We start from the raw sequence: 56120 nt of genomic DNA, 5'->3' as shown, positions 1-56120 counted from the left end.
GCGCTTCGACAAGGCGTCGGAACCTGGCGGACAGTGCTCGCACGTCGCGTTCCGCGAGCGCGAGGCGCACGAGCATGTCGTTCGAGAAGGAGCCTTCGAGGCTGTACTGCCGGTAGACGTCGTCGACGGTCCTGGAGGCGGCGAGCAGTTCGCCCGCGTGCGTCGCCTCGCTCCGGGCGATCGCCTTGTCCAACGCGCTCTTGATGGTGTCGAGCTTCCGGTCGACCTGCTTGAACTGCTGCATCATCACTGCCGTGTTGAGCGCCAGGACCGCGAGGATCGGCGCCACGACCGGAAGTGAGCTCGCCACGGCGATGAACGGCGCCTGTGCCACGATCCCACCGGCTCCCATCACGGCGCTGCCGACGCCGTTGCCGACGGTCATCAGCGTGGCGGGGTTCGCGGTCGCCATGAAGAGCGTCGACGAGAACGCTGCCGACAGCGCGGTCGCACCCGTCGCCGCGCCCGCGACGGCCAGCGACAGCGCACCTTGCGGAGAGACGGCCCTCGCGTCCGGGACATAGTTCCCGGTGGCCAGATAGCCCTCGCGGAGGCTGGAGATCATCAACTCTCGCAGCTTGCCCTGGAACTCGAAGACGGCGAGCTCCGCCCCCTCCTTGCCCAAGCGTCGAACCTTGACCTCTTGAGGCACATCTTCAGTCATCTCCACAACCCCCTCCAGGCCTCGCCCGTACGGCGACACCCTCCACCCCACCCTCGGACCGCTGCGACTTTATCCCAGTCCGCTCGTACCCGCCGATGTCGTCGCATCTCACCACCGCCGCGGTAGGCGTGGTTCCTGGCAGAGGAAGCCGCCCACCGCCAGTTCGAGGGCGGGGTACGAACCCCAGAGGTCGGGGCGGCGGGCCGAGATGATGTGCCAGCCCAGTGCGTCCAGTTCAGTACGTCGGGTCTCGTCGCGTAGTCGCTGTTTCGCTGACGAATGCCAGGCGTCGCTGTCGTACTCGAGGCCCAGCCGACGGCCGTCGACCGGGCGGTCCGGATAGCCGAGATCCAGGCGGTAGCTGCGGTGCGGGCCGGTGAGCCGGACTTGGAGGTCGGGCTTGCCGAAGCCGGCGTCGATCAGCCGAAGTCGTAGCCAGGACTCGCCAGGGGAGGCGGCGCGGCGGTCCGCCCAGCGCAGGACCTCCTGGCCCTGCCGGTAGCCCGCGTGTCGTTCGCACTCGGCGGAGGCCGCGCGGAGCGCCCAGAGGTCGGCCTTGCCGGTGCGGAGGAACGCGTCGACGGCCGAGAGCGCGAAAGGTCTCGGGAGTCGCATCGCGAGTTCCACGGCGCTCGCGATCGGGCTCAGGACTCGCAGGCCGTGCACCTCGACGGTGTCGTCGGCCGTGCGCGTCCACTGGGCTTCCACGAGCTCGGCAGGCCCGAGCGCGGTCGTGTCGATGCCGTGCAGCCAGGCCGCGGCCGCGCCGCACACGACCGCCTCCGGAGGCGTCAGCAGCCGCAGCGCGTCCGCCCGCAGCTGCTGCGAGTCAGGCACGCGGCTGTCGACGTACACGCCCTTCAGCACCGGGCGGATGTCACCAAGACCCAGCAACCACTTGAGCTTTCGCCCTACCTGGTAAGGCCGGAAGGGCAGACCGCAGAAGTAGTACGGGAAGTCGGCAGAGAGCATCCGGACAGGATCGCCGAATCCCCGCGATCCTGCCGGACGTTGTCCACAGCCTTGCCCTAAGGTCGCCTGATGCGCCCGCTGCTCGCCGCCCTGGCAGTTCTGTTTCTGACCGCTTGCACGCTCCCGGTGGAAGGCCCCGAATCTACACCGGCCCCGCCCGCCACCGGTACGGCGAAGTTGATCACCGCCGAGCTGGCGAAGGTGCGAGTCGTCCCGAACCGCCCGAAGGTCCCTGGCTACCAACGCGACCGGTTCGGCCAGACCTGGTCGGACAACCACGCCGGAGTCGGGGGGCACAACGGCTGCGACACCCGCAACGACATGCTGGCCGCACGCCTGACGGCCGTTCAGTATCGCGGCCACACCAAGTGCGTGGTCACCGCCGGGATCCTGACGTCCGACCCTTACACCGGCCGCTGCATCGAATTCCGCAAGGCCGACGCGGCCAAGCTCCAGATCGACCACATCTACCCACTGGCCCGCGCCTGGGACATGGGCGCGTCCACCTGGCCCACCCAACGCCGCGTCGACTTCGCCAACGACGAGTCCGCCAACCTCCTGGTGGTGGACGGCTCCTCCAACGCCTCTAAGAGCGACGAAGGCCCAGGGGAGTGGCTCCCCCTCAACCGCACCTACCGATGCACCTACGTCCTCGAGTACCTCCGGGTGGCCGCCAAGTACACCCTCCCGATCACCACCACCGAGGCCACCACCGCCAGATCCATCACCCACACCTGCCCGTGACGGCTGTGTGGGTTCGGTTGCTCAGCTGAAGTCGGTGAGGGCGTTCTGGGCCTGGGTCAGCCATTCGCGGCGGGCGGCGATGGCCTCGCGGGCTTCGGTGGCCTTGCGGGTGTTGCCCTGGGACTCGAACTTGGCCGCCTGCTTCTCCAGATCCGCGATCAGCGACTGGAGCTGCTTGACGGTCGCCTCGGCGCGGGCGCGTGCCTCCGGGTTGGAGCGGTTCCAGACCTCGTCCTCGGCCGCCTTCACGGCCTGCTCGACGGCCCGCAGGCGCCCGTCGACGGCGCGCATCGAGTCGCGCGGCACCTTGCCGATCTGGTCCCAGCGGTCCAGGTAGTCGCGGAGCTGCTCGCGGGCGACCCGCGCGTCCTCGACCGGCAGGATGGTCTCGATCTCGGTCAGCAGCGCTTCCTTGGCCCGCAGGTTCTCCACCTGCTCGGCGTTCTCCTCGGCCTGGACGGCGTCCCGTGCGCCGAAGAACTGGTCCTGCGCGGCCCGGAACCGGGCCCACAGCTTGTCGTCCACCTCGCGCGGCGCCGGCCCGGCGGCCTTCCACTGCCGCATCAGGTCCCGGAACCGCCCGGACGTCGGGCCCCACTCGGTCGACGTGGCCAGTGTCTCGGCCTCGGCGGCGAGCCGGTCCTTCACCACGGCGGCCTCCTCGCGCTTGGAGGACAGCTCGGCGAAGTGCTGCTTGCGGTGCCGGGTGTACGTCGTGCGCGCGGAGGAGAAGCGGTGCCACAGCTCGTCGTCCGACGACTTGTCGAGCCGGGGGAGCGCCTTCCACTCGTCGAGCAGCTCGCGCAGCCGCGTCACGCCGTGCCGCCAGTCGGTGCCGGCCGCGATGGTCTCGGCCTCGGTGGCGATCTTGGTCTTCGCGGAGCGTGCTTCCTCGACCTTCGCGGCCCGCTCGGCCTTGCGCCGTTCGCGCTGCTGCGCGACCAGCGGGGTGAGCGCCTCGAGCCGCGTCTGCAGGCCGTCCAGGTCGCCGACCGCCTGGGCGTCCTCGATCGCGCCGGTCACCTTCTTGACCGCGGCGCGGGCGTCGTCGGGGGACACCGTGCCCGCCTGGACGCGCTGCTCCAGCAGCTCCACCTCGAACGCCAGCGCGTCGTACCGGCGGGTGTAGAAGGCGAGCGCCTCCTCGGGGTTCGCGTCCGGCCACTGGCCGACCGCCCGTTCACCGTCCTTCGTCCGTACGAAGACCGTTCCGTCCTCGGCTACCCGGCCCCAGTTCTCTCCGGCCACAACTCGCCCCTTCCGGCGGTATGCACTGCGCTCGTGCCCATTCTGGTCAGTCCCCGGTCCAACCGTGCGAACAGGGCCCGCCTGGGCGCGTCGAGCTGCCTTCTCGACGCTTATCCCTGAACAATCACAAACTCCCAGCTCAGGCGCAACGGTGTTGCGTCACAATCCGGTTCGATCTCGGCGATTGCCGACCGGTAGCCTTGGTGGGTCCCGATCTCAGGTCCAGGAAGGTCAGTCGTGCTCATCGCCGGGTTCCCCGCGGGGTCGTGGGGTACGAACTGCTACGTCGTCGCCACCGGCCAGGGCGCGGAGTGCCTCGTGATCGACCCGGGCATGGACGCCGCCCCGGGCGTCGAGCAGGTGGTCCGGGAGAACAAGCTCAAGCCGGTCGCGGTGCTGCTCACGCACGGTCACATCGACCACATGTTCTCGGTCCTCCCGGTCTGCGGGACGTACGACGCGACCGCCTGGATCCACCCCGACGACCGGCACCTGCTGGCCGACCCGATGGCCGGGATCAGCCCGGAGACCGCGCGGATGCTGCTCGGCGGCAACCACGCGTTCGCCGAGCCGGACGACGTCGCCGAGCTGAAGGACGGGCAGTCCCTGGAGCTCGCGGGCCTGGACCTCACCGTCGACCACACCCCGGGCCACACCCGCGGGTCGGTCACGTTCACCACGCCGTACGACGGGCCGGAGGACGTGCCCGCGGTGCTGTTCTCCGGTGACGTGTTGTTCGCCGGGTCGATCGGCCGGACGGATCTGCCTGGGGGCGACCATCCGGCGATGCTGCATACCTTGGCCACCAAGATCCTGCCGATGCGCGACGAGATCGTCGTCCTGCCGGGTCATGGTGGCCAGACCACGATCGGCCGGGAGAAGGCGACCAACCCCTACTTGCAGGACCTGGAGATTCCCTAACCATGAGCAAGGTGACCCCTCTGAGCGGGTTCCCCGAATTCCTTCCGCAGGACCGGATCGTCGAGCAGGAGTTCCTCGACGTGATCCGGGAGACGTTCGAGCTGCACGGATTCGCGTCGATCGAGACCCGCGCGGTCGAGCCGGTCGAGCGGCTGTCCGACCAGGGCGAGGACGCGGACAAGGAGATCTACGGCGTCCGGCGGCTCGCGGCCGGCGCCGACGAGGACGCGGCCCTCGGGCTGCACTTCGACCTGACCGTGCCGTTCGCCCGCTACGTCCTGGAGCACAGCGGCAAGCTGGTGTTCCCGTTCCGGCGCTACCAGATCCAGAAAGTGTGGCGCGGCGAGCGCCCGCAGGAGGGCCGGTACCGCGAGTTCACCCAGGCGGACATCGACATCATCGACAGCGGCGAGCTGCCGTTCCACTACGAGGTCGAGCTGCCGCTGGTGATCGCGGACGCGTTCCGGAAGCTGCCGATCCCGCCGTTCCGGATCCAGGTGAACACCCGGCAGATCCCGGAGGGCTTTTACCGCGGCCTCGGCATCGAGGACATCACCGGCACACTCCGGATCGTCGACAAGCTGGACAAGATCGGCCCGGACAAGGTCACCGACCTGCTGACCACGGCCGGCCTGTCGGCGGAGACCGCGAAGCAGGTACTGCGGCTGGCCGAGATCTCGTCGACGGACGCGTCGTTCGCGGACCAGGTGCGGGCGCTCGGGGTGCAGCACGAGATCCTCGACGAGGGACTCGAGCGGCTGTCGCAGATCATGAACGCCGCCAACGAGCACGCGCCGGGGCTGCTGGTCGCGGACCTGAAAATCGCGCGCGGCCTGGACTACTACACCGGCACCGTCTACGAGACCCAGCTGATCGGCGACGAGGGATACGGGTCGATCTGCTCCGGCGGGCGGTACGACTCGCTCGCCTCGGACGGCAAGACGACGTACCCCGGGGTCGGGATCTCGATCGGGGTGTCGCGGCTCGTGCACCGGCTGATCAGCAAGGGCCTGCTGACGGCCAGCCGCCGGACGCCGACCGCTGTGCTGATCGCGCTGAACTCCGAGGAGGACCGGGCCGAGGCCATGCGGACCGCCATCGCCCTGCGGGCCCGGGGGATCGCGGTCGAGGTGGCGCCGGCCGCGGCGAAGTTCGGCAAGCAGATCAAGTTCGCGGATCGGCGGGGGATCCCGTTCGTCTGGTTCAGCACCGAGAACGGTCCTGAGGTGAAGGACATCCGCAGCGGTGAGCAGGTGCCGGCCGACGCCGCGACCTGGACTCCGCCGGCACAGGACCTACGACCAAGCATCAACACGCACAAGGAGAACTCGTGATCCGTACCCATTCCGCAGGCTCGTTGCGTGCCGAGCACGCCGGACAGACGGTGATTCTGGCGGGCTGGGTGGCGCGGCGACGCGATCACGGCGGCGTGGCGTTCATCGACCTGCGCGACTCGTCCGGCACGGTCCAGGTCGTGATCCGCGACGAGGAGGCCGCGCACGGCCTGCGGTCGGAGTACTGCCTGAAGATCGTCGGCGAGGTGTCGCCGCGCCCCGAGGGGAACGCGAACCCGAACCTGCCGACCGGCGAGATCGAGATCATCGCCAGCGAGGTCGAGGTGCTGAACGAGGCGGCCCCGCTGCCGTTCCCGGTCGAGGAGCACCACGCGACGCCGGTGAACGAGGAGATCCGGCTCAAGTACCGCTACCTCGACCTGCGCCGGCAGGGTCCGGGCACCGCACTGCGTCTGCGCAGCCAGGTGAACAAGGCCGCCCGCGACGTGCTGGCCGCGCACGACTTCGTCGAGATCGAGACGCCGACGCTGACCCGGTCGACGCCGGAGGGCGCCCGGGACTTCGTGGTGCCGGCCCGCCTGCAGCCGGGCAGTTGGTATGCGCTGCCGCAGTCGCCGCAGCTGTTCAAGCAGTTGCTGATGGTGGCTGGTATGGAGCGGTACTACCAGATCGCCCGCTGCTACCGCGACGAGGACTTCCGCGCCGACCGGCAGCCCGAGTTCACCCAGTTGGACATCGAGATGAGCTTCGTCGACCAGGACGACGTCATCGCGCTGTCCGAACAGATCCTGACCGCGCTGTGGAAGCTCGTCGGGTACGACGTGCAGACGCCGATCCCGCGGATGACGTACGGCGAGGCGATGGCGCGGTTCGGCTCCGACAAGCCGGACCTGCGGATGGGCCTCGAGCTCGTCGAGTGCACCGAGTACTTCAAGAACACGCCGTTCCGGGTCTTCCAGGCGCCGTACGTCGGCGCGGTCGTGATGCCGGGCGGCGCCGACCAGCCGCGCAAGCAGCTCGACGCGTGGCAGGAGTGGGCCAAGCAGCGCGGCGCCCGCGGCCTGGCGTACGTGCTTGTCGGCCAGGACGGCGAGCTCGGCGGGCCGGTCGCGAAGAACCTGTCCGAGGAGGAGCGCGCCGGGATCGCCGACCACGTGGGTGCGAAGCCGGGCGACTGCATCTTCTTCGCCGCGGGCCCGATCAAGACGTCGCGGGCGCTGCTCGGCGCGGCCAGGCTGGAGATCGGCCGTCGCGGCGGCCTGATCGACGAGTCGGCATGGTCGTTCGTCTGGGTCGTGGACGCGCCGCTGTTCGAGCCGGCCGACGACGCGACGGCGGCCGGTGACGTCGCGGTCGGCTCCGGTGCGTGGACCGCCGTGCACCACGCGTTCACGTCGCCGAAGCCGGACTCGCTGGCGACGTTCGACACCGACCCGGGGTCGGCGCTGGCCTACGCGTACGACATCGTCTGCAACGGCAACGAGATCGGCGGCGGCTCGATCCGTATCCACCGCGAGGACGTGCAGAAGCGCGTCTTCAAGGTGATGGGCCTCAGCGACGAGGAGGCGACCGAGAAGTTCGGGTTCCTGCTCGACGCGTTCAAGTTCGGCGCGCCGCCGCACGGCGGGATCGCGTTCGGCTGGGACCGGATCACCGCGCTGCTGGCCGGTACCGAGTCGATCCGCGACGTGATCGCGTTCCCGAAGTCCGGCGGCGGGTTCGACCCGCTGACCGCGGCGCCGGCGCCGATCACGCCGGAGCAGCGCAAGGAAGCCGGCGTCGACGCGAAGCCCGAGGAGAAGAAGGCGGAATAGGCAGCAGCTGTGCCGGCCGGGCTCTGTGGCCCGGCCGGTCCGGTCATCCGGGTGGGGTGATTCCCCGTCGACCCGTCTCAGGTGTCATCGAAGAGCGGCGAGGGAGGACACCAGGGGAGGGTGACTCAGGTGACACCAAGAAGGCGCGTTTCGCACCCGAACATCGAAGAACGCCGGGCCCGGGGCAAGGCGGCGCGAGAGCTGGTGCCACGCTCCAGCCACAGCGCCTGGAAGCCGGCCGCTGACCGGCCCGACCCGGTCGGTCTGCTGGAGGAGCAGAACACGACCCGCGAGCCCGATCTGGTCCCTGTCCGGCACGGGCGGATGCTGGCGTCGCCGTTCACCTTCTACCGGGGCGCGGCCAAGATCATGGCCGCCGACCTGGACAGCACCCCGACGGCCGGTCTGGACGTCCAGCTCTGCGGTGACGCCCACCTGTCGAATTTCGGGGCGTTCGCCTCACCCGAACGTCATCTCCTGTTCGATCTGAACGACTTCGACGAAACCCTGCCCGGGCCGTTCGAGTACGACGTCAAGCGGATGGCGGCCAGCTTCACCATCGCGGCGCGCAACAACGGCTTCGGCAAGCAGGACACCCACGCAGCGACGCTCGTGTCGGTGGCGTCGTACCGGAAGGCGATGGCCGACTTCGCGCAGATGGGCACGCTGGACATCTGGTATGCGCGCATGGACGAGCAGGACCTGATGGCCGCGATGCGCAAGGCCGCGGCCAAGGCCGGCAAGCACCCGAAGCAGGCGAAGGTGGTCGAGCGGGCCGAGGCCACCGGCGTGAAAGCGCTCGAGAAGGCCCACTCGCGGGACAGTCTGCAGGCGTTGTCGAAGCTCGGCGAGCTGGTCGACGGACGGTACCGGATCGTCAGCCGGCCGCCGATCGTGGTCCCGATGCGGGAGCTGCAGAGCACCTACGGCCTGTCCGGCGACGAGGTCGAGCAGGCACTCCACGAGCAGTTCCGTGCCTACCGTGGCACGCTGCGCGACGATCAGCGCCAACTGCTGGAGCGGTTCGAGCTGGTCGACGTCGCCCGCAAGGTGGTCGGGGTCGGGAGTGTCGGGACCCGGGCGTTCATCGCTCTGCTGCAGGGCCGCGACCAGGGTGATCCGCTCTTCCTGCAGGTCAAGGAGGCCACGAGGTCCGTCCTGGAGGACCATCTGCCGCGGAGCCGGTACAAGCAGCACGGCGAGCGGGTGGTCTACGGCCAGCGGATGATGCAGGCCGCCAGCGACATCTTCCTCGGGTGGACGAAGGGTCTCGACGTCGAACGGCACTTCTACTGGCGGCAACTGCGCGACATGAAGGGCTCGGCCGATGTCGAGGCGATGGTCCCGACCGGTCTCACCCTGTACGCCCGGGTCTGCGGGTGGACCCTGGCCAGGGCGCACGCCCGCTCCGGCGATCCGGTCGCGCTGCACGCGTATCTGGGGAAGCGCGACGAGTTCGAGCAGTCGATCGCCGAGTTCTCCCAGAGCTACGCCGACCAGAACGAGCAGGACTACCAGGCCTTCGCCGGGGCGGTTCGATCCGGGCGGATCCAGGCAGTCGAAGGCGTCTGAGTACCGTCTGAGTGCTGAGTGTGATGGCGGACAGCCCCGACCACCAGGTGCGGCGACCACGACGTCGCACCAGACCGCTCCGCGACGTCTTCGGCTCGCCTGACAGTTACGGCCTGGTGCTGGTGCTCATTCTGGTCACCTACACCGTCTCGGCGACGCTCACGGCGTCATGGGCGTTGTCGCTGGTGCTGTTCGTGCAGATCGCGACCATCTGGACGACGCTGCAGGCCTCGCAGGCCCGGCGCCGTCTCCGCGTTGTCGCCAGCGCGGTCCTGCTCGCCTCGACCGGTGTCGCGCTCCTGCATCTGTTCGTCCCTGACGGGCCGTCCGGCAGCGGTCTCATCGCGGTGACCTGCGGCCTGCTGTACCTGATCGCGCCCGGCGTCATCGTCCGGCACCTGGTGCTGCGCCCGACCGTGGACTTCGAGACCTTGCTGGGCGCGATCGCCGCCTACCTGATGCTCGGGATGGCGTTCGCGTTCTCCTACCGGGCCTTGGGGGTCGTGCAGGACGGTCCGTTCTTCGGTCTCCAAGGGGAGGGCAACATCTCCCAGGACCTGTTCTTCTCGTTCACGACGCTGACCACCACGGGCTACGGCAACCTGGTGCCGGCGAAGAACCCGGGCCAGAGCCTCGCCGTCGGCGAGATGGTGCTCGGCCAGTTGTTCCTGGTGACGGCCGTGGCCAAGGTCGTGAACGCCGTCCAGCCCGGCCGGGGCCGGCGACGCCCGCCCGGCGACGACGGTCAGTGACCGCGTGACCCGGGATCCTGCGCTTCGGCGCGCGGCTGCGTCCCGGTCCGCCACTCCACACCGAGCGTGCCCTGCGCGGCCGACATCCCGCTCCGGCCACCGCCACGGCCCCGGAGTACATAGGCCAGACCGACGGCGACGACGGCGCCCGCGGTGGGGCCGACCAGATACGCCCACCACGCGGTCCAGTCGTTGAGCACCAGGGCCGGTCCGAGAGAGCGCGCCGGGTTCATCGACGCGCCGCTGACAGCCGATCCCCACAAGCCGGCCAACGCGATGTAGCTGCCCACTCCGAGCGCAGCGAACGGTCCGATCTGCTGGGCGCCGGAGGCGGTTCCCAGGATCACGCTCACGAGTCCGGTGGTCAGCACGATCTCCCACAGCATCGCCGTGGTCCCCGAGATCCCCGAACCGGGCAGGGTCAGCCCCGCGCTGCCCTGTTTGCCGATCAGGGCGACCAGGAGGAGCGTGGCGAGTCCGGCGCCCACGAACTGGGCGACGATGTACGCCGGCACCCGCTTCCACGGGAAGTCGCCGCGGAGCGCGAACGCCACACTGACCGCGGGGTTCAGGTGCGCCCCGGACACCGCGCCCATGAACAGGATGATCGCCGCCACCATCAGCGCCGGCGACACGACGCGCGCGCCGTACGGGACCGCGTCGCCGCCGAAGCGCGCGTTGACCATGCCGCCGCCGACCGCGACGAGGACGAGAAAGAACGTGCCGAGCAGCTCGGAGAACAACCGCCGGCCCTCGTAACTCCCGTCCCAGAAGTCGAACTCGTGGGCCACCGAGTTCGGCACCCCGAAGGATCGCAGCGCGACCTCGACATGCGTTCTCCCGCCGTCGCGACTCGGCGTCGCGGGCGCGGCCTCCCCATCCGGACTGTTGGCCATCTGGCACCTCTTTCCGGCTGCCCCGAACCTGGCATTCGCCAGGCGCGGGGCTGTCTCGCACGCACCCAACCCCCGGCGAGCGCCAGCATTCCCGGCGCCACGGCCCAACGGCATCACCCCGTGGGGGTGAGCGTGCGCCGTGCCGAGAGCGTCAGCGTGCTGATGTAGGCCACGACCACCGACACGATGACGAGCGGCGCGACCCCACCTCCGGCGCGGGTGATCAGTAGAGCGAGCACGATCGCGGACAGCGGCAACCTCAGGACGGCGACGACGGCGGCCCCGATCAGGACGCCGATGGCCGGCGTCTCCGCGAACCCGGGGAGATCCGCTGCCAGCAGGCCGCCGACCAGCCCGAGGAAGATGGCGGGGAACGTCGGACCGCCACGCGCGGCGCCGAGCGACACGCCCCATGCCAGGGCCTTGGCCACCAGGAGCAGCGCGATCGTGCCCTGCGAGACGGTCGCAGCGTCCTTGAGGGTTGCGGACATCTCGTCCTGGCCCGAGAACAGCACCGCATTCGCGGATAGCCCGCTGATCTGGGCGAAGGCGATGGCCAGCAGACCGACCACCAGGGCGGCGGCCGGAATCAGCAGGAACGGGCGCCGGGTGACCAGCGCGCGCGCGTACCGTGCCAGCGTCATGACCGCGAAGACTCCGGCGGCTGCCACCAAGGCCAGCGGGACCGTCCAGAGGAAGTCGACGAACCGCGGGATCGGGTAGGCCGGGAGCGTCAGTGGCGGCAGCGCGAACGCGTTGGTGCTCAGGCCGGTCAGATGGCCGATCCCGACGAAGACCAGGGAGCCGATGCCGGACGCGAGCAGACCCGGCAGCAGGATCAGCGGCAGCGTCGGCCCACCGAGGCCCGCCGCCTCGATGATGATCACCGCACCGATCACCGGCGAGCCGAAGATCGTCGCGAGCGCGGCGAACCCGCCCGCCGCGGCGAGGATGAGCTTGGCCTGGTCAGGAACGGGTCGCCGCGCCCGGTCCGCCAGGAACAACGCCACTCCGCCGCCCAAGGCGATCAAGGGCGCCTCCGGTCCGAGGACCATTCCCAGACCGACCGTGGCGGCGGCGGCCAGAATCACGCCGGGCAGTTCGGCAGGAATGGTCGGGGCGCCGGTCTTCAGCCCTTCGGACGGTTCGTGGCCGCCGTGACCGGGCAGTCGCACGATGGCGAACGCGATCACCAGTCCGGCCACCGCGAGCACCGGCAGCGGCCACCACCACGGAGCCGAGTCGAAGCCGAGGGTCTTCGGCAGGTCGGTGTACAGCGTCTCCTGCAACCAGTGGGTGACTTCGAGAAAGCCCCACGACGCGAGCGACACGACGATGCCGACCAGCGCCGACACGGCCAGCAGACCGCGGTACTGCCGGCTCCGCATCAGCACCTGCGGATCGGCGGCTCGGCCTGCGGTCGCCGGCTCCCCTCCCGCTTGCCCACCCGTCTGTCCGCTCGACTGCCCACTCGACTGACTCATCGGCTGCGCACCCCCTGCGACGATCGCCGCCCCTCGAACCACCATGCGCGCCGTGGCCAAGACCCGACAACCCCCGGGAGACCTCTGCGGCCTGCCGTCGCCGAATCAGGCGAAGCGCAGCAGAGCCGTTCCGAGGGCGCGGACGATCTCCTCCTCGTGCGGATTCCGCGCCCGCGGAGCGTGCTCGGTGATCGCGGCGCCGACCACGTCGTCGAGGCCGGCGATCAGGTCCAGCACGCGGGCGACCGACGGGCCGGCAGGATAGGAGTAGCCGACAGAGGCGAACTCGGCCGGATCCAGGACGTCCAGGTCCACATGCACGTACAGCGGCCCCTGCAAGCCGTCGACGGCCGCCTCCAGATCATCCACGCCGTACGGACGAAGGCGCTTGCTCTGCAGATACTCCTGCTCGCAGTCGTCGATCGCCCGGACGCCGGTGAAGACGACCTGGTGCGGCGTGAGCGGCCGCTTCGGCGACAACGCGGGCGGGCCGTCGCCGAGCAGCGTACGAACCACCATGCCGTGGAACGCGCCGGAGAACGGATCGCCCGGCCCGTAGACGTCGGTGTTGGCGTCGATCCACAGCACCGTCAGATCCTCGCCGTACCGCTCGGCCGCCGCGGAGATCGGCACGAGGTCCACCGCACAGTCCCCGCCGGCGGTCAGGACGAAGTCGTCGACCGTCCCGAGCGCCGCCTTGGTCGCCCGCTGTACGGCGACCAGCGCGTCCGCGGCACGCACACCGTCGGCCGTCGGCGAGTCGGACTCCGGAACTTCTACCGTCACCACTCGATCCGCCGGGACGAGCGCGGCCGTCCGGCGAGCGCCGTCGGCCAGAAACGGTGCGGACCCGGCTGCGGATCCTTGCCATTGAGGTACGCAAAGCACAGTTGACACCGAACGAACCCTTCGCGCTGGATGAGCCGAACGAGTCGATGTCCCGTCCGGAAACGATCGACCGCCGATCGATCAAGCCCATCCGGCCCGGCGCTGCCGCAGCAAGCGCCTGAGCTCGGCCGCGCGCAGCTCACACCGCTGTGAGGGGAGCACCGTGCGCGACATGCGAGCCAAGCTACACGTCGATCGGGTACTCAGACCGATTGCGCACGCACCCACATCTTGTCGGGAGTGAGATAGCCGGTGCGGCGCAGCCCGGCCTCGGCCAGCTGGGCCTCCAGCGCAACCTCGGACAGGTTCTTGGTCAGGATGCGCTGGGACCAGGAGCGGCCGTCGACGGTGTGGGTCAGGGTGGCGGCCTGGACGCCGTCGGGGAGGTCCTCGACCTCGGAGATCACCATCGTGCTGTGTTCGCGTTCCACGGTCGCGGGGGCGTGCCTGGTGCCCGGAATCTCCTGCTGGACGAAGACCGCACCGCCAGGGCGGACGTGATGGGCGCAGGTCCGGAGCAGGCGGAGGCGTTCGGCGTCGTCGGCGACGTTGATCAGGAACGACATCATCAGCACGACGTCGAACCTCCGCTCCAGCCGCAGATCGCCGATCGTCGCACGGATCGTCTCGGTCCCGGTGACCCGGGCGATCATCTCCGCGGACTCGTCGACGGCGACCACATGGTGGCCGAAGGCGACCAGTGGACGGGTGATCCGCCCGGTGCCGCAGCCGAGCTCGAGGATGCTGCTGCCCGGATCGATCGCGGCGTTGATCAGCTCGTCCTCGCCGTGCGCGTGCGTGAGCTCGTACAGCTCGACGGCGCTGCCGTCCGGCGTGTGCGGTCCTGGCCCGGTACCACCTTGTCCGACTCTCATGCGCGGTACGATCCGCCGGCGGGCGGTGCCCGTGCCAGTCTTTCGGTGCCCGCCGAAAGTATCTAGGCTCGGCGGCGTGAGCGACGTACCGGTGGAGCTGCTCCCGCACCTGCGGCGGGCGCGGGACGTTGCTGACCGCAACTATGCCGAGCCGCTCGACCTGGCGGCGCTGGCGGCGGCAGCCGGTGTCTCGAAGTACCACTTCCTGCGGTGCTTCGCGGCGACGTACGGCGAGACGCCGATGCAGTACGTGACGCGGCGGCGGATCGAGCGCGCGACCGATCTGCTCCGGGCGACCAACCTGACCGTGACCGAGGTCTGCGGGCTGGTCGGGTACAGCAGCCTCGGGTCGTTCTCGCAGCGGTTCACCGAGCTGGTCGGGATGCCGCCGACGCAGTACCAGCGGACCCAGAGCGGCGCGCGGATCCCTGGCTGTTTCGTGTTCATGCTCGGACTCAATTCCGCAATTCCGGAGAAGCCGGCGGGCGAGTCCGGGGCCTAACGTCGTACCGACGCCGGATCTCCAGGAGGAACTTGTGATCACCAACATCAGCCTGATCAGCGTGTTCGTCGACGACATCGACGAGGCGCTGGCGTTCTACACCGGCAAGCTCGGGTTCGTGCTGAACACCGATGTGAAGCTGCCGGACTTCCGCTGGTGCACGGTGCACCACGCCGATCATCCCGAGCTGGAGCTGCAGCTCGCGCTGCCGGGTCCGCCGCTCGACGAGGAGTCCACGGCGGCGATCAAGCGGATGATGGCGAAGGGCACGATGCACGGGTTCGGCATCGCCACCGACGACTGCCGCAAGACGTTCGCCGAGCTGACGGCCAAGGGGGTCGAGTACATCCAGGAGCCGTCGGACCGGCCGTACGGCGTGGAGGCGGTGCTGCGGGACAACTCGGGGAACTGGCTCGTCCTCGTGGAGCAGCGGCCGTACACGGCGGAGGACTTCACCTGAGATGCTGACCGGATGGACATCACAGTCGATCCGGTCGGGCTGACACCGCCGTACGAGCAGGTCCGCTCGCAGATCGAGGCGCTGATCCGGGCCGGCGAACTGGCCCGCGGGACCCGGCTGCCGACCGTACGCCAGCTGTCGCTCGACCTCGGGCTGGCGGTGAACACCGTCGCCCGCGCCTACAAGGAGCTGGAAGCCGACCAGCTGGTCGAGACCCGCGGCCGCAACGGCACCTTCGTCCTCGCCTCGCGCAGCCAGATCAACGACGCCGCCACCCACACTGCCGCCGTCAACCTCGCCCGCACCGCCCGCGAAGCCGGCCTGTCCCTGGCGGAAGCCACCCAGATCCTCAACCAAGCCTGGTAGCCACCACGTCGCCGCCTTGCCGCGAGACGACGTGGAGACCAGGTCGGGTCGTACATGGCGGTCGAGAGGATGTAGCGGCCGTTCGGTTTCAGGCGGTCGCGTACGGCGGCGAGGACGCGGGAGCGGTCCGCGTCCGTGACGCCGCGCGCGGCCAGGAAGCAGGCCGCGGCGCCGGTGCCGCAGCCGTACTCGAGGACGTCGGCCGGGTGTTCGGGGAGTACGCGTTCGAGGAAGGCCCGGTTCGGGAAGACCTCGAAGTCGCCGGTTCGGTCCTCCTCGAAGAGGTCGTTCCACTGGGTCAGGCCTTCGCGTTCGACTCGCCGGTAGGCCGCCAGGTGCTCGGGGTGGTAGTACCGCACCCCGCTTACTATGGCTCGCCGCCGGACGGCGGGCCAGTCGTTTTGGAGGGCGGGCGGATGGGCGAGGAGACCGAGTCGGCGCGGAGCCGTGCAGCCGACGACGCGGCTGAGGACGCCGCTGTGGAGGCTGCCTACCGGCTCCGGGAGGACGCCGAGGAGGCGACGTCCGATCCGGCGGTCCAGGAGGAGTGGATCCGGCAGTCCAACCTGATCTACGGCGGACTCGGCGCCGCCGGCCTGGTCGTCGTCCAGCCGTTCCTGACCACGTCCCCGCTCGACCTGACTGCGACGATCTGCGTGGTCGCCTTCGCCGTCTCGATCCCGTTGCTCGCGGCCCTCCTGGTCCTGAACAGCCAGGAAGCGTTCCGCCGCCAGGTGACCAGCTCCCGGCTGGTCAGCGTCGCCAAGACCCTGGCGGAGGGCTCCGCCTTCGTAGGCCTCACCGCGGCCTTCTGGCACATCTCCCTCCCCGCCGGCATCACCTTCCTGGCCGCCGGCATCTTCGCCGTCGGCGTCCACTCCGCCGGCTACACCAAACTCGAATACGACGGCTCCTTCCGCTCCCGCTTCACCCGCCGCAAGCCGTCTGACGGAAACGATTCCAGAAGTCTGGGCTGAGGTATGTACACGCTCTCCTGGGGTTGCTAGATTCCGGGCTGATTTGACATCGATGTCAACCTCAGGGAGTGGTCGCGATGGTTTCGAGACGTACGTTCCTGGCGGGTGGCGGCGCGGTGGCGGCCGGTGGGTTCGGGGTGGTTCCGATGCTCGCGGGCGAGGCACACGCCGCAGTTTCATCGACGTCCGGCAGCCCCGCTCGGCTGCTGCCGGTGTTCAACCGCCCAAGGCACCTGGATTACGGCGACGTCAGCAAACTCAGCGGGGGAGACCAGACCCTGCTGACAACGTTGCAAGGCATCGTCAACCGTACTGAGCCGGAGTTGTACTTCATCTACGACACCGGAACCGAGAGCGTGCCGGACGCCCGCTGGTTGTCCGACATGCGCCTGCCGAAGAAGGAGTACCAGAACCCGCTCGACCTGGTCGCGAAGTACCGCGGCCGGATCCGCGGCGCGATCGTGCACGACCCCGCCGTACCGGATTCGCTGAACGTGGCGACGACGCTCGCCGGCCTCGAGAACGCGGTCGTCGCCGACGCCGACCAGGCCAAGGCGCACGGGTTGCGGATCGTGAAGGACCTGCGCGGGATGTTCGACGACGACCGCGTGAAGACGTACCGCTGGCAGCTCGACAACCTGTTCGGCAAGGTCACGCACAAGCTGCTCGCCGGCCTCCCGCCGACCCGCGTGGTCGACGTCGAGGGCGTCCAGTGGCTGGAGATCGCCCGCGAGACCCAGCAGATCCGCGACTCGTCGAACCGCGGCACGTACAACCTGGACGTCTCCGCCAAGCTCGGCAAGGAAGCCGTCTACGTCCGGTTCGCCGACTCGTTCACCGACGACGGCTGGGGCGCCTCGGTCCGGCACGTGGTGGTGACGGCCAACGGCGCCGAGATCGCCCGCTTCGAGCCGAACAGCCCGGAGGAGGCGCCGTACCTGTTCGACGGCTCGCACTCGTCGATCGGCGGCGAGGCCAACCGCTTCGCCGACGGCGGCAACTACTGGATCTACCGCTTCGAACCGCCCGCGGGTACGACGTCCCTCGTCGTCACCGTGGAGATGTGGAACCAGTACCTGGTGTCCGCGACCGACACGTCGCCGACCCGCATCGAGCCGTTCCCGTACTTCCGCGACTACGTGGTGGCGACCAAGGCCCTGGTGAGTTGGCTGCCGCCGGGTGGCGCGACGGGCGACCTGCTCATCGAGCACTACGCGAAATACCCGACGCTGGCGCCCTACATGGGCTGGTTCGCGAACGACGTCTCCGGTGAGTGGGACGGCGTCGACCTCGCGAGCAAGGGCGGCTCGCCGGTGGTCGCGGCCGACTTCTACATGAACGGCACCGTGCACGCCGGCACCGCGGACCCGATCTCCGACAAGCCCCGGCCGATCCGGCGCATCGACAAGCCGAAGAACAAGGTCTACGTGACGCTGACCTTCGGCGAGGGCGACAACATCCAGTACTGCCAGCGCCGGCTGCGGGAGATCTGGGACGACCCGAAGCGCGGCCAAGTGCCGACGAACTGGACGATCAGCCCGCTGCTGGCCGAGTCGGGCCCCAACATCTACAGCTACTTCCAGCGCACCGCGACCGCGAACGACCTGCTGGTCTGCGGCCCGTCCGGCGGCGGGTACACGTATCCCGCCTCGTGGAAGCCCGAGGAGCTCACGGAGTACCTGAAGATGACCGGCTCGTTCATGCGCCGCACCGCGCTGGACGTGATCTACGCGTACAGCGGCCGCGAGAACAACACCTGGGTGCCGCTGTCCAAGGAGATCGCCGAGGGGTTCGCCGAGTACACGCCGACCAAGGGAATCATGCAGACCTGGGACGGCGATCCGCTCACCGTCCGGCAGGGCGGCATCCCGATCACCGGCGGCTGGGGCGCGCCCGGCAAGGCGGCGGAGTTCAAGGCGGCGCTGGACCGGCGGATCGCGAACTGGGACGGTGCGAGCCCGCTGTTCGTGTCGGGGCTGATCGGCGCCTGGTCGTGGACGCCGTCCGACATGGCCGAACTCGGGCCGCTGCTCACCGATCCGTACGAGCTGATCCTCGCGAACAGCTTCTACGACCTGCTCAACCGAGTGCTCCCCTAAGCAGGCAGGCGCGGCCGCCCGGGTGGGATCGGGCGGCCGCTGGGAGGGCGGTCACCAGTGGTGGGCGACGTCCACCACGAGCCGGGAGGCCGAGCCCGGCCCCGCGAGGGTGAAGACCCGGAACGGGAGCCGGGCGCGGACGCCCAGTCCGATCGTCGTTTGACCCTCGAAACTGCCGGCGAACGCGACCTGCCGGAACGTGCTGTACCCGGTCACGTTCGCCAGTTCGCGCCGGTTCGCCGGTGCGTACGTCGTCGTGCCCGACGTGCTGTACGACGGTGCGCGCACGACGACCTGGAGACGGGCGCTGCCGCGCAACGGCACCGCGAAGCCGGATCCGTCCTGGCGCACCGTGCCGACGTACCGGACGTCGTACCCGGCCGCGCGGCCCTTCAGATCGATGACGAGCCGGTCGAAGCACGCGTGCCGGCCGGTGCGGACGTTCGTCAGCGGGGACTGCACCATCCGGCTGCTGGCCTCGGGCAACGATCCCCAGCCGGTCGGGCAGGAGACGGACGCGGAGGTGAGCTGGGCGGCGCTTCGGGGGGCGGCGGACGATCCGGCGACGGACGGGGCCGCGAAGGCCGCGGCCGGGACCGCGAGCACCGCGGCCGCGGTGAGGATCGCCTTGGGGGTGATGTGGTGAATTCTCATGGTGTCCCCCCTTCAAGGACTTACTCGTTGGACGCCCGAAGGCCCTGGTTGGTTGACTTCGCAGATGACTCCTGACGAACTTCTCGACGTGTTCCACCGCCGGATCCGGCTGCCGGACGCGGATGCGATCCCCGGCTGGAAACAGGAGCACGAGGGTCTGGTCCATCGGTCGTACGTCGAGGGGCCGGACGGGGCCGGTTTCGTGGAGGCCCCGCGCGGCCTCGGGGACGACCCGGACGCGGTGATCGCGCGGGAGGTGGCGTTCTTCCGGGAACGCGGCCTGCCGTTCGAGTGGAAGACCTACGCGTACGACGAGCCGGCCGACGTCGGTGAGCGGCTGGTTCGTGCGGGATTCGTGCCGGGGGATCCGGAGACGCTGATCCTCGGCGAGGTGGACCGGATCCTGGAGCGGCCGTCGGCGTTGCCGTCGAAGGTCCGGCTGCGGGAAGCCGATGGGCCGGAGGACTACCAGCGGATCGCCGAACTCACGCACAGCCTGTGGGACAGCGGGCCGGCGCGGATCGTGGAGCAGTTGCAGGGCGAGGCACGGATGTTCCCGGACCGGCTGTCCGTCTTCCTGGTCGAGGACGCGCTCAAGGGTGCGCAAGGCCCGGCCGTCTCCGCCGCGTGGGTGCGGTTCCACCCGGGCACCGGGTTCGCCAGTCTGTGGGGCGGCGGCACGCTGCCGCAGTGGCGGCGTCAGGGCCTCTACAGCGCGCTCCTCGTGCACCGCGCGCAGCTCGCGAAGGACCGCGGCTACGAGTTCCTCCGGGTCGACGCGTCCGAGGACTCCCGCCCGATCCTCCAGAAACTCGGCCTGCACGCGGTCACCCGAACCACGCCGTACCAATGGACGCGGTAACACACCGGACCTGACGCGCGGAACGACCGGCCGAGGCTGTACGTTGCCTGCATCATGGCCCTGAAAATCGCTTCCCGCTTCCGCCGGCTGCTGCAGCGCCCCGGCTCGATCGATCTCGGCCCGTACGAACGGCTCACCCAGCTGGTCGGCGAGGCGGAGGAATCGGTCCTCTCCCTGACCGACGAAGAGCTCACCGAGGCGGTCGCGGAGCTGCGGACCACCGGCGGGCTGCACGAGGACGAGCAGATCGAGTTCCTCGCGCTGGCGCGGGACGCGGGCAAGCGGGCGATCGGCGAGCGCGCGTTCGACGGCCAGGTCGTCGGCGCGCTGGCGATGCTGCAGGGCCGGATCGTCGAGATGGCGACCGGTGAGGGCAAGACGCTGGCCGGCGCGATCGCCGCCGCGGGGTACGCCGTCGGCGGCCGCAAGGTCCATGTGCTGGCGGTCAACGACTACCTGGCCAAGCGCGACGCCGAGTGGATGGGCCCGGTGTACGAGCTGCTCGGCGTCACCGTGTCGCACGTCGGCCAGGCGTCCACCCCGCAGGAGCGCCGCGAGGCATACCAGGCGGAGGTCTGCTACGTCCCGGTCAGCGAGATCGGCTTCGACGTGCTGCGGGACCGTCTCGTCACCGACGTGGCGGACCGGGTCACCGTCGAGCCGGACGTGGCGCTCGTCGACGAGGCCGACTCGGTGCTGATCGACGAGGCCCGGGTGCCGATGGTGCTGGCGGGCGCGACCCGCAACGAGGCCCTCGACGACGACGTCGTCCAGCTGGTCCGGACGCTGCGCGCGGGCGTCGACTACGAGATCGACGGCGACGGCCGCACCGTGGCCCTCACCGACCGCGGCACGGACAAGGTCGAGTCGGCTCTCGGCGAACGCGCAGCGGCAGCCGCAGCCGAGCCGGCGACCGAGACAGCGACCGAGACAGCTGAGGCGGACGAGGCCGACGGGGCGGCTGAGGACGCTGACGCTGATGCGGACGGCGAGACCGACGAGGCAGCTGAGGACGCGGACGGCGAGGTTGAGGCTGCGGCCGAGCCCGAGCGTCCGACGTACAACCTGTACGACGACGAGAACCTCGACCGGCTGACCCAGATCAACGTCGCGTTGCACGCCGAGGTGCTGCTGCGCAAGGACGTCGACTACCTGGTCCGCGACGGCAAGGTCAGCCTGATCAACAACAACCGCGGCCGGATCGCGAAGCTGCAGCGCTGGCCCGACGGTCTGCAGGCCGCCGTCGAGGCGAAGGAAGCGGTGCCGGTCAGCGACTCCGGCGAGGTGCTGGACAGCATCACCGTGCAGGCGCTGATCAAGCGCTACAAGTCGCTGTGCGGCATGACCGGTACGGCCGTCGTCGTCGGCGAGTCGCTGCAGGAGTTCTACGACGTCGAGGTCGCCGTCGTCCCGCCGAACAAGCCGAACATCCGCAAGGACGACCCGGACCGGCTGTACCTGACCGTCGACCAGAAGAACGAGGCACTGGTCAAGCACATCGGCGAGGTGCACGAGACCGGCCGGCCGATCCTGATCGGGACGCACAGCGTCGAGGAGTCCGAGCAGCTCAGCGACCAGCTCGCGGCGGCCGGCATCGAGCACGTCGTCCTGAACGCGAAGAACGACGCCGAGGAGGCGGCGATCATCGCGGAGGCCGGCGTGCCGGGCACGGTGACCGTGTCGACCCAGATGGCCGGCCGCGGTACCGACATCCGGCTCGGCGGCAAGGACGAGACGCACGACAAGGACAAGGCCATCGAGCTCGGCGGCCTGTACGTGATCGGTACCGGTCTGCACGCGTCGCGACGACTGGACGACCAGCTGCGCGGTCGCGCCGGGCGGCAGGGCGACCCGGGCGGATCGCTGTTCTTCGCCTCGCTCGCCGACGAGCTGGTGACGCGGTACTCCGTGTCGTCCGGTCTCCGGCCGCACCCGGACGACACCGGGCGACTGACAGACCGCAAGTCGATCGGGATGCTGGAGCACGCGCAGCGGGTCGCGGACGGCGCCAACGCCGAGCTGCACCGGACCACCTGGCAGTACAACCGGCTGACCGGGCAGCAGCGCGCGATCCTGCTCGAGACCCGCGAGAAGGTGCTGACCGAGGACCTGGCCGCGACCGAGCTGGCCGAGCGCGCCAAGGAGCGCTACGACGAGCTGGTCGACGAGGTCGGCGAGGACGTGGTGAAGAGCGCGGCGCGGCGGATCGCGCTGCGGCACCTGGACCGGCGCTGGACCGACCACCTGGCCTACCTCGCGGACCTGCGCGAGGGAATCCACCTGCGCTCGCTGGCCGGCGGCATCGTGCACCTGAAGCCGATCGACGAGTTCAACAAGTCGGCGATCGCGTCGTTCGACACGCTGATCGAGGACGCCTGGAAGGACGCGGCCGAGACGTTCGCGGACGCCGAGATCAGCTCCGACGGCCTGAACGAGGAGGCCAGCGGGATCCCGCGGCCGACCGCGACCTGGACGTACCTGGTCAACGACAACCCGTTCGGCACCGAGGCCGACCGGATCCTCGGCCGCCTCCGGAACGCGATCAAGCCGGAGTCGGGCGCCGAGTCCGAGGAGATCCTCGCCGAGGAGTTCGACGCCGACGAGCTCCCCGAGGAACTCCGCGACCTCGACGACGAGGACCTCCCCGAGGAGCTCCGCGCCGCCGATGACGACGATGACGACGACGAGGCCGCGAAGAAGAAGGACTGAGACTTTGGTCTAGGGGTGAACAGCCGTCGGCTCGATGCCGGCCGGCGGCTGCCTCGGCGAAGCTCGCCGCATGCCCACGCACAAAGGCCCCTGGCTGCTCGTCGTCGACATCGCCGTCCCGCTCGCGCTGTTCTACTGTCTCAAAGCGCTCGGAGCGAGTGACCTGACCGCACTGGTCGTCGGTGTGGTCCCAGGGCTGATCAATTCGGCGGTCTCGCTGGCGCGCACCCGGCGTACCGACCTGCTTGGGATGGCCGTGGTGATCAGCATGGTGGCGAGCACGGTCGTCGCGGTGCTGGGCGGGGACGCACGCCTGCTGCTGGTCCGCAACGCGTGGATCAGCCTGCCGTTCGCGGGCATCACCTTGTGGTCGCTGCGGCACCCGCAACCGATGACGTACGTCGTGACCCGGGCGCTGTTCGCGCGCCGGGCCGCGGTGATGGATCGGCTCTGGGAGACGAACGCGCGGTTCCGCGACGCGTGGAAATGGATCACGGTGTGGTGGGGGATCGCCACGATCATCGACGGGATCGTGCGCGTCGTGGTGGCCTACACGCTGCCGATCTCCGTGGTCCCGGCGACCGACCCGGTGATCACCGTCGCGACCATCGTCGTCCTGCAGGTCCCGACGCTCGTCCTGCTGCGACGCAGCGGCACATGGCACCTCGTGTTCGCCCCTCGGCGTCCTACAGTCGGGTAGGTGACCGACTACGTTACGCAAGACCGCATGCGTGAGCTGCTCGACTCCGGCGAGGCGACGCCGATGCTCGCGGAGATGGAGGTCGGTCCGACCTGGTACGCCGGGCGCTGGTGGTACATCCCGGTCGAGGCGGCAGAGGACGCCGACTACCAGCCGGCCGACCCGGAGAAGTCCGAGCGGTTCGACCGGCTCAAACGCCGGGCGGAGGCGGTCGAGCGAGTCCAGGCCGAGCTGGACGGCCGGCAGTGATCCCGCGGGCCGAACGGCGGGAACCCACCCGGGACGAGCTGGCCGCCGCCCAGCAGGTGGTGGACCTGTTCGCCGCTGAGGCCCTACTGGCCCTCGATCGGTACGAGCGGTCGTTCCCGGCGCAGGCGAGCGACCAGGCGCGCAGAACCGCGGACCGGCTCGCGTACTGGTGGCGCAGGCTGGACTTGGACAACGTACGCCTGGATCCGGAGGGGTCCGACGCCGAACAGATCCTGGCCGCGGCGGCCGATCTGTCGCTCGACCCCGGCAACCAGTGGGGACTCAGTCTCGAGGAGGCGTCCGCCCAGGCGGTCACCAGGGCCTCGATGGACGGCCGGACGATGCCGACCACCACCGTCGCGGACCTCCGCAAGGAGTTCGAGGACGCGTACGGCGGGCGAGCGGATGTGCCTGCCCGCGACGACGAATGGCTCGGGCAGTCCCTGACCCGGCTGGGCCGCGCCTGCGTGCTGCGGGACGTGATCGCCGAGGGAGCGCAGGTCCGGGTCAGTGAGCCGCTGCGGCGGGCTGCCGACGACCTGGTCCAGCAGGGGCAGCAGTTCATGGACGATCGCCGTTACCTCGCCCGGAAGCAGGAGGCGCCGATCGACCGGCGTCCGACGCTCCTTCGGCAGGCCAGGATCAGCGGGGCGTTCTTTGCCTACAGCGCGGGAGTGGGGCTGACCGGTGCGCCGCTCTGGGCCGAGCTCGCGATGCGGGTGCCGGCGATCGCGCTGTACGTCAAAGGAACCGCCGATGCCTGGCGGGACCATGACCAGGCTGTCGCGACCCGACTCGATCCCGCGCAGGCGCAGCTGCGCTCCGTACGCAAGGGCATCGCCGATTCGCTCGACACCCCGCCGCCCGCGACTCGCCGTGACACCCGCAGCCTGCGCAGCTCGCACAACCGTCCCGGCGGACCCAGCCGGTAGCCGCGTCCGCCGGATGGGAGGTCTGTCGGTGGGCCTGGTTAGGCTTCTGGCGTGAGTGATGGGTTGTTCGACCTTCCTGGTGCGCCGGCGCCTGCCCGTGGTGGCGGCAGTCTGGCGGACATGGACCACACGGCGGCGCCGCTGGCGGTGCGGATGCGGCCGCGGAGCCTCGACGAGCTGGTCGGCCAGCAGCACCTGCTGGCGCCGGGCTCGCCGTTGCGGCGGCTCGTGGAGGGCGACCAGCCGATGTCGCTGCTGCTCTGGGGTCCTCCCGGGACCGGGAAGACCACGATCGCGGCGGTGGTGTCGCATCAGACCAACCGCAAGTTCGTCGAGCTGTCGGCGGTCACCGCCGGGGTGAAGGACGTGCGGCAGGTGATCGACGGCGCGCGCCGGGACCTGTCCCGCGCGACCGGCGCGGTCGAGACCGTGCTGTTCATCGACGAGGTCCACCGCTTCACCAAGGCTCAGCAGGACGCATTGCTTCCCGGCGTGGAGAACCGCTGGGTCACCCTGGTCGCCGCCACGACCGAGAACCCGTTCTTCAGCGTGATCTCACCGCTGCTGTCCCGCAGTCTGCTGCTCACGCTCGAGTCGCTCACGGACGACGACATCTCCACCCTGCTCGACCGCGCGCTCGTCGACGAACGCGGGCTGAACGACGAGTTCGAGCTGGCCGCCGACGCCCGCGACCACCTGCTCCGGATGGCCGGCGGCGACGCCCGCCGCGCCCTCACCTACCTGGAGGCCGCGGCCGGCGGAGCCCGCGCCAAGCACGAGCAAGCGCTGAAGTACGCCTCGGCCGAGCAGGACGAGCCGGCCGACCAGGACACCGCCGATCGGGCGTTGATCGATCTCGTCACCTTGGAGACGGCCGTCGACCGGGCCGCCGTGCGGTACGACCGGGCCGGGGACCAGCACTACGACGTGGCGTCGGCGTTGATCAAGTCGATCCGGGGGTCCGACGTGGACGCCGCGATGCACTATCTGGCCCGGATGATCGAGGCGGGGGAGGACGCGCGGTTCATCGCCCGCCGGCTGGTGATCTCGGCCAGCGAGGACATCGGCATGGGCGACCCGGCCGCGCTCGGCGTCGCCGTCGCGGCCGCGGAGGCGGTCCAGCTGATCGGGATGCCGGAAGCCCGCATCAACCTCGCGCAGGCCGTCGTCGCGCTCGCGCTCGCGCCCAAGTCCAACGCGGTGATCACCGCCGTCGACGCGGCGATCGCGGACGTGAAGGCCGGCAAGGTCGGGCCGGTGCCGCCGCATCTGCGGGACGCGCACTACGCCGGCGCGAAGAAGCTCGGTCACGGCTCGTCGTACCAGTACTCGCACGACGACCCGCGCGGCATCGTCCCCCAGCAGTATGCGCCGGACGTGATCGACGGCACCGACTACTACAAGCCCACCCGCCGCGGCGGCGAGGCGTCGTACGCCGACCGGGTGGCGGCGATCCGGAAGATCCTGCGGGACCGTTAGCGAGTCACCACACAACGTGAGCTTCGATTGAAGCGTATGAATTCGGTAGGCTGCCTCTCGGCCTGGGGGTGAAGGGTTTTCTCGTGAGGCAGTTCCGCCTAGGTCGACATGCACGGAAGTTCGGAGCGCGGCACAGCCGTCGGCGCCTACCGCTCCTGAAGCTCGGCGTCGTCGCGGCAGTCGTGGTCGTCGTCGCCGCCGCCTGGTTCTTCGTCCCGACCGGATCGCACAACACCGCCGACTCGCAGCCGCCGTCCTCAGTCGGCTCCTCGACCCCGCCGGACGGCCGCTCGGAAGGCACGTCGCGGTCGAGCGCCCGGCCGTCGCTCCCGGTCGGCAAGCCCCTGCAGGCCGGTACGCCGTGGAGCACGGCCTGGACCCCGGCCACCCCGTGGACAGCAGCCGCCCCGGACAGCTCGACCACCGCTACGACGACGTCCGGCACTCCGGCCGGGACGACCGGCACCCCGAGCGACCCGACGACGCCAACCCCGACCACCGGTACGACGGGGACCCCGGCAGCGCCGACGACGACCGCCGCCACCACGGGCACTCCGTCCACAAGCATCCCGACAACGGCCACCCCGAGCACCACCAGTGCGACGCCGAGCACCACCCCGACGACCCCGGCCGCCCCGAGCACGAGCCCGCCGACCTCCGGTACGACGACCGCCACCCCGTCGGCGACCCCGAGCAGCACCCCGTCCGTCGTGTACCGGAACTGCGCCGAGGTCCGCGCCGCCGGCAAGGCGCCGCTGTATCGCGGCGACCCCGGCTACACCGCGGCCCTGGACCGCAACGGCGACGGAATCGCCTGCGAGAACGGGAACTCCTAGGAACTCGCACGCCCCCGGTGCTGCGGTTTGGTGGGGGACTGTGATGTGAGGGATGGTGTCCTGGAGCGGAGTGTGACAGGGCCGCGCGATAAGGTCAGGCGGTCCACAGTGACGCGGAGAGTCGCGCAGAGTCGCGGAGAGTTCGCGTCAGGTCGCATGAGGTCGCTACGGAAGGTGGATCGTTTCCATGAGCGTCGGTGAAGTCGCGGGGCTGATAGCCGCCTGCGCGCTGCTCATCCTGGTGGGCCTGCTGGCCTATCCGATCCTGAAGCTCGGCAAGGTGTTCGACGAGACCCGGATCATGGTGAAGGGCGTCTCCGACTCCAGCATCCCGCTGCTCGGCGAAGTGACCACCACGGTGGCGACCACCAACGCCCAACTGGCGAAGGTGGACACGATCACCGACAACGCCACCACCGTGACCACCAACGCGGCCGCGCTGATGTCGCTGTTCTCGGCCACCGCCGGCGGCCCGCTGGTGAAGGCGGCCGCGTTCTCGTACGGCGTGCGCCGGGCGCTCGGCGAGCAACAGCGCAAGGACGTCGCCAAGCGCGTCAAGGACGAGATGAAGGCCGAGCGGAAGGCACGGAAGCGGTGAAGCGGATCTTCTGGCTGATCGTCGGGATCGCCGTCGGCGTCTACGCCGTCACCCGGCTGAAGAAGCGCGCCCAGATCCTCGCGCCGGACAGCGTCCAGGAATCCGCGGCCAAGCTGGCCGCCGCGGTCCGGCACTTCGGCGACCAGGTCCGCGAGGGCATGGCCGAGCGGGAGACCGAGCTGCGCGACGCGCTGGGCATCGAGAACACCAACGATCGTGAGGACTACCGGTAACACCCATGGAAACCAGTGAGATCAGGCGGCGGTTCCTGCAGTACTTCGAGGACCGCGGCCACACCGTGGTGCCGAGCGCGCCGCTGCCGTCGCCGGACCCGAACCTGCTGTTCAACGTCGCCGGCATGGCCCAGTTCGTCCCGTACTTCGTCGGCCAGCAGACCCCGCCGTACCCGCGGGCGACCAGCGTGCAGAAGTGCGTGCGGACGCTCGACATCGACGAGGTCGGCAAGACCACCCGGCACGGCACGTTCTTCCAGATGAACGGCAACTTCTCCTTCGGCGACTACTTCAAGGACAAGGCCATCGAGTACGCCTGGGAGCTGGTCACCAAGCCCCAGAACGAGGGCGGCTACGGGTTCGACGAGTCGGTCCTGTACGCCTCGGTGTACTACGAGGACGACGAGGCGATCGACATCTGGAAGCGGGTCGCCGGCCTGCCCGACGACCGGATCGTCCGGCTCGGCATGAAGGACAACTTCTGGTCGATGGGCATCCCCGGCCCGTGCGGCCCGTGCTCGGAGATCCTGATCGACCGCGGCCCGGAGTTCGGCGCCGACCGGGACTGGGAGGCGGGCGACCGCTACCTGGAGTTCTGGAACCTGGTCTTCATGCAGAACATCCGCGGTGAGGGCGGCGGCAAGGAGGGCTACCCGATCCTCGGCGAGCTGCCGAAGAAGAACATCGACACCGGTCTCGGCCTGGAGCGGGTCGCGTACCTGCTGCAGGGCGTCGACAACATGTACGAGATCGACGAGATCTACCCGGTGATCGAGAAGGCGACCGAGCTGACCGGCCGCAAGTACGGCGCCGAGCACGAGGACGACGTCCGGTTCCGGGTCGTCGCGGACCACGTGCGCAGCGCGCTGATGCTGATCGGCGACGGCGTCACGCCGGGCAACGAGCAGGGCGGGTACGTGCTGCGCCGCCTGCTGCGCCGGGCGATCCGCTCGATGCGCCTGCTCGGCTACGAGGACCCGAGCCTGGTCGAGCTGCTCCCGGTGAGCCTGGAGCAGATGAAGAAGTCGTACCCGGAGCTGGTCACCGATTTCGGCCGGATCAGCCAGGTCGCGTACGCCGAGGAGGAGGCGTTCCGCCGCACCCTCACGGCCGGCACGACGATCTTCGACGTCGCCGTCAAGGCGACCAAGGAGAGCGGCGCGCACCAGCTGGAGGGCGCGAAGGCGTTCCAGCTGCACGACACGTACGGCTTCCCGATCGACCTGACGATCGAGATGGCCGCCGAGCAGGGCCTGAACGTCGACACCGAGGGCTTCCGCTCGCTGATGAAGGAACAGCGCGAGCGGGCCAAGGCCGACGCGCGCGCGAAGAAGGCCGGCCACGCGGACACCTCGGGCTACCGGGAGCTGCGGGAGAAGGGCGTCACCGAGTTCACCGGGTACCAGGAGCTCTCGTCGGACTCGCAGGTCCGCGGCCTGCTCCGGGACGGCGCGGTCGCACAGTTCGCCGAGCAGGGCGAGACCGTCGAGGTCGTGCTCGAGAAGACCCCGTTCTACGCCGAGTCCGGCGGCCAGATTGCCGACGAGGGCCTGATCACCGGTGACGGCCTGAAGCTGAAGGTGCTCGACGTGCAGCGGCCGGTCAAGGGCCTGATCGTGCACAAGGTCGAGATCCTCGAGGGCGTCCTGCGTCCGGGCGAGGACGTGCACGCGGCCGTCGACCACGAGTGGCGGGTCTCGGCCTGCCAGGCGCACTCCGGCACGCACGTCGTGCACGCCGCGCTGCGCCAGGTGCTCGGCCCGAACGCGCTGCAGAGCGGTTCGTACAACAAGCCCGGCTACCTGCGGCTCGACTTCGCGTGGTCGTCGGCGCTGGACGCGGCGACCCGGTCGGAGATCGAGGAGGTCGCGAACCTCGCGGTCCGGCAGGACCTGCCGGTGTCGGCGCAGTACATGTCGCTGCCGGAGGCCCGGGACTGGGGTGCGCTGGCGCTGTTCGGTGAGACGTACGACGAGCAGGTCCGCGTGGTCGAGATCGGCGGGCCGTGGTCGCGTGAGCTCTGCGGTGGCACGCATGTGAAGCACTCGTCGCAGGTCGGCGCGCTGACCGTCACCGGCGAGTCCTCGGTGGGCGCCGGGGTCCGGCGGATCGAGGCGTTCGTCGGCATGGAGGCGCTGCACTACCTCGGCCGCGAGCGGGCGCTGGTCCGGCTGCTGAGCGAGAACCTGAAGACCCGCCCGGAGGAGCTGCCCGCCAAGGTCGCCGACCTGGCCGAGCGGCTGCGGGTGGCCGAGAAGGAGCTCGAGCGGGTCCGCGCCGCGCGGGTGCTGGAGGCCGCGGCCGAGCTCGCGAAGGACCCGAAGGACGTCTTCGGCGTCCAGTACGTCGGCCACCGCGCACCCGACGGCGTCAACGGCGGCGACCTGCGCAAGCTGGCGCTGGACGTCCGCGGCCGGATGGGCAACGACAAGCCGGCCGTCGTCGCCGTGCTGAGCGTGAACGACGGCAAGCCCGGCGTGGTGATCGCGCTCAACGACACCGCTCGCGAGTGGCGGCTGAAGGCCGGCGACCTGGTCAGGGTCGCGGCCGAGAAGCTGGGTGGCCGGGGCGGCGGCAAGGACGATGTCGCGCAGGGTGGCGGCACGGACGCGGCCGGTGCCGACGACGCGCTGAGCGCCGTCGAGCACGCCATCGGTCACCAGGTGACCGGCTGAGAGACGTGGTCAGATGAGACGTGGCGTGCGGATCGCGCTGGACATCGGGGACGCCCGGATCGGCGTCGCCAGCAGCGATCCGCATGGGATCCTGGCTACGCCTGTGGAGACCGTCCGGCGTGGCCCCGGCGATCTGGATAGGATCGCGGCACTCGCCGCCGAACTGGAGGCGTTCGAGATCGTGGTCGGGCTGCCGCGTTCCCTGTCCGGGGGCGAGGGGCCGGCCGCGGTGAAGATCCGGGAGACGGCGGAGCAGGTGCGGGACAAGGTGCACGAGAAGGACACCGGAACGACGGTGCGGCTGGTGGACGAGCGGTTCACCACCGTCACCGCCGAGCGGATGTTGCGGGAACGGGGAAAGAAGGGCTCGAAGCGACGGGCCGTGGTCGACCAGGCCGCGGCGGTCGTGATTCTCCAGCACGCGCTCGACCTCGAGCGCGAGACCGGCAACCCACCCGGGAGGCCCCTGTGAACGGACCGTCGGTAGACGAAGAGACCAGTGAGGGCGAGGACCTCGGCAGCGGGCTCGGGCTGCGCGCAGAGTCCCGCGTGGAGCGGCGCGCCAACCGGCGCCGCGCTCGCGGCCGGCGCGCGTTCGGCTGCTTCGCCGGCCTGGTCTCGCTGCTCGTCGTCGGTGCCCTGGTGGCCGGCGCGGTGGTCGGCTTCGGCAAGGGCAAGGACGCGCTCGAGGGCCTGTTCTCAGCGCCCGACTACGAGGGCGCCGGCACCGGCACGGTGGTCGTCGAGATCACCAAGGGCCAGGCGACCGCGTCGATCGCGGACACCTTGGAGAAGAAGGAGGTCGTGAAGAGCGCCCGTGCCTTCGAGCGGGTGGCCCGTGACGACCCCCGCTCACTGCAGATCCAGGCGGCGACGTACACGCTGCGCAAGCACATGTCGGCCAAGGCGGCCCTCGCGCTGATGCTGAACACCGCCGAGTCGGTCAGGGTGGCCCGGATCAGCGTCCCGGCCGGCAAGACCAAGGCCGAGGTCGCGCTGATCCTGCAGGGCTCGAAGCTGAAGCTGCCGGCCGGCGCCGCCGCGACCGCGCTCGGCAAGCCCGCCCTGCTCGGCCTCCCGCCGTATGCGCACAACAACGCCGAGGGCTTCCTGTCTCCGGGGACGTACGACGTGCCGAAGAACGCGAACGCCTACACGATGCTCAAGCTGATGACGGCCGAGTACAACAAGAACGCGGCCTCGCTGGATCTGGTGAACACGGCGAGCCGGAAGAAGCTCGACCCGTACCAGGCGGTCATCGTGGCCAGCATCATCGGCGCGGAGACCAACCGGTCGCAGGACTACGCGAAGGTCGCGCGGGTGATCTACAACCGGCTCGCGGCCGGGATGCGGCTGCAGATGGACTCGACGATCCACTACGTGGTCGGCCGGGACGGCGGTGTCTTCACCACGCCCGAGCAGCGGAAGGACCCGTCGCCGTACAACACCTATCTGCACAAGGGCCTGCCGCCGACGCCGATCAACTCGCCGACCCGTGACGAACTGCGGGCCGCGATCAACCCGGCGCAAGGTTCCTGGCTGTACTTCACGCTGGTCAACCTGGACACCGGCGAGACCGCGTTCGCCAGCACCAACCAGGAGCACGAGGCGAACGTGGCCAAGCTCCAGGCCTGGTGCCAGGCGCACAAGGGCCGGTGCTGATGACGCGGTGCGCGGTGCTCGGTTCGCCGATCGCGCACTCGCTGTCACCGGCGATGCACCGGGCCGCGTACGCCGCCCTCGGCCTGGACTGGCAGTACGACGCGTACGAGGTGGAGGAAGCCGAGCTCGCCGGGTTCGTGGCGGGCCTCGGTCAGGACGTCCGTGGGTTGTCGCTGACGATGCCTTTGAAACGCGTCGCGCTCGACCTCGTGGACACGGTGGACCCGGTCGCGGAGCTGATCGGCGCGGCGAACACGATGCTGCTCGAGCCGGACGGATCTCGGTCGGCGCACAACACCGACGTACCGGGGCTGGTGAACGCGTTCGCCGAGCGCGGCATCACCGCTGCCGAGTCCGCGGTCGTGCTGGGCGGTGGAGCGACGGCAGCCTCGACCCTCGCCGCGCTGCGCGGTCTGCAGGTCAGTGAGGTGACCCTGGTCGTCCGTGACGTCGCCAAGGCGGAGCGCCTGCGCGATCTGGCCGCGGAGCTCGGGCTCCGGACGGCGGTCGCGGACTTCTCGCAGGTCGAGCAGATCGGCGGCTTCGACCTGTGCGTGTCGACACTGCCCGGCGGCGCGGCCGACCCGTGGGCCGAGCACTTCGCCGGCGTCGCGCCGGTGGTGTTCGACGTGGCCTACCACCCGTGGCCGACGCGGCTCGCCATCGCGGCGCACCGGGTCGGTACGGAGTTGTTGAACGGACTTGATCTGCTCGTGCATCAGGCGACCCTCCAGGTGGAGATGATGACGGGTAGGTCGCCGGCTCCTCTGGCGGCCATGAGGGCTGCCGCGCGTGAGGAGCTCGGGGATCGTGAGCCTGCTTGACCGTCGTACCGTTCTGAGAGCCGGCGGCGCCGTTTGGGTTGGCGGAGCCGTGGTCACCGTGGCCGGCTGCGGCGACTCGACGAACGACACCGGCGGTACGGCGAGCCCGTCGCAGACCCCGAGCGCCACCAGTTCGACGACAGCTCCGCCGAGCACCACCTCTTCCGCGACACCGAGCACAACCCCGAGCACAACCCCGAGCACAACCCCGAGCACGACACCGGGCGGCAGCCCCGGCACGTCGGCGCCGACGCACACGGGGGCCGGGCCGAACTGGAACACCTTCGCCAGGTCACTGAAGGGCCGCCTGTACCTGCCCTCCACCTCGGGGTACGCCGCCGCGCACCAGCTCTTCAACCCGCGCTGGGACAGCGTCCGCCCGACCGCCGTGGTGAAGGCGGCGAACCCGGCCGACGTGCAGAAGGCGATCGACTTCGCCCGCACCAACAAGCTCGTCCTCGTCGCGAAGAGCGGCGGTCACTCGTACGTCGGCGCGTCGACGATCGCCAACGGTCTGCAGCTCGACGTCGGCGGCCTGAAGACCATGAGCTACGCGAACGGCGTCCTCACGGTCGGCGCCGGAGCCCGCCTGTACGACGTCCACGCGTTCCTCGACCGCTACGGCCGGTCGCTGCCGACGGGCACCTGCCCGACCGTCGGCGTGGCCGGGCTGACCCTCGGCGGCGGGATGGGGATCCACACGAGGACGTACGGCCTCACCTGTGACCGGGTCGTGTCGATGGGCGTGGTCACCGCGGACGGCAAGGCGCACACCGTCAGCGCCGGCTCCGAGCCCGAGCTGTTCGCCGCGCTGCGCGGCAGCGGCGGCGGCAATCTGGGGGTGGTGACGTCGTTCCAGTTCGCCACGATCCCGGCGACGAAGCTCGGGTTCTTCCGGCTGACCTGGCCGGAGTCGCAGGCCGCGGCCGTCGTCCGTGGCTGGCAGAAGTTCGCCCAGAGCGCACCCACCACGGTCTGGGGCAACCTGCACATCGATGCCAAGAGCAACGGAACGCTGTCGGTCCGGGTGCTCGGCGTGTCCACGACCGGCGACGCGACCGCGGCGGCCGCGCAGTTGGAGTCGTTCGTCGGCGCGAAGGCGTCCGCGCGGACACTGTCGGTCAAGTCGCACCTGGAAGCGGTCAAGTACCTCGGCGGCGGTACGACGAGTCCGCGCCAGGGATTCCTCGCCGGTTCCGACGTGCTCAAGGGCCCGATGGACGCCGCGACGATCACCGGGCTGCTCGGCGCGGTGAAGTCCGCCGCGCGGGCCGGGACTCCGGCGTCGGCGATCCTCGACCCGCTCGGCGGACAAGCCGCGAAGCCGCCGGCCGGCGGATCGTCGTGGCCGTGGCGGAGCGCCCTGGCCGTCATCCAGTGGTACTCCTCGGCGCAGAACACGGGCGCGCAGACCTTCATCGCGAACGGTCACCGGGCTGTGCGCGCGTTCTCCGCCGGCGCCTACGTGAACTACGTCGAGACCGGCCGGACGGTCAGTTCGTACTACGGCGCGAGCGCGGCGAAACTGGACGCCGCGAAGAAGAAATACGACCCGTCGAACTTCTTCCACACGGCGTACACCTTCGGCTAGCTAGTGTTCGGCCCGTGAAGCTTTGGCAGGTGGTCGCGGGTGTGCTGGCTGTCGGGTTCGTCGCGGCCGGGGTGACTCCGGCCTGGGCGTGCGCCTGCGGCGGGTACCTGCCGGACGCGCAGTCGGCGGCCCGGGCGTACGGCGAGAACGCGCTCGTGCAGCACTCGGACGGCACCGAGGAGATCACGCTCTCGATGGCGGTGCGCGGCGCGTCGAAGAAGGCGGCCTGGATCATGCCGGTACCGGCGGCCGCGACGGTGGAACTCGGCGAGGACGACGACCTGTTCTACCGGCTCGACCAGGCGACCAGGCCGAAGCGCGTGGTGAAGAAGACGTATTGGCCGTTCCGTGATCTCGGGATCATGGGCAGCGGTCGCGGAGACTCGGCCGGCGCCCCCGCGGCCGGAGCCGGGGTGAACGTCAAGGAGCAGATGTTGCTCGGGCCGTTCGCGGTCACCCGGCTTACCGGGTCGAGCGGGACGGCCGTCACGGACTGGCTACGCACGAACGGGTACGTCGTCCCGGCGACGCTGGCCGCCAACCTCACGCCGTACCTGACCGAGAAGTGGGAGATCGTCGCGGTGAAGCTCGCGCCGAAGCAGGACGGCGAGAGCCTGTCCGGGCGGACGCCGCCGCTGCGGCTGAGGTTCGCGTCGGACCGGATCGTGTACCCGATGCGGCTGAGCAAGGGCGCGACCACGACGCAGACGGTGACGGTGTACGTCGCGGCGGAGCACCGCGTGGACGCGACGAAGGTGCCGGACGCCGCGGTCACTCCTGAGCTGCTGTTCGCCGGCCGGGTCGAGATGGAGGCGCTGCCGAAGCCGGCCGACTTCCTGACCGCCTACACCGCGACGTACCGCGAGCCGGGCCGGATCACCGACGACTTCACGTTCACCCGGGCCGCGAACGACGACGAGTACCAGCGGATCACCTACGTCACCCGGAACGAGGGATTCTGGAGCACCGTCGCGGTGCTCTTCGGCTTCGTGCTGCTGCTCGGCATCGGTGCGGTGGTGCTCGCGCGGGTGCTGGCCCGGCGGGCGGCCGCGCGCGCCGGCCGGTAGATCGTCTAGGGTCGTCGATCGTGCCGGCTGACAACGCGTTGCTCGCTGCCGGGATCGGCGTGGTCGTCTGTGGTCCCGTGGCGGCCGTGCTCGGTCCCTGGCTGCTGCGCCGCATTCCCGAGCCGGAGCTGGACGAGGGCGAGACGAAGGTCCCGTACGCGGTGCTGGCCGGCCGGCGCGCGGCGTACTGGTGCGGCGGACTGGCTGCGGTCGCCGGCGGCCTGCTCGGCCTGTTCCTCGGCCTGGATGCGGTGCTGCCGACGTGGCTCGTGCTGGCGGTGGCGGGCGCGATCCTCGGCTACATCGACGCGCGGACGCGGTTCCTGCCGTCGGTGATCATCTGGCCGACGTACGCGGTCGTGGGCGCCGGACTCGTGGCCGCGGCGGCGGCGACGGGGGAGTGGGGATCGTTGCGCCGGGCAGCGATCGCGGGAGCGATCGGGTTCGCGGTGTTCTACGTGCTGTGGTTCGCGTTCCCGCGCGGCGTCGGGTTCGGTGACGTGCGCTTGTCGGGGCTGCTCGGGCTCGCGCTCGGCTGGCTCGGCTGGGGCGAGTTCGCGTCCGGTCTGTACGGCGGGTTCTTCCTCGGCTCGGTCGTCGGGATCGTGCTGATCGCGACCCGCGTGATGACCCGCAAACAGATGGTCCCGTTCGGGCCGTTCATGCTCGCCGGGGCGCTGGCCGGTGTCCTGCTGGGTGCGCCGTTGGAGCGGCTGTACGCCGGATAGGGGAGTACCGGACTCCACCAGATGGTTGATGTGCGGACACTGCCTGCCTTCCTAGGGTCGAAGCATTCGAACTCTCGGGAGGGAAACTCAATGCCAGTCAGTCGTCGTGGTCTCCTCGCCGGAACCGCTGTCGCGGGTGCCGCGCTCGCCATCCCTGGTACGGCGTCGGCGGCCGTCGGCACCGCGGCCGGCGACACGATCCGTCCGGACGACGCGCGGTACCAGGACCTGGTGCTGCGCGGCCAGAACCGTCGGTTCGTCGCGAGACCCGACTACGCGCGGGTGATCAGGTCGACCGAGGACGCGGTCGCGGCCGTGCAGGAGGCGGTCCGGAGCGGGAAGCGGATCGCGGTGCGCGGCGGCGGGCACTGCTTCGAGGACTTCGTCGACAGCACCGACGTCGAGGTGCTGCTCGACATGTCGACGTACGACGCCGTGACGTGGGACCCGCACTACCGCGCCTTCTCGATCGGCGCGGGCGCGATGCTCGAGACCGTCTACAAGGACCTGTTCTACGGCTGGGGTGTCACGGTGCCGGGCGGCGGGTGCCTGAGCGTCGGCGTCGGCGGCCATTTCGCCGGGGGCGGATACGGGCCGCTGTCCAGGAAGTACGGCTCGGTCGTCGACCATCTCTACGGGGTGGAGATCGTCGTCGTCGACGCTCGTGGACGGGCCCGGTCCGTCGTTGCCACGCGGGACAACGCGCACCGCGACCTGTGGTGGGCGCACACCGGTGGCGGCGGCGGGAACTTCGGCGTCGTCACCCGGTACCTGATGCGGACTGCCGGCGCGCCCGGCCGGTCACCCGCCGACTCGTTGCCCAAGGCACCGGCCGCGTTGCGGTCCAGCCTGCTGCTCTACGACTGGAAGACGATGACCCAGGCCGGGTTCCTGCGCACGGTGCGGAACTGGTTCACGTTCTTCGAGCAGCACAACACCGCCGACTCGCCGTACGCGACGCTCTACGCGCCGTTCATCCTCACGCACTCGTCGGCGGGCCAGTTCCTGCTGTCCACGCAGATCGACGCGGCCGCGCCGGACGCGGCCGGACTGATGAACGCGTTCAACGCCGCGATGGTCGCCGGCGTGGACCCGAAGCCGCAGGTGATCGACGTCGGCGAGGGAGCGTTCCTGCACACCACGATGGAGCGGTCGATCGCTGAGACGCCGTCGCCCGGCCGCGGGAAGTACAAGGCCGGCTACCTGAAGAAGGGGTACACCGACGAGCAGATCCTCGCCATGTACCGCGGGCTCACGGACACGACGTACAGCGGGCCGGAGTCCTCGGTGCTGCTGATCCCGTACGGCGGCAAGGTGAACACGGTGCCGTCCGGCGCGACCGCCGCCGCGCAGCGGGACGTGGTCGCCAAGATGGTGCTGAGCGCGTCGTGGTCCGCGGCGGCGGACGACGACAAGCACATCGGGTGGGCGCGGAAGGTTTACGCCGACATCTACCGCGGCACGGGCGGCGTCCCGGTGCCGGACGCGATCAACGCCGGGTCGTACATCAACTATCCGGATGTGGACCTGGCGGATCCGGCGTACAACACGTCCGGGGTGCCGTGGCACGACCTGTACTACCTGGGAAACTACCCGCGGCTGCAGCAGATCAAGGCGAAGTGGGATCCGCGCAACGTGTTCCAGCACAAACTCTCGATTCAGCCGCCCGGGTAGCGGTTGGTCCACGCGGTGTACGGCCCGTAGTCGCCGTGCAGCCGCTTGCCTCGGGTGAACTCCAGCGCGAAGTCGTCGGCGAGCTGGAGGATGACCGGACGTCCCTCGACGGTGAAGACGAGCTCGGCGGGCAGCGCCGTCTCGCCGTGAAGGGCGCCGAGGATGTTCCCGCAGATCGCGCCGGTCGAGTCGCTGTCGCCCGAATGCGTGACGGCCAGCGCGAGCGCGTCGAGGAACTGCTCGGGCTCCGGACAGGCCAGAGCGGCGTACACGGCGATGGCGAGCGCCTCTTCCGCGACCCAGCCGCCGCCGAGGCGCTCGACCGTGACCGGTCCGGGTTCCGCCGTCGCGGCCAGCTGCCGGGCGAGCGCGAGCGCCGTACTGGTCTCCTCGTGGCCCTCGTGCTGGACGAGCACGCTGGTGGCGCGGGTGATCGCCTCGTCGAGGCTCGCTCCGGCGCACAGCTCGCGGATGATCGCCGCCAGTGCGCCGGACGCGAGCTTGCCGGTCGGGTGGCCGTGCGTGTATCCGGCGGCGGTCGCGGCCGAGTCGAAGACCCAGTCGGCCGGGAAGTAGTCGGGCAGCAGCCCGAACGGCGCGACCCGCATGACGCCGCCGCACCCCTTCGAGTCGTTGACGGCCTGGTCGCCGTACTGCCGGATCCGGGGCTCGCCCTTGCGCGCCTGCGTCAGCGCGGTCAGGCAGGTGTTGCCCGGCGCCCGCCGCGCGTACAGCCACTGCTCGCCCAGCAGCCAGCCGTCAGGTGCACCGGTCGGGCCCGGCAGGTTCTGCGTGTCCAGCCACCGGTCGTACGCGTGCTGGACGACCGCCACGGTGAAGCCCAGCCCGCGGTCGGTCCGCACACTCGCGCGGATCAGTCCCTCGACGGTGAACAGGGTCATCTGGGTGTCGTCGGTGACCGTCCCCGCGGGCCATCCGCCGGCGATGAACCCCCGTACGCCGTCCGGGTGCTTCCCGAGGATCGTCCCTGCGTCCTCGAACTCGACCGGTCCGCCGAGCGCGTCTCCGATCGCACCGCCCAGCAGGCACCCACGCACCCGCGCCCGCCACGTCTCCTCAGCCCTTCGAGTCATACCCTGCGTCATGCCCTGCGTCATGCCAGGACCCTATAGAGGGGTGGTGCCAGCGCTACCTCAGGACGGGTTCCAGGGCCAGTTCGTGCGGCGCTTCTGGCTTCTACGGTCGTTGTATCAGCAGATCGTTCGAAGGAGCGCATGATGACCACCGCATTCCGTCGTACCGCCGGGCGCCTGGCCGTGGCGGCCCTCGCCACAGCGGCCCTCACGGGCGCCGCGATCGCCGGCGGTCAGGCAGCCACGGCCAGCACCAGCTGTCAGGACTCCCCGATCGCCAAGACCTTCAACGCGGTCCTCGCGGTCCGCACCGGCCCGACCCAGGAGAACCAGGCCTGCGGCTGAGTCTGAGACCCGTGTCTGCGGGTCGGGACAGCCGTGAAAGAATCGGGCCCATGCTGCGCTGGCTCACCGCCGGCGAGTCGCACGGACAAGCGCTCGTCGCCGTACTCGAAGGTCTTCCCGCAGGCGTTGAGGTCACCACGGACGACGTGGCCGACGCCCTGGCTCGTCGTCGGCTGGGCTACGGCCGCGGCGCCCGGATGAAGTTCGAGCGGGACGAGGTGACGTTCGTCGGCGGGTTCCGGCACGGGCTGACCCTCGGCAGCCCGGTCGCGATCCAGGTCGGGAACACCGAGTGGCCCAAGTGGCAGCAGGTGATGAGTGCCGACCCGGTGGACGCCGAGACGCTCGAGGGCCTGGCCCGGAACGCGCCGCTGACCCGGCCGCGGCCCGGTCACGCCGACCTGGCCGGCATGCAGAAGTACGGGTTCGACGAGGCCCGCCCGGTGCTCGAGCGGGCCAGTGCCCGCGAGACCGCGGCCCGGGTCGCGCTCGGCGAGGTCGCGGCCCGCTTCCTCCGCCAGGCGTACGGCGTGACGATCGTCAGCCACGTCGTCGAGCTCGGCACCGTGAAGGCGCCGTACGGCGTGATCCCGGCGTACTCCGACGTCGCGAAGCTGGACGCGGACCCGGTGCGCTGCCTGGACCCGGACGCGAGCAAGCAGATGGTCGCCGAGATCGACGCCGCGCAGAAGGCCGGTGACACGCTCGGCGGCGTCGTCGAGGTCGTCGTCGACGGGCTGCCGCCTGGCCTCGGCAGCTACGTGCACTGGGACCGCCGCCTCGACTCCAAGCTGGCCGGTGCGCTGATGGGCATCCAGGCGATCAAGGGCGTCGAGCTGGGCGACGGCTTCGAGCTGGCCCGGACCCCGGGTTCTCAGGCGCACGACGAGATCGTCGCCGAGGACGGCGCGGTCCGGCGGACCAGCGGCCGCTCGGGCGGCACCGAGGGCGGCATGAGCACCGGTGAGACGCTCCGGGTGCGCGCCGCGATGAAGCCGATCGCGACCGTTCCGCGGGCGCTGCGCACGATCGACACCGCGACCGGCGAGGCCGCCGCGGCGCACCACCAGCGCTCGGACGTCTGCGCGGTCCCGGCGGCCGGCATCGTCGCCGAGGCGATGATCGCGCTGGTGCTGGCCGAGGTGTCGCTGGAGAAGTTCGGCGGCGACTCGGTCGCGGAGACCGCGCGCAACCACCAGTCGTACCTGGCGAACCTGCCGGCCACGATCACCCCGCGGGAGTGGGAGTGAGCCCCGTCGTCGTCCTGGTCGGCCCGCCCGGATCGGGCAAGTCCACGATCGCGGCCCTGCTGGCCGAGCGGCTGGAAGCCAGGCATCGCGACACCGACTCCGACGTCGAAGCCGGCGCGGGCAAGCCGATCTCCGAGATCTTCGTCGACGAGGGCGAACCGCATTTCCGCGCGCTGGAGCGGGCCGCGATCGTCGCCGCGCTGCAGGACGACGGCGAGGTGCTGTCGCTCGGCGGCGGCGCGATCCTGGACCCCGCGACCCGGGCGGACCTGACCGGCCACACCGTGGTGTTCCTCGACGTCAGCCTCGGCGAGGCGTCCAAGCGCGTGGGGCTGAGCGTCGCCCGGCCGCTCCTGCTCGGCAACGTTCGCACCCAGCTGCGCAACCTGATGGAAGCCCGGCGGCCGTTGTACGCCGAGGTCGCCAAGCTGACCGTGATGACGGACGGCAAGACCCCGGATCAGATCGCCGACGAGATCCTGGGGCAGCTCCCGTGAGCGCGCGGATCCGCGTCCAGGCCGCCGCGCCGTACGACGTTGTGATCGGCGACAACCTGCTCGGCGAACTGCCCGGCCTGCTGGGCGAGGGCGTGCAGCGGGTGGCGGTGATCCACCCGCGCGCACTGCGCGAGACCGGCGACGCGATCCGCGACGACCTGACCGGGTCGGGCTTCACCGCACACGCGATCGAGATCCCGGACGCCGAGGAGGCCAAGACCGCCGAGGTGCTGGCGTACTGCTGGTCGGTCCTCGGCCAGGCCGGCTTCACCCGCTCGGACGCGATCGTCAGCGTCGGCGGCGGGACGACGACCGATCTCGCCGGGTTCGTCGCGGCCACCTGGCTGCGCGGCGTCAAGGTCGTGCACATCCCGACGACCCTGCTCGGCATGGTCGACGCGGCGGTCGGCGGGAAGACCGGGATCAACACCTCTGAGGGCAAGAACCTGGTCGGCGCGTTCTGGGAGCCGGCCGGTGTGCTGTGCGACCTGGCCGCGCTCGAGACGCTGCCGGTCAACGACTACGTCAGCGGCCTCGCCGAGGTCGTGAAGTGCGGCTTCATCGCCGACCCGGTGATCCTCGACCTGGTCGAGAAGGACCCGTCCGGCGCGACGAGTCCGTCGTACGCCGCGACCGAGGAGTTGATCGCCCGGTCGATCCAGGTCAAGGCCGACACCGTGGGCGCGGATCTCCGCGAGCGGACGACGACGGCCGGCGGCCGGATCGGGCGCGAGGCGCTGAACTACGGGCACACGCTCGGCCACGCGATCGAGCGCGTCGAGCGGTACAAGTGGCGCCACGGTGCCGCGATCAGCATCGGCATGGTGTTCGTCGCCGAGCTGGCCCGCGCGGCCGGCCGCCTCGACGACGCGACCGCCGACCGGCACCGCGCCGTCCTGGACTCGCTCGGCCTCCCGGTCAGCTACCGCGCCGACGCCTGGCCGCACCTGCAGGACGCGATGAAGCTCGACAAGAAAACCCGCGCCGACCGGCTCCGTTTCGTCGTCCTCGACGCGCTGGCGAAGCCGACCATCCTCGAGGCTCCCGACCCGAGCCTTCTGGTCGCGGCGTACGGCGAGATCAGTTGATCCACCAACCGAGCGCGCTTGCCGTCGAGCGCATCTTCTGACACATCCGCGAGTAGTCACCGGACCTGGGCCACTCACCAACCCTGGTTGCCGGGTGGTCCGGGCGCGGAGTTGAGCGTGCAGCGGCTCGTGGTGCTTCGGTTGGTGAGTGACCCAGGTCCGCAGTACCCACGGAGCGGTCGGGAGAGCCGGGGCGACCGGGTGACCGGATGCGGTCAGATGGTGGGCTGCGGGTTGTGGAACGGCGCCGGGGTGGCGGACGATGCTGTCTACGCCTCGGAAAGGGCTTTCCATGACTGACCGCAAGCATCGGATCGCGATCGTCGGGACCGGTGGGATCGCTGGCTCGCACGCCCGGGCCGTCGCCGCACTGCCGGATCGGGCCGAACTGGTCGCCGCCGTGGACGTCGACCTGGACCGGGCGAAAGAGTTCGCCGAGCAGTGGAACATCCCGGCGACGTACCTGAGCCTGACCGACCTGCTGGCGGCCGAGCAGGTCGATCTGGTCCACCTGTGCACGCCGCCGAACTCGCATGTCCCGCTGGCCGCCGAGTGCCTCGCCGCGGACGTCGACGTGTACCTGGAGAAGCCGCCGACGCTGTCGCTGGACGAGTTCGACGCGCTGGTGGCGGCGGAGGAGAAGTCCGCGGCGCAGGTCGCGTGCGTGTTCCAGCACCGCTTCGGATCCGGCGCGGTCCGGCTCCGCGAACTGCTCGCCGACGGCGTCCTCGGCCGCCCGTTGGTTGCCCTGTGCAACACCGTCTGGTACCGCGACGACGCGTACTTCGCGGTGCCGTGGCGCGGCACGTTCGACGTCGAGGGCGGCGGCCCGACGATGGGGCACGGGATCCACCAGTACGACCTGCTGCTGTCGGTGCTCGGCCCGTGGGAGAAGGTGACCGCGCTCGCCGCCAGGCAGGCCCGGCCGACGCAGACCGAGGACGTGTCGATGGCGCTTGTGACGTTCGAGAACGGCGCGGTCGCGTCGATCGTGAACTCGCTGGTGTCCGCCCGGCAGACGTCGCAGCTGCGGTTCGACTGCGAGAACGCGACCGTCGAGCTGGAGCACCTGTACGGGTACAAGAACCCGGACTGGACGATCACGCCGGCGCCGGGTCACGAGGCCGTCGCGGACGCCTGGTCGGCCGATCTGCCCGACGTCGCGAGCGGTCACACCGCGCAGCTCGCCGCGATCCTCGACGCCAAGGCCGCGGGGGAGCCGACGCCGGTGACGCTGGCGGAGGCGCGCAACACGCTCGAACTCGCAGCGGCCATCTACGCATCCGCGTTCACCGACAAGCCGATCCGTCGCGGTGAGCTCGGCCACGGTACGCCGTACGCGCAGCGCATGGGCGGCCCCGGCGCACCCTGGAGCTAGACACGCTCTAGAGCTCAGGAGGCAGATCCCGGCTGTGCAGGATGTCCAGCCGGGACACCGCCCGGGTGAGGACGACGTACAGCCGGTTGAGGCCGCGCGTCTCCGCCGCGACGATGTCGGCCGGCTCAACGGCGATCACATGGTCGTACTCGAGCCCCTTGGCGAGGCTTGCCGGGACGACGGTCACGCGGCCGTTCACGTCGGCCGCGGAGGTCTCGATCCCGGCCGCCTTCAACGCATCGGTCAACGCCGGCAGTTGGTCATCGGCCGCGATGACGCCGATCGATCCCTCGGCGTCGAGCGCGCGCCGGACGCTGTCGACGCAGGCGGCCGCCAGGTCATCGACCCTGGCGACGGTGAGCTCGCCGTCGGAGCGGTACGACGTGGTCGGCGGTACGTCGGCGTCGAGCGCGGTCAGGAGACGATTCGCCAACTCGACCACGGTCGCCGGAACCCGGTAGCCGGTGCTCAGCGCAACGATTTCGGCGGACGGCTTCCCGAGATGGGCGAGCTGCGTCTGCCAGTCGGCTGCGGCCCACGCCGCCGTACCCTGCGCGAGGTCGCCGAGCACCGTGATCGAGCTGTGCTCGCTGCGCCGCGCGATCGCCCTACATTGCATGGGGGAGAGGTCCTGCGCCTCGTCCACGATCACATGCCCGTATGTCGGCGGGCGCTCCAGCAACGCGCTCACCTCGTCGAGCAGCACCGCGTCCGCGGCCGTCCAGCGGGCGCTCTTCGCCTTCCGCGGCCGCGGCCACGCGATCGCCCGCTGCTCGTCGGACGTCAGGATGCCTACCTGACCGGGATCGCTCAGGTACTCGGCCAGCACGTCCTCGGCCTTCAGATGCGGCCACACCGCGTCGACGTACGGCGTCACGCCACGAGCCATCCGTCGCAGCCAGGCGCCGTTGCAGTTCTGTCCGCGCGCCTCGGCCTGCCGTTGCAGCGCCGCGACCAGGCGGGCGACGACCCGCTCCCGGCCGGTCAGGTACGTCGTCGCCTCGGCCTCGGCCACCATCTCCGCGAACTCGTGCTGGGCGACCCGCCACCTGTACGACTCGTCGTTCACCACGACCGCTTGCTCCGGTGGTCGGATCCGGTCGTACACCGCCTTGCGCAGCACGTCGGCCATCCGCGCGTCGTGCTTGACCGCGGCCGCCGCCGGATCATCGGTCGCGCGCACCTCGCGATCCAGCAGTCGCTCGATCGTGGTCTGCTCGACGTTCACCTCGCCGAGCGTCGGGAGCACCGCGGAGATGTAATGCAGGAACGCCCGGTTCGGCCCGAGGACGAGGACACCGGTGCGTTCGAGCCGCGACCGGTGGGCGTACAGGAGGTAGGCGGCGCGGTGCAGGCCGACCGCGGTCTTGCCGGTGCCCGGCGCGCCCTGGACGCAGACCGAGACGTCGAGGCCGGTCCGGACCAGCGTGTCCTGGTCGGGCTGGATCGTGGCGACGATGTCCCGCATCGGACCGACCCGGGCGCGCTCGATCTCGCGCCGTACGAGTTCGCCAGGTGTCGACGGCCCGCCGGACCGGAGGGGTTCGTCCTCGAAGCCGGTGAGGACGCCGGCCGACCAGCCGAAGCGGCGGCGGGTGTCGATACCGCGCGGCTCGACGGCGGACGCCTGGTAGAACGCGGCGGACACCGGCGCGCGCCAGTCGATCACCATCGGCGGCCGGCCGATCGCGTCCGCGATGTGCCGGCGCCCGAGGTAGTAGGTCTGCCGGCTGTGCTCGCCCGCGTCGGCGCCGTGCGCGATGACGCCGAAGAAGGGCGGGTTCTCGCCTTCTTCGGCGATGTCCTTGGCCAGCGTCTTGAGGTAGTAGCCCAGCCGCTCGGCCGTGTAGCGGTCGCCCCAGGTGTGCTCGCCGACGGCCACGTTCTCCCGTGCGCCGGCGACCATCCGGTGCAGCGCCTCCCGGCACCGCTCGGCGTACGCACGCTCCTCGCTGATGTCCCGCATCGCCCCTCCACAAAAGATTAACTCGGTCAATCTTTTGCCTAGGTTAACATGGCCTCGTGACCGGACTTCGCGAGCGGAAGAAGCAGCAGACGTACGACGCCCTGTCCGAGGCGGCGATCGCGCTGTTCCTGGAGCGCGGGTTCGACGAGGTGTCGGTGACCGACATCGCCGCGGCCGCCGACGTCTCCAAGCCGACGCTGTTCAAGTACTTCCCGACCAAGCAGGACCTCGTGCTGCACCGGATCGCCGACCACCGGCACGAGTCCGCCCGCGTCGTCACGGCAGCCGCGGCTCCGCCCGTCCGGGCGTTGCGCGAGCACTTCCTCGCCGGGCTCGTCGCGCGCGACCCCATCACCGGCCTGAACGACCACCCGCAGGTCCTCGCGTACTACCGGCTCGTCTTCACCACGCCTGCGCTGACGACCCGGCTCCACCAGTTCATGGACGACGACGAGAGCGCGCTCGCGGACGCCCTCGGAGGCGATCTCGCGGGCGAACTCCTGGCCGCGCAGGTGGTGTCGGTCCAGCGGGTTCTGTCTCGCCGCAACTGGGCCGCCATGGACGCCGGTCAGCGCGCCGACGACCGGTACCTGGATGCCGTGACCGAAGCCGAAACCGCCTTCGACGGGCTGCCGCTAGGGTGAGTGCTGTGACGGATGTGAGCAGGCGGGTGCTGGTGCTGAACGGGCCGAACCTCGGGCGGCTGGGGTCGCGGGAGCCGGAGAAGTACGGTACGACGACCTTCGCCGAGCTGGTCGGGGTGTGCGAGAAGACCGGCGCCGAACTCGGGCTCGAGGTCGAGGTGCGGCAGACCGACGACGAGGCCGAACTGGTCGGCTGGCTGCACGAGGCGGCCGACGGCCGGACGCCGGTCGTCCTCAATCCGGCCGCGTTCACCCACTACTCGTACTCGCTGCGGGACGCGATCGCACAGCGGACCGCTCCGCTGATCGAGATCCACCTGACCAACCCCGCCACCCGCGAGGACTTCCGGCACACCAGCGTCGTCGCCGGGGTCGCCACCGGCACCATCGCCGGCTTCGGCCTCGACTCCTACCGTCTCGCCCTCCGCGCCCTCACCACGCTCGATTCGTAACCGATCTGCCCTTTCGGGCATCAGGTAGGTGTGGGCAGCACGATCGGGAGGACAACGACGACTTGGGGGTTCGTATGACGCAACACCACGGGCAACATCTCGGGCAGCACCGTGGGGAGAACCGGATTCCGGTCTGGGTGAAGGCGCTCGACCCGCTCTCGCAGTTCGGGCTGGTGTACGCGCTGCGGCAGCGGCCGGAGATCAACCTGATCGGCGACGCCGATCTGCCGGCGCTCGTGCCGGCGCCGTCGGCCGGACAGCGCACCGCTCCGCCAGTGGTCGCGCTGATCGCCGTCGACGCGCTGGACGCCGGCGCTGTGCACGTACTGCGGTCGGCGACGCAGCGGGGCTGCCGCCGGACCGTGCTGATCGGCAGCTCGATCGACGACGAGGCGCTGATGACCGCGGTCGAGCTGGGCGTCTCCGGCGTACTGCGACGTACCGAGGCGACCGCCGACCGCATCGTGCACCTGGTGCAGGCCGCCGCCGCGGGTGACGGCAGCCTGCCACCGGACCTGCTGGGACGGTTGCTCGGTCAGGCATCGCGCAGGCAGCGGCATGTGCTGGCGCCGCGCGGGCTGACCCACACCGGTCTGTCCGACCGGGAGACGCAGGTACTGCGACTCGTTGCGGACGGCAAGGACACGCAGGAGATCGCGCGCGAGCTGTCGTACTCGGAGCGCACGGTCAAGAACGTCCTGCACGACGTCACCAGCCGACTGCAACTCAGAAACCGCTCACACGCCGTCGCGTACGCCCTGCGCGAGGGCTTGATCTAGTAACCAACGGTGAAGCGCTGTCTGATGTGCTGAGCCTGCTCCGCCTCGTCGACCAGTGCGACGGCGAAGTCCTCGACCGAGATGGAGGACTCGCCGGCCGCACTGGTCACGAGGTGGTCGTAGCCCTTGCGGTACCGCCCGGTGCGCGTACCAGGCTCCAACAGGGCCGGCGGACTCACATATGTCCAGTCCAACGCATCAGCTGACCGCACCAGCGCGTACTGCGCGGCGCATGCCCGGGCGATCGGCAACAGCGCTGCCGGGAACTCCGGGGACTCCATGAGCGTCAGCTCGCTCCCCGGCACGAGCAGGCTCGCTGCACCGCCTACCAGAACCAGCCGCGCGCCACTGCCGCGCAGCCCGACCAGCAGGGCCTTGGCCGTGTCCACGAGCTCGCCTTCACTCCCGTCCCGCGGCCGGGTCGCGCTGATGACGACGTCGTGCCCAGCACTCAAGCGCGCCACGTCCTCGGGGTCGGCGGCATCACCGCGCAGGTGATCCGGGCCGGACCGGCTGACGCTGGTGACGCTGTGACCGCGGGCGGTTGCCTCGGCGACAACCCGGCTTCCGACAGAGCCCGTCGCTCCCCACACGAGGATCCGCATTCTCAGCACCCCTCCCCGGCCGGGACGAGTACCCGTGTCTCGACGACCGGCTTCTTCGGCGTACGGCGGACCTGTGCGGTGACAAGCGCTGCCAGTACGACGAAGCCGCCGACGGCCTGCAGTGTTGTGAGGTGCTGGGCCAGGAGCAGCCAGCCGAGGGTGGTGGCTACTACCGGACTCAGCAGGCCGAGGAACGTGACCTCGGTCGGGACGAGCTCGCGGAGTCCGCGGAACCACAAGGCATAGGCGATCGCGGAGCCGAACAGCGCCAGGTACGAGTAGCCGGCGAGGTTCCGCAGTGTGAAGGCGGGGAACGCACCCTCGACCAAGAACGTCACCGGCAGGAGCACGAGCCCACCGGCGACCAGTTGCCATCCGGTCGTGGCCAGCAGGGGAGCGGGGGACGTCCAGCGCTTACTGAGCACGACCCCGAACGCCATGACGACCGCACCGCCGGCCGCTGCGAGCACGCCCCAGGTGTCGAGTCGTGCAGTAGCACGCAGAACCAGCAGGCCGACCCCGAACACTCCGGCGATGGAAGTGAGGACGGTGCGGAGAGACAGGCGCTGCCGCAGCAGACCCGCGGACAACAGCGCGACCAGCAGTGGCTGGATCGCACCGACCGTCGCGGCCACGCCGCCCGGCAGCCGGTAGGCGCCGACGAACAGCAGGGCGTTGAAGGCGCCGATGTTGAGCGTGCCCAGGACGAGCGAGCGCCACCACCAGCTGCCGCGCGGCAGGACCCGCGTGATCGCGACGAGCAAGAGGCCGGCCGGCAACGCGCGCAGCAGCGCGGCCAGCAGCGGGCGATGCGGCGGCAGGAACTCGGTGGTGACCACATAGGTGGTGCCCCACAGCATCGGTGCGATCGCCGTGGTCAGGAGCAGGAAGAGTCGTCGATTGCTTAGCACTAAGATAAAGTATCTCAGTGCTAAGTAACTTTCAAGTCGCTCATCGCTAAGCAATCTGGCGCTACGCTGGACCCATGGCAGATCACGTCGACCTGGTCCTCGAGCAATGGCGCACTCGCCGGCCCGACCTGGACCCGTCGCCGATGGGCATCATCGGGCGGATGGGCCGGCTCGGCGCGCTGTTCGACGCCGAGCTGCGGCGGAACTTCGCCAAACACGACCTGGACCGCGCGTCGTTCGACGTCCTGGCGACCCTGCGGCGCAGCAACGCCGAGCACAGCCTGACGCCGGCCGGTCTGATGCACTCGTCGATGGTCACGTCCGGGGCGATCAGTCAGCGGCTGGACCGGCTGGAGTCCCGCGGCCTGGTCACCCGGGCGCCGAGCGAGACCGACCGCCGCGGCGTCCTGGTCACCCTGACGCCCGAAGGGCTCGCGCTGATCGACAAGGTGCTGCCGACCCACATCGACACCGAGTCCCAGTTGCTCGCCGGGCTGTCGCCGGCCGAACGCGATCAGCTGGCAGACCTGCTCCGTGTGCTGCTGGAATCGCTCGGGGACAAGCGGGGCTGACGGGTTAAGACTGGCGCGGCGGGTTGCTGACGGTCTGCCAGAGCTCGTCGATGTCGGAGCGGTCGTCGGGGTCGGGCTTGTCGACCCAGCCGCTGGCCCAGACGTTCTCGTCGCGGTCGTCGAGGTTGAAGATCGACTCCGCGAAGGCGGCCGAACCGACGTACCGGCCCTCGCCTTCGTCGGGCTCGTCGAGCACATCCGCGTTCGGCCGCGGAGCCGTCGGCGGGGCGACGAGGTCGCGCGCGTACTTCTGCGCCTCCAGGATCCCCAGCTCGCGCTCGTCGCTCAGCAACCGGATCGCGCCGACCTCGTTGCCTGCGGTCATCAACTCGCGCACCCTGGCGTCGAGGTCCTGCCTCGGCGTCGGCAGGTTGTTCTGCTGCGGCCGGTGCGCCGGCGGCTGGTAAGGCCCCGGCTGGTACGGCGCAGGGTTGTACTGCAATGGGTACTGCGGCTGGGCGGGCGTGGCCCATTCACCAGGGCGAGGCGCCTGCCGGCCGCCTTGCATGAGCTGCTGCAGAGCGGCCGCAGCCTGCTGGCTGCCCTGCGGGTTTCCGGCCTGCACCGCGAACGTCGGGCTCGGCGCCGGAGGCGGTCCGCCCGGGCCGGCGGCCTGGGTGAACTGGCCGTGGATCTGCACCGGCTGGCTGCCGGCCTGCTGTGCCTGGATCCGCTCGATCAGAGCCTGCATCCGCGCGTTCGGCTGACCGTTGCCGCGGGTGGCCTGCTGCCGCGCCTTGGAGATCAGACTGACCACGATCATCACCACGACGAAGATCACGAACCCCGTCATCGCCGGCCTCCTGCGCCTCTGTGGACAGTCTGGGCGACCAGCCTAAGGCCACCGGGGTCCGCAGAATCGGAGGAAACCGCAAGCGACCGCTACAATCACGTGTTACCGCTGATCGATTTCGAAGGGCATACCCGCGTGGCAACGACGAACGACCTCAAGAACGGCATGGTGCTCGACCTGGACGGGCAGCTGTGGTCCGTCGTGTGGTTCCAGCATCACAAGCCGGGCAAGGGCGGCGCCGTCGTCCGGACCAAGCTGAAGAACGTGCTGTCCGGCAAGGTGGTGGACAAGACCTTCAACGCCGACGTCAAGGTCGAGGTGGCCACGGTCGACAAGCGTGACATGACGTACCTCTACAACGACGGTTCGTCCTACGTCTTCATGGACAAGTCGACGTACGAGCAGACCAACATCCAGCCCGACGTGGTCGGCGACGCCGCGCACTTCCTGCTGGAGAACCAGGACGCTATCGTCGCGGTGCACGACGACCTCCCGCTGTACGTCGAGCTTCCGGCCTCGGTCGAGCTCCTGGTCGAGTACACCGAGCCCGGCCTGCAGGGCGACCGGTCGACCGGCGGCACCAAGCCGGCCAAGCTGGAGACCGGCTACACGATCCAGGTCCCGCTCTTCCTGACCACCGGCGAGAAGGTCAAGGTCGACACCCGGACCGGGGACTACCTCGGCCGCGTCACCTCCTGATCGCTGACTAACCAAGGGAAGCGACAACAGAAGATGTCTGCCCGGAGCAAGGCCCGCAAGCGCGCGCTCGACGTGCTGTTCGAGTCGGAGGTCAGGGGGTTGCCGGTCGGCGGCACCCTGGCCGACCGGGTGGCCGACAACGACCCGCCGGTGAACGAGTTCACCGTGGCGCTGGTCGAGGGGGTCGCGAAACACATCGAGCAGATCGACGAGCTGCTCGAGACCCATTCGGTGGGCTGGACGCTGGACCGGATGCCGGCCGTCGACCGGAACATCCTGCGGATCGGTGCCTACGAGCTCCTGTACGACGACCAGGTGCCGGACGTGGTCGCGGTGAGCGAGGCGGTCGCGCTGGCGCGGGACCTGTCGACCGACGAGTCCCCGACGTTCGTCAACGGACTGCTGGCCAGACTGCTGCAGTTGAAGCCCACACTGGGCGTCTGAGCAAGAGGAAGCGAGGGGGGCGAGCCCTCTGTAGTTGTCAGGCCCGGTGACCGTCTCGGTACGGTCCCGGGCCGCCGTTTGCGTCCCCGTTCTGCGGCTGGTGAGGTGGTCCCTGCCGCGTGGTTACTGCGGTTGTCGCGGTTGCTGCTCTGTTCGGTCAGCTGAAGGAAGGCGGGCGGCCGCGGGCCAGCTGCTACAAGCCCCGACCGTCTGGTGCCTTCGTTCAGGCGTCAGGCTCCGGCGACCTCGGGCGACTCCTCGACCTCGCCCTTCGCCTCCGGGTTCAGCACACCCCAGGAGATGAAGCGCTCGGTGAGCGTCGTCGGCGACTCGTCGTAGATGACCGCCAGCGTCCGCATGTCGTCCTGACGGATCGACAGCACCTTGCCGTTGTAGTCCCCGCGCTGAGCCTGGATCGTGGCCGCGTACCGCGTCAGCGGACCGGCCTCGCTCGCGTCGAGGTGTTGCAGGGCCTCCAGGTCGAGGATCAACCGGGGAGGAGCGGCAGCCGCGGCGGCCGCGCTGGCGGATCCAGGAAGCAGTTCACGGATCGGCACGCCGTAGAAATCGGCGAGCTCCGCGAGCTTCTGGACCGTGACGGCTCGATCGCCGCGCTCGTACGAGCCGACGACGACCGCCTTCCAGCGACCCTTGGACTTCTCTTCCACGCCATGCAGCGACAGTCCTTGCTGCTGGCGGATGGCGCGCAACTTGCCACCCAGTGTCTTCGCGTATTCGCTAGGCACGCTGGTTCTTCCCTCCGACTAGTTCGTCATGTCCGGCCCGCCGGAACGGGCCGGTAAGGTGAACCCCCCTCGGTTACACAGAGTAACAATATTCCGGGGGCGAGGCCAGCGTCAAGACGGCGTGTCACATCCGATACCATGTCAAGCGGTCCGAACGTCCTTTAAAGACCCGTCCAGAGAGGCGGGAAAGGAGGAACGGTAGCGATGAGCCCTGCCCAGAGTGCAGAGCAGCACCAGGCCGAGCAGCCGCCGAAACGCAGCGGTCGCGAGGTCCTGGACGCTTCCGACATTTCCCGGGCACTGACCCGGATCGCCCATGAAATCCTCGAGCGGAACCGCGGCGCCGACCCGGTCGTCCTGCTCGGCATCCCGCGCCGCGGCGTCCCGCTGGCGCAGCGCGTCTCGGCCAGGATCCAGGCCGTCGAGGGGCAGAGCGTGCCGACAGGGTCACTCGACGTGACGATGTACCGCGACGACATCGGCCTCAAACCGCCGCGCGGCCTGGAGCACACCGACATCCCGGCGGACGGGATCGACGGCAAGGTCGTGGTGCTCGTCGACGACGTGCTGTTCTCCGGCCGCACCATCCGCGCGGCCCTCGACGCGCTCGGCGACCTCGGCCGCCCGCGCGCGGTCCAGCTCGCCGTCCTGGTCGACCGCGGCCACCGCGAGCTGCCGATCCGCGCCGACTACGTGGGCAAGAACCTGCCGACCTCGCTGGTCGAGCGGGTCACCGTTCATCTCGACGAGTTCGACGGCGAGGACGCGGTCCTGATCGCGGACAAGGGGGCACAGGCATGAAGCACTTGCTGAGCGCGGGCGACCTGAGCCGCGACGAGGCGCAGCTGATCCTCGACACGGCCGAGGAGATGCGATCGCTCGCCGACCGGCCGATCAAGAAGCTGCCCGCCCTGCGCGGGCGGACCGTGGTGAACCTGTTCTTCGAGGACTCCACCCGGACCCGGATCTCGTTCGAGGCGGCCGCCAAGCGGCTGTCCGCGGACGTGATCAACTTCTCCGCGAAGGGGTCGAGCCTGAGCAAGGGCGAGAGCCTCAAGGACACTGCGCTGACGCTGCAGGCGATGGGCGCGGACGGGGTCGTCTGCCGGCACGGCTCGTCCGGGGCGCCGCACCTGCTGGCGACGTCGGGCTGGATGACCGGCTCGGTGGTGAACGCCGGCGACGGCACCCACGAGCACCCGACCCAGGCGCTGCTCGACGCGTTCACGATGCGCCGCCACCTCGGCGCGCTGGACGGCCGCCGGATCACGATCGTCGGCGACGTCCTGCACTCCCGGGTCGCCCGGTCGAACGTGCTGCTGCTCTCGACGCTCGGCGCCGACGTCACCGTGGTCGCCCCGCCGACGCTGCTGCCGGTCGACATGAGCACCTGGCCGTGCGTCACGTCGTACGACTTCGACTCGGTGCTGCCGAAGAGCGACGCGGTGATGATGCTGCGGGTGCAGCGGGAGCGGATGAACGACGCGTTCTTCCCGAGCGCCCGGGAGTACACCCGGCGCTACGGCCTGGACAGGAACCGGATGGCGCAGCTGCCCGACGAGGCGATCGTGCTGCACCCCGGCCCGATGAACCGCGGCATGGAGATCAGCGCCGAGGTCGCCGACTCGACCCGCTCGGTGATCGTCGAGCAGGTCACCAACGGCGTCGCGATCCGGATGGCCGTCCTGTACCTGCTGCTGTCCGGAACCAACGAGACCACCGAGGAGCCCACGGCATGACCGCTTACCTGATCACCGGCGCGAGCATCGTTGGCGGTGAGGTGGCGGACCTGCTGATCGACAACGGCGAGATCGTTGCCACCGGCACCGGCCTGGAGGCGCCGGCGGACGTCACCACGATCGACGCCGCGGGCCTGGTCGCGCTGCCCGGGCTGGTCGACCTGCACACGCACCTGCGCGAACCCGGCCGGGAGGACGCCGAGACGGTCTTCACCGGCACCCGGGCGGCCGCGCAGGGCGGCTTCACCGCGGTGTTCGCGATGGCCAACACTGACCCGGTCGCCGACACCGCCGGCGTCGTCGAGCAGGTCTGGCGCCTGGGCCGCGACGCCGGGTACGCCGACGTGTACCCGATCGGCGCGGTCACCGTCGGCCGCAAGGGCACGCAGCTCGCGGAGCTCGGCGCGATGGCGGACTCCGCGGCCCGGGTCCGGGTGTTCTCCGACGACGGCGACTGCGTCTGGGACGCCGCGCTGATGCGCCGCGCGCTGGAGTACGTGAAGGCGTTCGGCGGCGTGATCGCCCAGCACGCGCAGGAGCCGCGGCTCACCCAGGGCGCGCAGATGAACGAGGGCGCGCTGTCCGGCGTCCTCGGCCTGACCGGCTGGCCGAGTGTCGCCGAGGAGGCGATCATCGCCCGCGACATCCTGCTGAACGCGCACGTCGGGTCGAAGCTGCACATCTGCCACCTGTCCACCAAGGGCTCGGTGGAGATCGTCCGGGCCGCCAAGCGCCGCGGCCTCGAGGTGACCGCCGAGGTCACGCCGCACCACCTGCTGCTGACCGAGGACCTGGCCGCCTCCTACAACCCGGTGTACAAGGTGAACCCGCCGCTGCGCACCAAGGAGGACGTCGAGGCCGTTCGCGAGGGCCTGGCCGACGGCACGATCGACATCGTCGCCACCGACCACGCGCCGCACCCGGTCGAGGACAAGGACTGCGAGTGGAGCGCGGCCGCGTTCGGGATGACCGGCCTGGAGACCGCGCTGTCCGTGGTCCAGCACGCGATGATCGACACCAAGCTGCTGACCTGGGCCGACGTCGCCGACCGGATGAGCTACGCGCCGGCCGCGATCGGTCAGGCTGCCGACCACGGCCGTCCGCTGGAGGCCGGCGCACCGGCGAACCTCGTGCTGTACGACCCCCGCGTCGAGCGGACCGTGGTCCCCGAGGAGTCGGTGTCGCTGTCGCGGAACACGCCGTTCGAGGGAATGACGCTGCCCGGCAAGGTGGTAGCGACGTTCCTGCGCGGTACGCCGACCGTCCTGGACGGTGAGCTCACGCAGTGAAGGCCTTCCTAGGCATTCTCGGCACGCTGGTGGTGCTGGCGGCTGCCTACTTCGGTATGTACCGGGGCTGGCGGAACCGCCAGTCCCGGCAGGCTGACCTGGCGCCCTTGCCCACGGCGCCAGAGGACTCGACACGCGGCGTCGAAGGTGTGTACGTCGCGACGACGAGCGCGGGCGATTGGATGGACCGGATCGCCGTGCACGAACTGGGCGTCCGCGCGACCGCGGACCTGGCCGTCAGTGAGGCCGGCCTGATCTTCCACCGGCAGGGCGCGGCGGATGTCTTCATCCCCGCGGACCGGCTGACCGGGGTCCGGACCGACCGTGGCATCGCCGGCAAGGTGACCGCGGAGAAGTCCGGCCTGGTCGTGGTCACCTGGACCCACGACGGACGTGAGCTCGACACCGGGTTCCGTCCGCGCCGTAAGGCCGACACCGCCGCCCTGACCGCATCCATCTCGACCTTGATCGGAGCATCATGAGCCAGCCAGCACTGCTGGTCCTGGAAGACGGCCGGTCGTTCGCCGGCACGTCGTACGGAGCGACCGGATCCACCTTCGGCGAGGCGGTGTTCACCACCGGGATGACCGGGTACCAGGAGACACTGACCGACCCGTCGTACCACCGGCAGATCGTCACCCAGACGGCGCCGCACATCGGCAACACCGGGATCAACGACGAGGACGACGAGTCGCAGAAGATCTGGGTCGCCGGGTACGTCGTGCGCGACCCGGCCCGGGTCCCGTCGAACTGGCGCGCCACGCGCTCGCTCGACGACCAGCTGAAGGGCCAGGGGATCGTCGGGATCTCCGGCATCGACACCCGTG

General features: G+C 70.2%; 58 protein-coding genes (2 of these 58 cut by a window edge). 44 read left to right on the top strand and 14 right to left on the bottom strand.

Going from position 1 to position 56120, the window contains the following annotated elements:
* Positions 1–625 carry the 5' portion of a hypothetical protein gene (locus tag AB0L64_RS08295; RefSeq protein ID WP_363709087.1) on the bottom strand. 536 nt of this gene lie to the left of the window's left edge, so the window shows 625 of its 1161 coding nt (coding positions 1–625); its start codon is at positions 623–625; its stop codon lies off the left edge, out of view.
* A gap of 147 nt (positions 626–772) precedes the next feature.
* On the bottom strand, positions 773–1636 hold the full coding sequence (locus AB0L64_RS08290) for a hypothetical protein (protein WP_363709084.1): 864 nt from the start codon (positions 1634–1636) through the stop codon (positions 773–775).
* Positions 1637–1705: 69 nt separating this feature from the next.
* On the opposite strand from AB0L64_RS08290, the gene AB0L64_RS08285 reads away from it, so the two are divergent.
* A complete protein-coding gene (locus tag AB0L64_RS08285) occupies positions 1706–2380 on the top strand; it encodes an HNH endonuclease family protein (protein ID WP_363709082.1) in 675 nt (224 codons plus the stop codon).
* A 21-nt stretch (positions 2381–2401) separates the two neighbouring features.
* Here AB0L64_RS08285 and AB0L64_RS08280 read toward each other — a convergent pair whose 3' ends face one another.
* Positions 2402–3628, bottom strand: a complete 1227-nt coding sequence (locus tag AB0L64_RS08280) for a DUF349 domain-containing protein (protein WP_363709080.1) — start codon at positions 3626–3628, stop codon at positions 2402–2404.
* A 237-nt stretch (positions 3629–3865) separates the two neighbouring features.
* Here AB0L64_RS08280 and AB0L64_RS08275 point away from each other — a divergent pair, with 237 nt between their 5' ends.
* The 5 genes from AB0L64_RS08275 (at position 3866) to AB0L64_RS08255 (ending at position 9982) form a co-directional block, all read left to right on the top strand.
* Positions 3866–4549: an MBL fold metallo-hydrolase gene (locus AB0L64_RS08275; RefSeq protein WP_363709078.1), complete on the top strand. Its 684-nt coding sequence runs from the start codon at positions 3866–3868 to the stop codon at positions 4547–4549.
* A gap of 2 nt (positions 4550–4551) precedes the next feature.
* The gene (gene hisS / locus AB0L64_RS08270; RefSeq protein WP_363709076.1) at positions 4552–5883 is read left to right on the top strand and encodes a histidine--tRNA ligase; all 1332 of its coding nucleotides are present in this window, start codon (positions 4552–4554) and stop codon (positions 5881–5883) included.
* On the top strand, positions 5880–7658 hold the full coding sequence (aspS, locus tag AB0L64_RS08265; protein ID WP_363709074.1) for an aspartate--tRNA ligase: 1779 nt from the start codon (positions 5880–5882) through the stop codon (positions 7656–7658). Before hisS ends, aspS begins: the two co-directional genes overlap by 4 nt.
* A 129-nt stretch (positions 7659–7787) precedes the next feature.
* Entirely contained in the window at positions 7788–9230 is a 1443-nt protein-coding gene (locus tag AB0L64_RS08260) for a DUF2252 domain-containing protein (protein WP_363709072.1), read from the top strand.
* A gap of 23 nt (positions 9231–9253) precedes the next feature.
* On the top strand, positions 9254–9982 hold the full coding sequence (locus AB0L64_RS08255) for an ion channel (protein ID WP_363709070.1): 729 nt from the start codon (positions 9254–9256) through the stop codon (positions 9980–9982).
* On the opposite strand, the gene AB0L64_RS08250 is transcribed toward AB0L64_RS08255, so the two are convergent.
* The 4 genes from AB0L64_RS08250 to AB0L64_RS08235 all read right to left on the bottom strand — a co-directional run bounded on the left by AB0L64_RS08250 (position 9976) and on the right by AB0L64_RS08235 (position 14125).
* On the bottom strand, positions 9976–10878 hold the full coding sequence (locus AB0L64_RS08250) for an MIP/aquaporin family protein (RefSeq protein ID WP_363709068.1): 903 nt from the start codon (positions 10876–10878) through the stop codon (positions 9976–9978). The two genes, AB0L64_RS08255 and AB0L64_RS08250, sit on opposite strands and share 7 nt — an antisense overlap.
* Positions 10879–10991: 113 nt before the next feature.
* Positions 10992–12362 carry a chloride channel protein gene (locus tag AB0L64_RS08245; protein WP_363709066.1) on the bottom strand — a complete coding sequence of 457 codons (1371 nt, stop codon included), beginning with the start codon at positions 12360–12362 and terminating at the stop codon, positions 10992–10994.
* Positions 12363–12467: 105 nt separating this feature from the next.
* Positions 12468–13148, bottom strand: a complete 681-nt coding sequence (locus tag AB0L64_RS08240) for an arginase family protein (protein ID WP_363709064.1) — start codon at positions 13146–13148, stop codon at positions 12468–12470.
* A gap of 305 nt (positions 13149–13453) precedes the next feature.
* Positions 13454–14125: a class I SAM-dependent methyltransferase gene (locus AB0L64_RS08235; protein WP_363709062.1), complete on the bottom strand. Its 672-nt coding sequence runs from the start codon at positions 14123–14125 to the stop codon at positions 13454–13456.
* 76 nt (positions 14126–14201) lie between these two features.
* Here AB0L64_RS08235 and AB0L64_RS08230 point away from each other — a divergent pair, with 76 nt between their 5' ends.
* The 5 genes from AB0L64_RS08230 (at position 14202) to AB0L64_RS08210 (ending at position 18529) form a co-directional block, all read left to right on the top strand.
* Entirely contained in the window at positions 14202–14627 is a 426-nt protein-coding gene (locus AB0L64_RS08230) for an AraC family transcriptional regulator (protein WP_363709060.1), read from the top strand.
* A gap of 34 nt (positions 14628–14661) precedes the next feature.
* Entirely contained in the window at positions 14662–15087 is a 426-nt protein-coding gene (locus AB0L64_RS08225) for a VOC family protein (RefSeq protein WP_363709058.1), read from the top strand.
* Between the two features lie 12 nt (positions 15088–15099).
* Positions 15100–15453, top strand: coding sequence for a GntR family transcriptional regulator (locus AB0L64_RS08220; protein ID WP_359923495.1), 354 nt, complete (start codon positions 15100–15102; stop codon positions 15451–15453).
* Positions 15454–15659: 206 nt separating this feature from the next.
* Positions 15660–16430: a hypothetical protein gene (locus tag AB0L64_RS08215; RefSeq protein WP_363709055.1), complete on the top strand. Its 771-nt coding sequence runs from the start codon at positions 15660–15662 to the stop codon at positions 16428–16430.
* Positions 16431–16507: 77 nt separating this feature from the next.
* Positions 16508–18529: a GxGYxYP domain-containing protein gene (locus AB0L64_RS08210; RefSeq protein ID WP_363709053.1), complete on the top strand. Its 2022-nt coding sequence runs from the start codon at positions 16508–16510 to the stop codon at positions 18527–18529.
* A 51-nt stretch (positions 18530–18580) separates the two neighbouring features.
* Here AB0L64_RS08210 and AB0L64_RS08205 read toward each other — a convergent pair whose 3' ends face one another.
* Positions 18581–19183, bottom strand: coding sequence for a hypothetical protein (locus AB0L64_RS08205; protein WP_363709050.1), 603 nt, complete (start codon positions 19181–19183; stop codon positions 18581–18583).
* A 64-nt stretch (positions 19184–19247) separates the two neighbouring features.
* Between AB0L64_RS08205 and AB0L64_RS08200 the strand changes: the two genes are divergently transcribed.
* From AB0L64_RS08200 to AB0L64_RS08120, 17 genes are all read left to right on the top strand, one after another.
* Positions 19248–20045, top strand: coding sequence for a GNAT family N-acetyltransferase (locus AB0L64_RS08200; RefSeq protein ID WP_363709048.1), 798 nt, complete (start codon positions 19248–19250; stop codon positions 20043–20045).
* Positions 20046–20099: 54 nt separating this feature from the next.
* Positions 20100–22754 carry an accessory Sec system translocase SecA2 gene (locus tag AB0L64_RS08195; RefSeq protein ID WP_363709046.1) on the top strand — a complete coding sequence of 885 codons (2655 nt, stop codon included), beginning with the start codon at positions 20100–20102 and terminating at the stop codon, positions 22752–22754.
* 70 nt (positions 22755–22824) lie between these two features.
* Positions 22825–23454, top strand: a complete 630-nt coding sequence (locus AB0L64_RS08190; protein ID WP_363709044.1) for a VC0807 family protein — start codon at positions 22825–22827, stop codon at positions 23452–23454.
* Positions 23455–23703, top strand: coding sequence for a hypothetical protein (locus AB0L64_RS08185; RefSeq protein WP_355691629.1), 249 nt, complete (start codon positions 23455–23457; stop codon positions 23701–23703).
* Positions 23700–24635 (top strand): hypothetical protein, encoded by a 936-nt coding sequence (locus tag AB0L64_RS08180; RefSeq protein WP_363709042.1) that lies wholly within the window; start codon positions 23700–23702, stop codon positions 24633–24635. Before AB0L64_RS08185 ends, AB0L64_RS08180 begins: the two co-directional genes overlap by 4 nt.
* Before the next feature lie 51 nt (positions 24636–24686).
* The gene (locus tag AB0L64_RS08175) at positions 24687–26114 is read left to right on the top strand and encodes a replication-associated recombination protein A (RefSeq protein ID WP_363709040.1); all 1428 of its coding nucleotides are present in this window, start codon (positions 24687–24689) and stop codon (positions 26112–26114) included.
* 83 nt (positions 26115–26197) lie between these two features.
* Complete coding sequence (locus AB0L64_RS08170) at positions 26198–26950, top strand: excalibur calcium-binding domain-containing protein (RefSeq protein ID WP_363709038.1); 753 nt, start codon at positions 26198–26200, stop codon at positions 26948–26950.
* A gap of 187 nt (positions 26951–27137) precedes the next feature.
* A complete protein-coding gene (locus AB0L64_RS08165) occupies positions 27138–27548 on the top strand; it encodes a DUF948 domain-containing protein (RefSeq protein WP_359923521.1) in 411 nt (136 codons plus the stop codon).
* Entirely contained in the window at positions 27545–27781 is a 237-nt protein-coding gene (locus tag AB0L64_RS08160) for a DUF6167 family protein (protein ID WP_359923523.1), read from the top strand. The genes AB0L64_RS08165 and AB0L64_RS08160 overlap by 4 nt, the downstream gene beginning before the upstream one ends.
* A 5-nt stretch (positions 27782–27786) precedes the next feature.
* The gene (gene alaS, locus AB0L64_RS08155; protein WP_363709035.1) at positions 27787–30456 is read left to right on the top strand and encodes an alanine--tRNA ligase; all 2670 of its coding nucleotides are present in this window, start codon (positions 27787–27789) and stop codon (positions 30454–30456) included.
* A 13-nt stretch (positions 30457–30469) separates the two neighbouring features.
* Entirely contained in the window at positions 30470–30928 is a 459-nt protein-coding gene (gene ruvX, locus AB0L64_RS08150) for a Holliday junction resolvase RuvX (protein WP_355691643.1), read from the top strand.
* Entirely contained in the window at positions 30925–32118 is a 1194-nt protein-coding gene (gene mltG, locus AB0L64_RS08145; protein ID WP_363709032.1) for an endolytic transglycosylase MltG, read from the top strand. Before ruvX ends, mltG begins: the two co-directional genes overlap by 4 nt.
* Positions 32118–32942 (top strand): shikimate dehydrogenase, encoded by an 825-nt coding sequence (locus AB0L64_RS08140; protein ID WP_363709030.1) that lies wholly within the window; start codon positions 32118–32120, stop codon positions 32940–32942. The genes mltG and AB0L64_RS08140 overlap by 1 nt, the downstream gene beginning before the upstream one ends.
* Entirely contained in the window at positions 32929–34533 is a 1605-nt protein-coding gene (locus AB0L64_RS08135) for an FAD-dependent oxidoreductase (protein ID WP_363709028.1), read from the top strand. The genes AB0L64_RS08140 and AB0L64_RS08135 overlap by 14 nt, the downstream gene beginning before the upstream one ends.
* A 14-nt stretch (positions 34534–34547) precedes the next feature.
* Entirely contained in the window at positions 34548–35600 is a 1053-nt protein-coding gene (locus tag AB0L64_RS08130; protein WP_363709026.1) for a DUF2330 domain-containing protein, read from the top strand.
* Between the two features lie 20 nt (positions 35601–35620).
* Complete coding sequence (locus AB0L64_RS08125; RefSeq protein ID WP_363709024.1) at positions 35621–36328, top strand: A24 family peptidase; 708 nt, start codon at positions 35621–35623, stop codon at positions 36326–36328.
* Positions 36329–36418: 90 nt separating this feature from the next.
* Positions 36419–38002 carry an FAD-binding protein gene (locus tag AB0L64_RS08120; RefSeq protein ID WP_363709022.1) on the top strand — a complete coding sequence of 528 codons (1584 nt, stop codon included), beginning with the start codon at positions 36419–36421 and terminating at the stop codon, positions 38000–38002.
* On the opposite strand, the gene AB0L64_RS08115 is transcribed toward AB0L64_RS08120, so the two are convergent.
* A complete protein-coding gene (locus tag AB0L64_RS08115) occupies positions 37987–39120 on the bottom strand; it encodes an ADP-ribosylglycohydrolase family protein (RefSeq protein WP_363709020.1) in 1134 nt (377 codons plus the stop codon). The two genes, AB0L64_RS08120 and AB0L64_RS08115, sit on opposite strands and share 16 nt — an antisense overlap.
* A gap of 120 nt (positions 39121–39240) precedes the next feature.
* Here AB0L64_RS08115 and AB0L64_RS08110 point away from each other — a divergent pair, with 120 nt between their 5' ends.
* The 5 genes from AB0L64_RS08110 (at position 39241) to AB0L64_RS08090 (ending at position 43654) form a co-directional block, all read left to right on the top strand.
* Positions 39241–39441, top strand: coding sequence for a hypothetical protein (locus AB0L64_RS08110; RefSeq protein ID WP_355691658.1), 201 nt, complete (start codon positions 39241–39243; stop codon positions 39439–39441).
* A gap of 50 nt (positions 39442–39491) precedes the next feature.
* A complete protein-coding gene (aroC, locus tag AB0L64_RS08105) occupies positions 39492–40691 on the top strand; it encodes a chorismate synthase (RefSeq protein WP_363709018.1) in 1200 nt (399 codons plus the stop codon).
* Positions 40688–41188: a shikimate kinase gene (locus AB0L64_RS08100; RefSeq protein ID WP_363709016.1), complete on the top strand. Its 501-nt coding sequence runs from the start codon at positions 40688–40690 to the stop codon at positions 41186–41188. The genes aroC and AB0L64_RS08100 overlap by 4 nt, the downstream gene beginning before the upstream one ends.
* Positions 41185–42276: a 3-dehydroquinate synthase gene (aroB, locus tag AB0L64_RS08095; protein WP_363709014.1), complete on the top strand. Its 1092-nt coding sequence runs from the start codon at positions 41185–41187 to the stop codon at positions 42274–42276. Before AB0L64_RS08100 ends, aroB begins: the two co-directional genes overlap by 4 nt.
* A 292-nt stretch (positions 42277–42568) precedes the next feature.
* Complete coding sequence (locus AB0L64_RS08090; RefSeq protein ID WP_363709012.1) at positions 42569–43654, top strand: Gfo/Idh/MocA family oxidoreductase; 1086 nt, start codon at positions 42569–42571, stop codon at positions 43652–43654.
* A 7-nt stretch (positions 43655–43661) separates the two neighbouring features.
* Here AB0L64_RS08090 and AB0L64_RS08085 read toward each other — a convergent pair whose 3' ends face one another.
* Complete coding sequence (locus tag AB0L64_RS08085) at positions 43662–45620, bottom strand: AAA family ATPase (RefSeq protein ID WP_363709010.1); 1959 nt, start codon at positions 45618–45620, stop codon at positions 43662–43664.
* A 56-nt stretch (positions 45621–45676) separates the two neighbouring features.
* On the opposite strand from AB0L64_RS08085, the gene AB0L64_RS08080 reads away from it, so the two are divergent.
* The 3 genes from AB0L64_RS08080 (at position 45677) to AB0L64_RS08070 (ending at position 47495) form a co-directional block, all read left to right on the top strand.
* Complete coding sequence (locus AB0L64_RS08080) at positions 45677–46264, top strand: TetR family transcriptional regulator (protein WP_363709009.1); 588 nt, start codon at positions 45677–45679, stop codon at positions 46262–46264.
* A 14-nt stretch (positions 46265–46278) separates the two neighbouring features.
* Positions 46279–46716, top strand: coding sequence for a type II 3-dehydroquinate dehydratase (gene aroQ / locus AB0L64_RS08075; RefSeq protein ID WP_359925115.1), 438 nt, complete (start codon positions 46279–46281; stop codon positions 46714–46716).
* A 74-nt stretch (positions 46717–46790) separates the two neighbouring features.
* Positions 46791–47495: a response regulator transcription factor gene (locus tag AB0L64_RS08070; protein ID WP_363709007.1), complete on the top strand. Its 705-nt coding sequence runs from the start codon at positions 46791–46793 to the stop codon at positions 47493–47495.
* On the opposite strand, the gene AB0L64_RS08065 is transcribed toward AB0L64_RS08070, so the two are convergent.
* Both AB0L64_RS08065 and AB0L64_RS08060 read right to left on the bottom strand, forming a co-directional pair.
* On the bottom strand, positions 47492–48100 hold the full coding sequence (locus AB0L64_RS08065; RefSeq protein WP_363709005.1) for an NAD(P)H-binding protein: 609 nt from the start codon (positions 48098–48100) through the stop codon (positions 47492–47494). The two genes, AB0L64_RS08070 and AB0L64_RS08065, sit on opposite strands and share 4 nt — an antisense overlap.
* A gap of 2 nt (positions 48101–48102) precedes the next feature.
* Positions 48103–49011, bottom strand: a complete 909-nt coding sequence (locus tag AB0L64_RS08060; RefSeq protein WP_363709003.1) for an EamA family transporter — start codon at positions 49009–49011, stop codon at positions 48103–48105.
* A gap of 74 nt (positions 49012–49085) precedes the next feature.
* On the opposite strand from AB0L64_RS08060, the gene AB0L64_RS08055 reads away from it, so the two are divergent.
* On the top strand, positions 49086–49583 hold the full coding sequence (locus tag AB0L64_RS08055) for a MarR family transcriptional regulator (protein ID WP_363709001.1): 498 nt from the start codon (positions 49086–49088) through the stop codon (positions 49581–49583).
* Between the two features lie 4 nt (positions 49584–49587).
* Here AB0L64_RS08055 and AB0L64_RS08050 read toward each other — a convergent pair whose 3' ends face one another.
* Complete coding sequence (locus AB0L64_RS08050) at positions 49588–50376, bottom strand: hypothetical protein (protein WP_363708999.1); 789 nt, start codon at positions 50374–50376, stop codon at positions 49588–49590.
* Positions 50377–50511: 135 nt separating this feature from the next.
* Here AB0L64_RS08050 and efp point away from each other — a divergent pair, with 135 nt between their 5' ends.
* Positions 50512–51075 (top strand): elongation factor P, encoded by a 564-nt coding sequence (efp, locus tag AB0L64_RS08045; RefSeq protein WP_355691680.1) that lies wholly within the window; start codon positions 50512–50514, stop codon positions 51073–51075.
* 33 nt (positions 51076–51108) lie between these two features.
* Complete coding sequence (gene nusB / locus AB0L64_RS08040; protein WP_363708996.1) at positions 51109–51519, top strand: transcription antitermination factor NusB; 411 nt, start codon at positions 51109–51111, stop codon at positions 51517–51519.
* Between the two features lie 230 nt (positions 51520–51749).
* Here the strand turns inward: nusB and AB0L64_RS08035 are convergent, their stop codons facing one another.
* The gene (locus AB0L64_RS08035; protein WP_363708994.1) at positions 51750–52265 is read right to left on the bottom strand and encodes a transcriptional regulator; all 516 of its coding nucleotides are present in this window, start codon (positions 52263–52265) and stop codon (positions 51750–51752) included.
* A 204-nt stretch (positions 52266–52469) separates the two neighbouring features.
* Between AB0L64_RS08035 and pyrR the strand changes: the two genes are divergently transcribed.
* The 5 genes in view from pyrR to carA are tightly spaced (each overlapping or abutting the next) and all read left to right on the top strand, a layout consistent with a single transcriptional unit that may run on beyond the window.
* Positions 52470–53066 carry a bifunctional pyr operon transcriptional regulator/uracil phosphoribosyltransferase PyrR gene (gene pyrR, locus AB0L64_RS08030; RefSeq protein WP_359923575.1) on the top strand — a complete coding sequence of 199 codons (597 nt, stop codon included), beginning with the start codon at positions 52470–52472 and terminating at the stop codon, positions 53064–53066.
* Positions 53063–54004, top strand: a complete 942-nt coding sequence (locus tag AB0L64_RS08025) for an aspartate carbamoyltransferase catalytic subunit (RefSeq protein ID WP_363708992.1) — start codon at positions 53063–53065, stop codon at positions 54002–54004. Before pyrR ends, AB0L64_RS08025 begins: the two co-directional genes overlap by 4 nt.
* Positions 54001–55293 (top strand): dihydroorotase, encoded by a 1293-nt coding sequence (locus tag AB0L64_RS08020; RefSeq protein ID WP_363708990.1) that lies wholly within the window; start codon positions 54001–54003, stop codon positions 55291–55293. Before AB0L64_RS08025 ends, AB0L64_RS08020 begins: the two co-directional genes overlap by 4 nt.
* The gene (locus AB0L64_RS08015) at positions 55290–55775 is read left to right on the top strand and encodes a hypothetical protein (RefSeq protein WP_363708988.1); all 486 of its coding nucleotides are present in this window, start codon (positions 55290–55292) and stop codon (positions 55773–55775) included. Before AB0L64_RS08020 ends, AB0L64_RS08015 begins: the two co-directional genes overlap by 4 nt.
* Positions 55772–56120 carry the 5' end (the start) of a glutamine-hydrolyzing carbamoyl-phosphate synthase small subunit gene (carA, locus tag AB0L64_RS08010; protein WP_363708986.1) on the top strand. The gene runs 773 nt beyond the window's last position, so only the first 349 of its 1122 coding nucleotides appear in the window; its start codon is at positions 55772–55774; its stop codon lies off the right edge, out of view. Before AB0L64_RS08015 ends, carA begins: the two co-directional genes overlap by 4 nt.

Origin of the sequence: Kribbella sp. NPDC051936 (genome assembly GCF_040680955.1) — a bacterium.
Taxonomy (GTDB): Bacteria; Actinomycetota; Actinomycetes; order Propionibacteriales; family Kribbellaceae; genus Kribbella.
Note: the sequence above shows the minus strand (reverse complement) of the source record. Positions and strands in the feature narration are given on the sequence as shown.

What these genes read in the sequence shown, in the direction of transcription:
- AB0L64_RS08020 (WP_363708990.1), top strand. Translation starts at nt 54,001, where the DNA reads ATGACCGCTTACCTGATCACCGGCGCGAGCATCGTTGGCGGTGAGGTG.
- AB0L64_RS08195 (WP_363709046.1), top strand. Translation starts at nt 20,100, where the DNA reads ATGGCCCTGAAAATCGCTTCCCGCTTCCGCCGGCTGCTGCAGCGCCCC.
- AB0L64_RS08245 (WP_363709066.1), bottom strand. Translation starts at nt 12,362, where the DNA reads ATGAGTCAGTCGAGTGGGCAGTCGAGCGGACAGACGGGTGGGCAAGCG.
- AB0L64_RS08050 (WP_363708999.1), bottom strand. Translation starts at nt 50,376, where the DNA reads ATGACGGGGTTCGTGATCTTCGTCGTGGTGATGATCGTGGTCAGTCTG.
- AB0L64_RS08250 (WP_363709068.1), bottom strand. Translation starts at nt 10,878, where the DNA reads ATGGCCAACAGTCCGGATGGGGAGGCCGCGCCCGCGACGCCGAGTCGC.
- AB0L64_RS08165 (WP_359923521.1), top strand. Translation starts at nt 27,138, where the DNA reads ATGAGCGTCGGTGAAGTCGCGGGGCTGATAGCCGCCTGCGCGCTGCTC.
- ruvX (WP_355691643.1), top strand. Translation starts at nt 30,470, where the DNA reads ATGAGACGTGGCGTGCGGATCGCGCTGGACATCGGGGACGCCCGGATC.
- AB0L64_RS08115 (WP_363709020.1), bottom strand. Translation starts at nt 39,120, where the DNA reads ATGACGCAGGGCATGACGCAGGGTATGACTCGAAGGGCTGAGGAGACG.
- AB0L64_RS08140 (WP_363709030.1), top strand. Translation starts at nt 32,118, where the DNA reads ATGACGCGGTGCGCGGTGCTCGGTTCGCCGATCGCGCACTCGCTGTCA.
- AB0L64_RS08255 (WP_363709070.1), top strand. Translation starts at nt 9,254, where the DNA reads ATGGCGGACAGCCCCGACCACCAGGTGCGGCGACCACGACGTCGCACC.
- AB0L64_RS08235 (WP_363709062.1), bottom strand. Translation starts at nt 14,125, where the DNA reads ATGAGAGTCGGACAAGGTGGTACCGGGCCAGGACCGCACACGCCGGAC.
- AB0L64_RS08055 (WP_363709001.1), top strand. Translation starts at nt 49,086, where the DNA reads ATGGCAGATCACGTCGACCTGGTCCTCGAGCAATGGCGCACTCGCCGG.
- AB0L64_RS08200 (WP_363709048.1), top strand. Translation starts at nt 19,248, where the DNA reads ATGACTCCTGACGAACTTCTCGACGTGTTCCACCGCCGGATCCGGCTG.
- AB0L64_RS08285 (WP_363709082.1), top strand. Translation starts at nt 1,706, where the DNA reads ATGCGCCCGCTGCTCGCCGCCCTGGCAGTTCTGTTTCTGACCGCTTGC.
- hisS (WP_363709076.1), top strand. Translation starts at nt 4,552, where the DNA reads ATGAGCAAGGTGACCCCTCTGAGCGGGTTCCCCGAATTCCTTCCGCAG.
- AB0L64_RS08085 (WP_363709010.1), bottom strand. Translation starts at nt 45,620, where the DNA reads ATGCGGGACATCAGCGAGGAGCGTGCGTACGCCGAGCGGTGCCGGGAG.
- AB0L64_RS08025 (WP_363708992.1), top strand. Translation starts at nt 53,063, where the DNA reads ATGAAGCACTTGCTGAGCGCGGGCGACCTGAGCCGCGACGAGGCGCAG.
- AB0L64_RS08090 (WP_363709012.1), top strand. Translation starts at nt 42,569, where the DNA reads ATGACTGACCGCAAGCATCGGATCGCGATCGTCGGGACCGGTGGGATC.
- AB0L64_RS08290 (WP_363709084.1), bottom strand. Translation starts at nt 1,636, where the DNA reads ATGCTCTCTGCCGACTTCCCGTACTACTTCTGCGGTCTGCCCTTCCGG.
- AB0L64_RS08110 (WP_355691658.1), top strand. Translation starts at nt 39,241, where the DNA reads ATGACCACCGCATTCCGTCGTACCGCCGGGCGCCTGGCCGTGGCGGCC.
- nusB (WP_363708996.1), top strand. Translation starts at nt 51,109, where the DNA reads ATGTCTGCCCGGAGCAAGGCCCGCAAGCGCGCGCTCGACGTGCTGTTC.
- alaS (WP_363709035.1), top strand. Translation starts at nt 27,787, where the DNA reads ATGGAAACCAGTGAGATCAGGCGGCGGTTCCTGCAGTACTTCGAGGAC.
- AB0L64_RS08210 (WP_363709053.1), top strand. Translation starts at nt 16,508, where the DNA reads ATGGTTTCGAGACGTACGTTCCTGGCGGGTGGCGGCGCGGTGGCGGCC.
- AB0L64_RS08190 (WP_363709044.1), top strand. Translation starts at nt 22,825, where the DNA reads ATGCCCACGCACAAAGGCCCCTGGCTGCTCGTCGTCGACATCGCCGTC.
- aroC (WP_363709018.1), top strand. Translation starts at nt 39,492, where the DNA reads ATGCTGCGCTGGCTCACCGCCGGCGAGTCGCACGGACAAGCGCTCGTC.
- AB0L64_RS08205 (WP_363709050.1), bottom strand. Translation starts at nt 19,183, where the DNA reads ATGAGAATTCACCACATCACCCCCAAGGCGATCCTCACCGCGGCCGCG.
- AB0L64_RS08065 (WP_363709005.1), bottom strand. Translation starts at nt 48,100, where the DNA reads ATGCGGATCCTCGTGTGGGGAGCGACGGGCTCTGTCGGAAGCCGGGTT.
- AB0L64_RS08070 (WP_363709007.1), top strand. Translation starts at nt 46,791, where the DNA reads ATGACGCAACACCACGGGCAACATCTCGGGCAGCACCGTGGGGAGAAC.
- pyrR (WP_359923575.1), top strand. Translation starts at nt 52,470, where the DNA reads ATGAGCCCTGCCCAGAGTGCAGAGCAGCACCAGGCCGAGCAGCCGCCG.
- AB0L64_RS08120 (WP_363709022.1), top strand. Translation starts at nt 36,419, where the DNA reads ATGCCAGTCAGTCGTCGTGGTCTCCTCGCCGGAACCGCTGTCGCGGGT.
- AB0L64_RS08220 (WP_359923495.1), top strand. Translation starts at nt 15,100, where the DNA reads ATGGACATCACAGTCGATCCGGTCGGGCTGACACCGCCGTACGAGCAG.